Annotated in this window: 50 protein-coding genes (2 of these 50 only partly in view); 27 read left to right on the top strand and 23 right to left on the bottom strand. The window is 63.1% G+C overall.

Going from position 1 to position 57,671, the window contains the following annotated elements; all coding sequences use genetic code 11:
• From AC10V3_RS40970 to AC10V3_RS40960, 3 genes are all read right to left on the bottom strand, one after another.
• Positions 1 to 1,074, bottom strand: the 5' portion of a protein-coding gene (locus AC10V3_RS40970) for a tyrosine-type recombinase/integrase (RefSeq protein ID WP_041682264.1). The gene continues 102 nt to the left of window position 1, outside the view; 1,074 of the gene's 1,176 nt are visible here — the first part of the coding sequence; its start codon is at positions 1,072 to 1,074; its stop codon lies beyond the left edge, outside the window.
• Between the two features lie 341 nt (positions 1,075 to 1,415).
• Positions 1,416 to 2,888 (bottom strand): phage integrase family protein, encoded by a 1,473-nt coding sequence (locus AC10V3_RS40965; RefSeq protein ID WP_490924410.1) that lies wholly within the window; start codon positions 2,886 to 2,888, stop codon positions 1,416 to 1,418.
• A 952-nt stretch (positions 2,889 to 3,840) separates the two neighbouring features.
• A complete protein-coding gene (locus tag AC10V3_RS40960; protein WP_022539871.1) occupies positions 3,841 to 4,509 on the bottom strand; it encodes a DUF2076 domain-containing protein in 669 nt (222 codons plus the stop codon).
• A 901-nt stretch (positions 4,510 to 5,410) separates the two neighbouring features.
• Here AC10V3_RS40960 and AC10V3_RS40955 point away from each other — a divergent pair.
• Positions 5,411 to 5,800 (top strand): hypothetical protein, encoded by a 390-nt coding sequence (locus AC10V3_RS40955; protein WP_022539873.1) that lies wholly within the window; start codon positions 5,411 to 5,413, stop codon positions 5,798 to 5,800.
• Between the two features lie 201 nt (positions 5,801 to 6,001).
• On the opposite strand, the gene AC10V3_RS40950 is transcribed toward AC10V3_RS40955, so the two are convergent.
• Entirely contained in the window at positions 6,002 to 6,193 is a 192-nt protein-coding gene (locus AC10V3_RS40950; RefSeq protein ID WP_367576170.1) for a hypothetical protein, read from the bottom strand.
• Between the two features lie 232 nt (positions 6,194 to 6,425).
• Positions 6,426 to 7,355: an AraC family transcriptional regulator gene (locus AC10V3_RS40945; protein WP_022539874.1), complete on the bottom strand. Its 930-nt coding sequence runs from the start codon at positions 7,353 to 7,355 to the stop codon at positions 6,426 to 6,428.
• Between the two features lie 117 nt (positions 7,356 to 7,472).
• Here AC10V3_RS40945 and AC10V3_RS40940 point away from each other — a divergent pair, with 117 nt between their 5' ends.
• Positions 7,473 to 7,778 (top strand): carboxymuconolactone decarboxylase family protein, encoded by a 306-nt coding sequence (locus AC10V3_RS40940; RefSeq protein ID WP_022539875.1) that lies wholly within the window; start codon positions 7,473 to 7,475, stop codon positions 7,776 to 7,778.
• 245 nt (positions 7,779 to 8,023) lie between these two features.
• Complete coding sequence (locus AC10V3_RS40935) at positions 8,024 to 8,515, top strand: YkgB family protein (protein ID WP_022539876.1); 492 nt, start codon at positions 8,024 to 8,026, stop codon at positions 8,513 to 8,515.
• Between the two features lie 429 nt (positions 8,516 to 8,944).
• Here AC10V3_RS40935 and AC10V3_RS40930 read toward each other — a convergent pair whose 3' ends face one another.
• From AC10V3_RS40930 to AC10V3_RS40910, 5 genes are read right to left on the bottom strand one after another with little or no spacing between them, the layout of a single operon-like run.
• A complete protein-coding gene (locus AC10V3_RS40930) occupies positions 8,945 to 10,132 on the bottom strand; it encodes an adenylate/guanylate cyclase domain-containing protein (protein WP_490924409.1) in 1,188 nt (395 codons plus the stop codon).
• A gap of 26 nt (positions 10,133 to 10,158) precedes the next feature.
• Positions 10,159 to 11,868, bottom strand: coding sequence for a PAS domain-containing hybrid sensor histidine kinase/response regulator (locus AC10V3_RS40925; protein ID WP_022539878.1), 1,710 nt, complete (start codon positions 11,866 to 11,868; stop codon positions 10,159 to 10,161).
• A gap of 55 nt (positions 11,869 to 11,923) precedes the next feature.
• Complete coding sequence (locus tag AC10V3_RS40920) at positions 11,924 to 13,240, bottom strand: M23 family metallopeptidase (RefSeq protein ID WP_041682267.1); 1,317 nt, start codon at positions 13,238 to 13,240, stop codon at positions 11,924 to 11,926.
• Positions 13,241 to 13,299: 59 nt separating this feature from the next.
• Positions 13,300 to 13,974: a c-type cytochrome gene (locus tag AC10V3_RS40915; RefSeq protein ID WP_490924408.1), complete on the bottom strand. Its 675-nt coding sequence runs from the start codon at positions 13,972 to 13,974 to the stop codon at positions 13,300 to 13,302.
• Positions 13,975 to 15,525, bottom strand: coding sequence for a flavin monoamine oxidase family protein (locus tag AC10V3_RS40910; RefSeq protein ID WP_490924656.1), 1,551 nt, complete (start codon positions 15,523 to 15,525; stop codon positions 13,975 to 13,977). It lies immediately after the preceding gene.
• Between the two features lie 262 nt (positions 15,526 to 15,787).
• On the opposite strand from AC10V3_RS40910, the gene AC10V3_RS40905 reads away from it, so the two are divergent.
• The 22 genes from AC10V3_RS40905 to AC10V3_RS40800 all read left to right on the top strand — a co-directional run bounded on the left by AC10V3_RS40905 (position 15,788) and on the right by AC10V3_RS40800 (position 41,741).
• Positions 15,788 to 16,621 carry a phytanoyl-CoA dioxygenase family protein gene (locus tag AC10V3_RS40905; RefSeq protein WP_022539882.1) on the top strand — a complete coding sequence of 278 codons (834 nt, stop codon included), beginning with the start codon at positions 15,788 to 15,790 and terminating at the stop codon, positions 16,619 to 16,621.
• Between the two features lie 17 nt (positions 16,622 to 16,638).
• Entirely contained in the window at positions 16,639 to 17,055 is a 417-nt protein-coding gene (locus AC10V3_RS40900) for a RidA family protein (protein ID WP_022539883.1), read from the top strand.
• 435 nt (positions 17,056 to 17,490) lie between these two features.
• A complete protein-coding gene (locus AC10V3_RS40895) occupies positions 17,491 to 18,855 on the top strand; it encodes a DUF1329 domain-containing protein (RefSeq protein WP_011614725.1) in 1,365 nt (454 codons plus the stop codon).
• A 30-nt stretch (positions 18,856 to 18,885) separates the two neighbouring features.
• Positions 18,886 to 20,832, top strand: a complete 1,947-nt coding sequence (locus AC10V3_RS40890; RefSeq protein ID WP_022539884.1) for a DUF1302 domain-containing protein — start codon at positions 18,886 to 18,888, stop codon at positions 20,830 to 20,832.
• A complete protein-coding gene (locus AC10V3_RS40885) occupies positions 20,832 to 23,210 on the top strand; it encodes an efflux RND transporter permease subunit (RefSeq protein WP_022539885.1) in 2,379 nt (792 codons plus the stop codon). Before AC10V3_RS40890 ends, AC10V3_RS40885 begins: the two co-directional genes overlap by 1 nt.
• Positions 23,211 to 23,234: 24 nt before the next feature.
• Positions 23,235 to 24,215 (top strand): WD40/YVTN/BNR-like repeat-containing protein, encoded by a 981-nt coding sequence (locus tag AC10V3_RS40880; protein ID WP_022539886.1) that lies wholly within the window; start codon positions 23,235 to 23,237, stop codon positions 24,213 to 24,215.
• Positions 24,216 to 24,307: 92 nt separating this feature from the next.
• Positions 24,308 to 25,441, top strand: a complete 1,134-nt coding sequence (locus AC10V3_RS40875) for a saccharopine dehydrogenase family protein (protein ID WP_022539887.1) — start codon at positions 24,308 to 24,310, stop codon at positions 25,439 to 25,441.
• A gap of 129 nt (positions 25,442 to 25,570) precedes the next feature.
• Entirely contained in the window at positions 25,571 to 27,127 is a 1,557-nt protein-coding gene (locus tag AC10V3_RS40870) for an AMP-binding protein (RefSeq protein WP_011614730.1), read from the top strand.
• Positions 27,128 to 27,150: 23 nt separating this feature from the next.
• Positions 27,151 to 28,392, top strand: a complete 1,242-nt coding sequence (locus tag AC10V3_RS40865; protein WP_022539888.1) for a thiolase family protein — start codon at positions 27,151 to 27,153, stop codon at positions 28,390 to 28,392.
• A gap of 11 nt (positions 28,393 to 28,403) precedes the next feature.
• Entirely contained in the window at positions 28,404 to 29,753 is a 1,350-nt protein-coding gene (locus AC10V3_RS40860) for an NAD(P)/FAD-dependent oxidoreductase (RefSeq protein WP_011614732.1), read from the top strand.
• 181 nt (positions 29,754 to 29,934) lie between these two features.
• Positions 29,935 to 30,606 carry a TetR/AcrR family transcriptional regulator gene (locus AC10V3_RS40855; protein ID WP_011614733.1) on the top strand — a complete coding sequence of 224 codons (672 nt, stop codon included), beginning with the start codon at positions 29,935 to 29,937 and terminating at the stop codon, positions 30,604 to 30,606.
• A gap of 184 nt (positions 30,607 to 30,790) precedes the next feature.
• Positions 30,791 to 32,080: an acyl-CoA dehydrogenase family protein gene (locus AC10V3_RS40850; RefSeq protein WP_022539890.1), complete on the top strand. Its 1,290-nt coding sequence runs from the start codon at positions 30,791 to 30,793 to the stop codon at positions 32,078 to 32,080.
• A gap of 186 nt (positions 32,081 to 32,266) precedes the next feature.
• Positions 32,267 to 32,536 (top strand): hypothetical protein, encoded by a 270-nt coding sequence (locus tag AC10V3_RS40845; protein ID WP_490924407.1) that lies wholly within the window; start codon positions 32,267 to 32,269, stop codon positions 32,534 to 32,536.
• Between the two features lie 24 nt (positions 32,537 to 32,560).
• Positions 32,561 to 34,036, top strand: coding sequence for a flavin monoamine oxidase family protein (locus AC10V3_RS40840; RefSeq protein ID WP_022539892.1), 1,476 nt, complete (start codon positions 32,561 to 32,563; stop codon positions 34,034 to 34,036).
• Between the two features lie 9 nt (positions 34,037 to 34,045).
• The gene (locus AC10V3_RS40835) at positions 34,046 to 34,705 is read left to right on the top strand and encodes a c-type cytochrome (protein WP_022539893.1); all 660 of its coding nucleotides are present in this window, start codon (positions 34,046 to 34,048) and stop codon (positions 34,703 to 34,705) included.
• Between the two features lie 37 nt (positions 34,706 to 34,742).
• Entirely contained in the window at positions 34,743 to 35,414 is a 672-nt protein-coding gene (locus tag AC10V3_RS40830) for a hypothetical protein (RefSeq protein WP_011614738.1), read from the top strand.
• Positions 35,415 to 35,427: 13 nt separating this feature from the next.
• Entirely contained in the window at positions 35,428 to 36,504 is a 1,077-nt protein-coding gene (locus AC10V3_RS40825) for a phosphotransferase (protein WP_011614739.1), read from the top strand.
• A 156-nt stretch (positions 36,505 to 36,660) separates the two neighbouring features.
• The gene (locus AC10V3_RS40820) at positions 36,661 to 37,437 is read left to right on the top strand and encodes an SDR family oxidoreductase (protein ID WP_022539895.1); all 777 of its coding nucleotides are present in this window, start codon (positions 36,661 to 36,663) and stop codon (positions 37,435 to 37,437) included.
• Positions 37,438 to 37,546: 109 nt separating this feature from the next.
• Entirely contained in the window at positions 37,547 to 38,665 is a 1,119-nt protein-coding gene (locus AC10V3_RS40815) for a Re/Si-specific NAD(P)(+) transhydrogenase subunit alpha (protein ID WP_490924406.1), read from the top strand.
• Between the two features lie 22 nt (positions 38,666 to 38,687).
• On the top strand, positions 38,688 to 39,038 hold the full coding sequence (locus AC10V3_RS40810) for an NAD(P) transhydrogenase subunit alpha part 2 (protein ID WP_011614742.1): 351 nt from the start codon (positions 38,688 to 38,690) through the stop codon (positions 39,036 to 39,038).
• Entirely contained in the window at positions 39,035 to 40,507 is a 1,473-nt protein-coding gene (locus AC10V3_RS40805; RefSeq protein ID WP_022539897.1) for an NAD(P)(+) transhydrogenase (Re/Si-specific) subunit beta, read from the top strand. The genes AC10V3_RS40810 and AC10V3_RS40805 overlap by 4 nt, the downstream gene beginning before the upstream one ends.
• 307 nt (positions 40,508 to 40,814) lie before the next feature.
• The gene (locus AC10V3_RS40800; protein WP_022539898.1) at positions 40,815 to 41,741 is read left to right on the top strand and encodes an MBL fold metallo-hydrolase; all 927 of its coding nucleotides are present in this window, start codon (positions 40,815 to 40,817) and stop codon (positions 41,739 to 41,741) included.
• Between the two features lie 113 nt (positions 41,742 to 41,854).
• Here AC10V3_RS40800 and AC10V3_RS40795 read toward each other — a convergent pair whose 3' ends face one another.
• The gene (locus AC10V3_RS40795; RefSeq protein ID WP_011614745.1) at positions 41,855 to 43,093 is read right to left on the bottom strand and encodes a porin; all 1,239 of its coding nucleotides are present in this window, start codon (positions 43,091 to 43,093) and stop codon (positions 41,855 to 41,857) included.
• A 370-nt stretch (positions 43,094 to 43,463) separates the two neighbouring features.
• On the opposite strand from AC10V3_RS40795, the gene AC10V3_RS40790 reads away from it, so the two are divergent.
• Entirely contained in the window at positions 43,464 to 44,123 is a 660-nt protein-coding gene (locus tag AC10V3_RS40790; protein ID WP_011614746.1) for a TetR/AcrR family transcriptional regulator, read from the top strand.
• A 7-nt stretch (positions 44,124 to 44,130) separates the two neighbouring features.
• Here the strand turns inward: AC10V3_RS40790 and AC10V3_RS40785 are convergent, their stop codons facing one another.
• The 12 genes from AC10V3_RS40785 to AC10V3_RS40730 all read right to left on the bottom strand — a co-directional run bounded on the left by AC10V3_RS40785 (position 44,131) and on the right by AC10V3_RS40730 (position 57,443).
• The gene (locus tag AC10V3_RS40785) at positions 44,131 to 45,435 is read right to left on the bottom strand and encodes a flavin monoamine oxidase family protein (protein ID WP_490924405.1); all 1,305 of its coding nucleotides are present in this window, start codon (positions 45,433 to 45,435) and stop codon (positions 44,131 to 44,133) included.
• Positions 45,436 to 45,522: 87 nt separating this feature from the next.
• Positions 45,523 to 46,884 carry an NAD(P)/FAD-dependent oxidoreductase gene (locus AC10V3_RS40780; protein WP_022539900.1) on the bottom strand — a complete coding sequence of 454 codons (1,362 nt, stop codon included), beginning with the start codon at positions 46,882 to 46,884 and terminating at the stop codon, positions 45,523 to 45,525.
• Positions 46,885 to 46,927: 43 nt separating this feature from the next.
• Positions 46,928 to 48,361: an MFS transporter gene (locus AC10V3_RS40775; protein WP_022539901.1), complete on the bottom strand. Its 1,434-nt coding sequence runs from the start codon at positions 48,359 to 48,361 to the stop codon at positions 46,928 to 46,930.
• A gap of 94 nt (positions 48,362 to 48,455) precedes the next feature.
• Positions 48,456 to 48,863 (bottom strand): RidA family protein, encoded by a 408-nt coding sequence (locus tag AC10V3_RS40770; RefSeq protein WP_011614750.1) that lies wholly within the window; start codon positions 48,861 to 48,863, stop codon positions 48,456 to 48,458.
• 25 nt (positions 48,864 to 48,888) lie between these two features.
• On the bottom strand, positions 48,889 to 49,725 hold the full coding sequence (locus AC10V3_RS40765) for a phytanoyl-CoA dioxygenase family protein (RefSeq protein WP_011614751.1): 837 nt from the start codon (positions 49,723 to 49,725) through the stop codon (positions 48,889 to 48,891).
• Between the two features lie 1,043 nt (positions 49,726 to 50,768).
• Positions 50,769 to 51,779, bottom strand: coding sequence for a CAP domain-containing protein (locus AC10V3_RS40760; RefSeq protein ID WP_041682270.1), 1,011 nt, complete (start codon positions 51,777 to 51,779; stop codon positions 50,769 to 50,771).
• Positions 51,780 to 52,499: 720 nt separating this feature from the next.
• Complete coding sequence (locus AC10V3_RS40755) at positions 52,500 to 52,853, bottom strand: hypothetical protein (RefSeq protein WP_022539904.1); 354 nt, start codon at positions 52,851 to 52,853, stop codon at positions 52,500 to 52,502.
• A 157-nt stretch (positions 52,854 to 53,010) separates the two neighbouring features.
• The gene (locus AC10V3_RS40750) at positions 53,011 to 53,805 is read right to left on the bottom strand and encodes an enoyl-CoA hydratase/isomerase family protein (protein WP_022539905.1); all 795 of its coding nucleotides are present in this window, start codon (positions 53,803 to 53,805) and stop codon (positions 53,011 to 53,013) included.
• Between the two features lie 601 nt (positions 53,806 to 54,406).
• Positions 54,407 to 55,120: an aspartate/glutamate racemase family protein gene (locus tag AC10V3_RS40745; RefSeq protein WP_022539906.1), complete on the bottom strand. Its 714-nt coding sequence runs from the start codon at positions 55,118 to 55,120 to the stop codon at positions 54,407 to 54,409.
• A gap of 15 nt (positions 55,121 to 55,135) precedes the next feature.
• Positions 55,136 to 55,891 (bottom strand): glutamine amidotransferase, encoded by a 756-nt coding sequence (locus tag AC10V3_RS40740; RefSeq protein ID WP_022539907.1) that lies wholly within the window; start codon positions 55,889 to 55,891, stop codon positions 55,136 to 55,138.
• A 160-nt stretch (positions 55,892 to 56,051) separates the two neighbouring features.
• A complete protein-coding gene (locus AC10V3_RS40735) occupies positions 56,052 to 56,504 on the bottom strand; it encodes a RidA family protein (protein WP_022539908.1) in 453 nt (150 codons plus the stop codon).
• Positions 56,505 to 56,561: 57 nt separating this feature from the next.
• Entirely contained in the window at positions 56,562 to 57,443 is an 882-nt protein-coding gene (locus AC10V3_RS40730; protein ID WP_022539909.1) for a PhzF family phenazine biosynthesis protein, read from the bottom strand.
• A gap of 199 nt (positions 57,444 to 57,642) precedes the next feature.
• Between AC10V3_RS40730 and AC10V3_RS40725 the strand changes: the two genes are divergently transcribed.
• Positions 57,643 to 57,671, top strand: partial view of an aminotransferase-like domain-containing protein gene (locus AC10V3_RS40725; RefSeq protein WP_022539910.1) — the 5' portion only. It continues 1,432 nt past the right edge of the window; the window shows 29 of its 1,461 coding nt (coding positions 1-29); the start codon lies at positions 57,643 to 57,645; its stop codon lies off the right edge, out of view.

The following is a 57,671-nucleotide window of genomic DNA, read 5'->3' as shown; positions in this document are numbered from 1 at the left end:
GCGCTGCACGTCGGTCACCGGCACGCCAGCGCGTAGCAGCTGCGTGGCATGGGTATGCCGCAGCCAGTGCGTCGACGCTGCGTGCAGCCTGGCCGCCTGCTCGCCTTGGTGCTCTCGCTCTAGGCGATCGGCCGCCTCGGCAAAGGCCGCGCGCACGATCACATAGATGCCTTGGCGCGTACGGAGCGGCCGGCCCAGCATTGCTTGTAGCTCGAGCGGGTCGGCTACCGGCGCGGCGCGCTGACGTCCGCCCCCGATCGCCGGGATGACCGCGATGGTGTCAGTGGCGCTCGGCGCGGGGGGCAGACCCACCAGGCGTCGGAAACGCGCCAGTTCGTCCATCGCGTTGTCGCACGGCACCAGCGGATCGTCGCCACCCTTCGCCTGCCGGATACGCACAGTCCAGAACGTGCGTGACCGGCCAGGCTGGAGTTCGAAGTCCGCCCACGTCAGCGCGGCAACCTCGGAGGCGCGCAAACCGGTCTGGACCAGCAGCGCAAGCAACAGGCGGTCGCGCGCCTTGTGCAGTTGCGCCCACAACGTCGGCGCCGGGCGAGCCTCGATCGCTTCGAATACCGCGACGACCTGTTCCAGTTCGAGGAAGCGCCGCTGTGAGCCCGGGCCGGTAACGGCACGCGCACGCGCACGCGGAACCATGGCGAACGGATTGACCCGCAGCGCGCCGACCCGTACCAGCCAGTCGAACAGGATGCCCACAATGACTGCGCTCTGGCGCCGCGACGCCTCGGAGAGCGGGCCGCGCAGCGGCCGCCAGCCAGGGCTGGCGCGGCGCGCTCGGCCGTCGCCGACTGCGTGCGCGGGCGGGTCGCGCAGGAAGGCAAGGTAGCTGCTGGCATGCGCGACCTGCCAGGTGCGCAGCGGCCGGCCGAGCTCGTGCGCGTACCAGAGCAGTCGGTGCGCCTCGAGTTCGTACTGGCTGCGCGTGCTGGTGCGCAGACCGAGACCCGCGGCGGACTTGGTGTCGAGCCAGGCGAGCACCAGTTGGGGGTCGGAGAGCCCTGCTGGCAGCACCGGGCTAGCCAGTGCGTTCGGCGGAAGGGCTGAGGTATTCATCGGCAGTACGGGCAGGGCTCTGGTCAATCGTCATGGCGGGCCAAGGCGGCGGTGGGCGGCCGGGTTGGCGCGTCGCCGGGCCAGACCCGAGGCGGTTCTCCAGCCCAATGCGACGCATTATAGCCAGCGCCGACATTCAATTACCATTATTCAGATAATGGTAAGTAAAATGGCGAGGCCGGCCCCGTACTACGCGCACTCTCGCAATGCCAGGATTGTGGGCAGGAAGGCTTCTGCGACCTGCTTGCATCGCTTGAAATCGCGGTGGGGAAAAGGCTGTTGGCTCTGGAGCTTCGCGCAGCGCGAAACTCGGCTGACGTTGGCCTCCAGGCGCTAGTAGCTCAGGCCCGGCTGGCGCGGGTGCGAAGCTGGCCGGGCGTGAACCCTTCCGATAGCTCCCCGCGCTGCACACAGAAGTGCCGCCACAGACTACGCATCAATTGATCCAGGCCGGTGGCCGAGTAGCCTGCCGCCACGCCCGCAAGCCGCTTGTTGCGCCCGCGCTTGGTGGCAGGCTGTACCGTCGGGGCCAACAGCGCTGCTTGTGCCGGCGGCATCATGCTTGGCCAGCCGCGATCGGCCCAATGCGCCTGCAAGGCCTGTCGGGCGGCAGCGTCAAGGGCCACCAGTTGCTGCCGCGAACCCGGCCGTCGCAGTAAGGTGTCGTCGGGACCCGCATGCAGGCTGGCGCAGCGCAGCGCCGCCAGCTCGCTCAGTGGCAAGCTGGCGCTGCGCATGAGCTGTATTGCAGCAAGCGCAGCACGATGTCTCGGACCCTGCCGCGCCTCCCCCAACCAGACCAGGAAGGCCTCCACGTCGGGTTGGACGGACGGCGCGCGCAGCGCCGTGGGCGCAGCGGCGGCGGCTTGCCTTGGGATGAGCGGGGCGCTCGCCAGATGCCCGGCCTTGACCATTGCGCGTAGCAGCGCCCGAACCACTCGTAAGGCGGCCGCCACCGAACTGGCTCCCAGCGGCCCTTCGAATGGCCGCCAGTGCATCCTGTCGCGCGCCCCGCTCGGGCCGCACCAGAACGCCGCCGGCTGAGGGTCCGCTAAAAATTCCGCATAAGCTTCAAGATCGCAGGCCTCCAACGCCTGCAGCCCCTTCTTGCGCGCTGCATTCCACAACAGCAGCCGCTCGGCCTCGCGCCGATAGCTGTTGCGGGTATGCGGCGCCCGGTCCTGCAGCCAGGCGCGTACGAACGCCAGATCGGCGGCAAGCGCTGGCCCTGCCGCGGTACTCGGGGCCGGCGCCAGCATATGCTCGAGTGGTACGGGATACGGCATACCGGGGGCCAAGGCCAAGGGCACCAGCGCGTCGCGGCGGGCGTGGGCGGCAGGCGGCAGCACATAGGCTTTGACCGCCGCGGCGCCCATGGCCGGGCGCTGGCGCACCAGCCAGTGCGTGATGACCTCGGCCGACTGCGCGCCGATGCGTGGTACCGTGCGCCACCAGCTGCTGCCGCGCCGGTTCGCCAAGGACGTCAGGTCCTCAATCCGCCGGATATTGGCCGCCACCAGCCGGCGTGCCAGGCTCGGCTTGAACCAGAGCGACACCTCGTGCTGGGGCTGCGGGTAGCCTTGCCCAAGCCGCTCGAGCGCCGACACGGCGTCTACCCGCCGGGACATGCCAACCTCTGAGCGCGCGCGCAGCGCTTCGAACATGCCGGCGATCTCGGGCTGGCCATGCTGCAGGGCGAACTGCACCAGCCGGTCGCGCAAGGCCAGGATGCGCTGGATCGCCTGGGGTTCGCTCAGGTGCTCGTCCTCATCCGGGTCCAGCAAGTAGCGGTTGGCGATGTCCACCGGCCGCATGCCCTGCGCATAGGCACGGACCACGGCAAATTCGGTGCGGGTGAGTTTGGTGACGGCGTGCGTACTGGGATCCTGAGCCATGGAGGCAGCGCTAAGTGCTTGAGCTATAACAATATTCAGCAGAAGCCATCTGGAACCGGGCTGAAATGCTGACTAAAGCGCAATGTAAATTATTTTTGTGCCGGGCGCTACGCCTAACGCTCGGTGTGGACTGCGGCCACGCCTTGCACGCAAGAGGCGAGGATGCGCCCGTGGAAGATAATCCTGTGCGCGCGGGAACGAGAAAGGTGGCCAGCCGTCGGCGGCAGACTGCTTAGTCGGGAACTGTTGGCCGCTGCGCTCGCGGACTCAGGTGGAATTCGCACCTGCCTCGGCAACTATCGCCCGTATCAGATTGGGGGGTAGCGCTTCGCGTGGCTTGCGGAACGTCTCTGAAGATATCCGCCACACCCATGGTCGTCGTCTCGGGCACGGGAACGCCGAAGTTCGGGCACGCCCGGCTCGTGTAAAAGTTGCACTGAATCCCTCCTGCTGCTGCGGTAACTCTTGGGGGAGGCATCAGGGGGAGAAGGGTCGGAGGCGGCGCTATCCCCTCCGGCTGGCTCGCAAGGGAGCCCAGGCACGCATGCTGCCGGATCAGCGCTTTCCTGCGGAAGATTTCGTCGTCCGCCGCCCCCTTGGGGGGCACTCGTTGTCCGGTGCGTACCCCAACTCTCGCAGATGTCGAATCGAGAGCACGAGGACGCGTGAGTCGGAGTGCGCATAACATGCGAATGAATGACGGCCATACTTTGCGCCTATACAGTACCCGTCATGCCCATGCACCCATGTCTCCTCGTTGCTAAAGTCTTCAAGCCGGGGCGGGCTCCGCAATTTCCCGATCCAGGGCGCGCGCGGGGGTCCCGCACACTCCGCCATCATGACACCTGTTGCCACGCGCTGCGCGATGAAGCTAGATCACGGTCGAATCGTCGTCTAAGAAACCGTCGTCGCTCAGGCCTGCATCGAGATTGCCGCTATCCGATCCCCAATAGCTCGCAGCGACCGATGCCTGGTCATCGTTCCCGTAGTAGTTGTTGACGACGTTCGTTTCCGTTCCTGGCGTGTTCATGCCGGACTGCTCCAGGATCGCGTTCTTGCTGCTGTGGCCGAACAGGTTCTCGATACCCTGGAACAGGAAGGCACCGCCAGCCACGCCGGCAGCCGTCGTTGCGATGCTGCCCAGCGTGCTGCCGAACCCGCCGCTCAGGAAGCCCGGCCGGGGCGACTGCGCCGGGGGCGTCTGCAGCGCAGGTGACACGGCCTGAGCGGGCGCTGGCACGGGCGTCGCGGCAGCGGGATTCGCACTGGCACCCCACGCATTCTGCTGATCGATGAAGCTGCGGGAGCCGCTGGCCTGCGCGGCCTGCAACTGGCCCTGCAAGGCAGCGATCTGCGCCTTTGCCGTCGACAAGGCATGATCGAGCAGCATGGCCCGCTGGACCAGCAAATAGGCGGCGTCCGGCTGTATCGCGACCGCCTGGGCGATGAGTGCCTCCGCCTGCGGGTCCTTCGCGCCGGCGCGGGCCTGGGTCAACTGAGTCAGGAAGACTTCGAGTGCTTGCGTATCCTGCGGAGTCATGGCGTCTCTATCCCGGTTGTTGGTACGCCGTCACTCTATGAGGCAAGACTTAAGGGAGACTTAAGGGGCAGGGGACATCGAAGGTGATGCCGCAGCCCGCGCTCGAGGATGTGCAGAGGCCTTTGCCTGGAAGTTGATGCGCTGCCGAAGCCGGGCGCCGGGGTGCCGTCAGGACGAAATGAATTCCGCCCGTCGCGCCGGCTGCGATTTTCCGCTGGCCTGACGCGATCGAAGAAAATCGTGCACAGCTTTTCGCTCCCGGCTGGCCAAGAGCGTACCGTCGGCGATCCGCTGGAAGAAGTACGCTCTGAACAACTGGCGGCGGCAGGCGACCCCCATCTTTCGATGCCTCGCTGGCGCTCGAGATGTTTTGGCTTCGGCGGGCCGGTCATCGACGCCTTAAGTGTCTCTTGCTGACAGACCCGCAAGCCCGATGGGGCCGACTAGCCAGCGTAGTGCTAGCTATCAGTGTGCTCTATGATCGATATTTGCGCAGCGATTCTGTGGCCGGATGAGCAATGTCCCGGCGCGACTTGTGTCGAATATTATGTAATAAAATCAGTTACTTACCCTTGATATAGCGCGCCTCAATTGGGCTGATAAAAATCTTTTCCGTCGAATGAACAGATTCATCCTTGCTTATCTATCTAGTAGTAGATAGTATTCGGGCCATGGACAGCGACGCAGCACCACACCAACGGCAGCCACGCAAAGCGGTCCACGCAATACCAAGCACTTTGTCAGTACCGGAGGCGGTCTTTTTTTGATTCTTCGCATCTATCTACTAAAAGATAGTTAGATGTGAGGGCGAGGAGAAGATTGCTTACTACGCAGCACAGACATTGGCCCTCGATCAGCTACCCAAACCAGCATCGCCCGGCCCCAACGCAAGGAAAACATCATGAACGCCAAGACCATCCTGACCGCCGCTGCTATTGCCGCCGCTTTCGTAGCAGGCGTTGCCCAGGCTACCCCGCAAGAGGCCGGTGAAGCGTACAGCTACACCTATCGAGTCAACGATCAGCGCAGCTCCTTTACGGATGGCGCTCGCATCACCAGCCGTGACGTCTACACGGACGGCGCCCGCGTTAGCAATCGCGACGGCCTGACCGCAAGTATCAGCAACCGTGACGTCTACACCGACGGCGCCCGCATCAGCAATCGCGATGGCCTGACAGCGAGCATCGGTAACCGTGACGTCTACGCTGACGGTGCCCGCATCAGCAATCGCGATGGCCTGACCGCGAGCACCGGCAACCGTGACGTCTACACCGACGGTGCGCTGGCCTGATACCGACTCCCGTCGCCACGGCTTAGCCATGATCGCATCCCAGACGGTGTCCGATACGAGCACCGTCTGCCTCTCCACAGGCGAGCCACCGTGAAATCGATCCAGCAGCTGGCCATCTTTGCGCCAAATGGCTCCGCCATCTACCGGTAGCACAGTGGCCGGAATGATTTTGAGCTTTACGCATCGAGCCAATCATCGGCATCAATTAACCGTGCAGGGCGCCTCACCCCACCAAATCGTTCCGCGCGCAGATGCGGCTTCGGAGTTCTTACCGCCCAGGGTTCTCAGATCCAGCATGCCTCCACTCGAGGTCCACAAGAATCCATGCAGCTGACCGCGATTCGTCTGAGCTACTCCTACTACTTTGACACCCGCATTTATCGCCTTTGCCATGGAGTACGTGCCGTCAAGCGTACCGAGGTCCTGGATGGAAGCGTTGAGGTAGCTGACTATCGCATTTACCGGCACCGATGCCTGGCAATTGATTCGTACGGGATCGATGGCCCATTAACTTTGAGACGGAACGGGTGACGCTGAACCTTTCCAAAGGCAAGGCCGTGAGTGGTTTCTGGCGGGACTGGATTGGGGGCACTGCTGCATCGACCGGTTGAATCAGCAGTCGAAATCAGTCGCCACCCACACGCTGACGAGATGTCATCCGCTGCCGAAATCCGCTTGGGTCCACACCATGCTGTTTGTGGAACGCCTGTGAGAAATTGCTGCGGCTGGAGAAACCAACGGCGTGCGCCACCTGGGAAATTTGCAGGGTTGTGGTCGCCAGCAGCTCCGCGGCCTTGTGCAGCCGAACCGCGCGCAGCATGGCCATCGGCGTCTGGCCGAACGCTCGTTCGAAGTGCGAAGCGAACGCTGAACGGCTCATACCGGCCAGATCGGCCAATCGCTGCACCGACAGCGGCGCTTCGGGATGTTCAAAGAGCTTCTCCAATGCGAGAAGCAGGCGGGGATCGGCAACGGCCGCTGTCCACGACAGCTCCGCGTCTTTGTCCTCCACCTGGCGCCGCAGCAGCATGATCAAGCATTGCTTGAGCAATGCCTCGATCAAAACCCTCGAGCCCAATCCGGGCTGTGCGGTTTCCGCCAACAGCATGACGAACTGGTCCTTCAGCCCCGCAGGCCCGTCGAATCGGGTCACGATTGGACGCCGCAGCATCCTGAAGGGATCGGCGGTACTCGTCGCGAAACGCAACTCCCCACATGCCATCTCAACCCCCACTGCTGCCTCGCCCACCTTCACTGTCGGCGCCGTTTCGCGCGCGGACCATGAGCCAAGCCTTGCCCGATCCACCGAAACGGTTGGCGACTCGAGCTCGCACTCCAGCCGGTAGGAAACGCCCGGCGGCATCAAGACGAAACTGTGCGGCTGTAACGCGATGCGGTGGCCATCGCCTGCGTCGAGCGTCCCGCGACCGTCCAGGCAGTAGTGGAGGCTGGCCGTTTCACACGCTTCGAAACGCACGCTCCAGCCATCGCGGATGTCGCACCGTGTGATGTGCGTGACACCAATGTCGAGTGTGGCAAGGAAATGTTCGAGCACACGATGTGCAGCAGGGGAGGATGCCATCATTGGACGAATTGAAACCAAACTAAGACCACCTGGAACCTTGCCATTCCTATCATACCTACTCCAATCCCAGTCTTGATGGAGGTTCCCATGTTCGATATGAAAGATCTTGCCCGTTTGAAGAAGCTGGACGAAAACGCTCCTGAAGCGATGAAACGCTTCCTTGCCTTCGACCATGCAGCTTTCGCTGACGGCGCGCTTTCGGTGCAGCAGAAGCAGATTATTGCGGTGGCCGTCGCGCTGACCACGCAGTGCCCATATTGCATCGCCCTGCATACCAAGGCCGCCCACGATGCCGGCGCCACCGATGAGCAACTTGCGGAAGCCGCACTTGTGGCGGCGGCAATTCGGGCGGGCGGGGCCGTAACGCATGCCACGCACCTGTTCCGCGACTGAACGCCGCTCAAACGCACCTTCCCGCGTGGGGATAGTCCCGAAGTCCATGGGGCGACTTCATATCGGTAAGGGACGCGCCTGATACGTCTCTGGAACGAGGAATTTTCCGAAATCGCCGGTTCTGGCAGAGCTGGAACCGGCCGCGCCGGAATGCGCGCACGCGCATCGTCGCAATGACAGGAAAGGAGGTCTGCGCCACCAGGGCGTGCTCCTCCGCCACACACCAAATCTGTTGAGGAGTAAACATGCAACCCATCACCTCCGTTGCCACAACGCGGACCAACGAAGCCATCCACAACCACGAAGCGTTGCTGCGCTGGTCCCTGGTCATTGTCTTTCTCTGGTTCGGTGGGATGAAATTCACCGCCTACGAAGCGCAGGGTATTGCGCCGTTCATTGAGAATAGCCCCTTCATGGGTTGGCTCATCGACGCATTCGGTGTTCGTGGAGCCAGCGGTGTCATTGGCGTGCTGGAACTGTCCACCGCGGCGACGCTGGCCGTCGGTGCATTCCATCGTGGGGCGTCAGTACTTGGTGCAGCCATGTCATGCGCGACGTACGCCATCACGCTGACGTTCTTTCTCACCACCCCCGGCGTGGCCGAGCCGACTGCTGGTGGGTTCCCGGCGATCTCCGCGCCGATCGGTCAGTTCCTGCTGAAGGACCTCGTGCTGTTGGCCGTGTCCGCTTCTCTGCTGCGCACGGCGTTAGCACGTTGGCAAGCGGCGCGTTCCTGATTTCACAGGAGCACCAAAGTTGCGAGTTGGCCGTCGCTTCCCGACCCATCTCGGCCACCCGGCCTACACCGCAATTAAGGCCGGTAGACGCTCTATAACGGCCATCCCAAACGATGTTTCGTTTCAGCAGTACGCAAGTAAGCGACTAGTTCTTCCACCTTGAGTCGGCTGAAGCGATCAAGCATCGTCGCTGCGAAGGAGGATCGTGGAGACCATGCATATGTTGTTGAAAGCTGAGCGGCCGCGCCAGCGGAAGTAAAGCACCGAATTCAAGGTGATGGTCCTGGCGATGGTTCACCAGGAAGGAGTAATGGCGGACGGAGTCCGTCAACGCGACGAATTGAATGTGAGTATGGAATCGGCACACGCTCGGGTTAAGCCGGACTGAAGCCGCTCGTGGAACCATGTGGCGTCGCAGCCAGCATGCGATTACCGGGAGGCGTCTGTGGTTCGTCCAGCCACTAGCCATGTACGTAGCTCGCCGATGCCCTTCGCGTTTATGGTTCCGCGCGCTTCCAGCAGGAATGGCTTCCCAAGCCGTTGCTGAGTGGCTTCCGTTATCTGAACGCGGCCGGCCACACCGTGGGACTCCATCCGGCTAGCAATATTGACCGTTTCGCCCCACAAGTCATAGATGAATTTTCGTCGACCGATCACACCGGCAACGACCGCGCCGCTGTGGATGCCAACCCGCAACTGTAAGTCGTACCCGCTTCGCTCGTTGAACCGGTTCAGTAGTTCCATCATGTCCAGTGCCATATGGGCGGCCCGGGCTGCGTGGTCTGCAGCGGGGGAGGGCAGGCCGGCGGCTGCCATATATGCGTCGCCGATCGTTTTGATTTTCTCTAGCCCACGTTTATCGGCGATATCGTCAAAGTCGGCGAAGATCTCGTTGAGTATGGCCACCAGTCGTTCTGGGCTCAGGGCAGGCGAGAAGCGGGTGAACTGAACGAGGTCGGCAAACAGCACCGAGACTTCTTCGAACCTGTCGGCGATGATTTCCGGTGGGCCGGCGGCGATCAGATCGGACCGCAGCTTCAAGCGTTCGGCGATAGGAGACGGCAGTACGTTGAGGAGCAGCCGTTCGGTGACCTGTTGCTCGCGAACAAGCTTCTCGTAGAGGTGCCTGAGTTCATCGCTCTGGCGAACGATGGTTTCCCTGCTTGCTTCCAGCTCACATACCTTGCGCTCGAGCGCGTTGCCGTACTGCAAGGACTCACTGTGCAGCAGGCGCACCTCCAGCATGTTCCGCACCCGCATCAGTACCTCGCCGAGATCGAATGGCTTGCTGACAAAGTCCTTCGCGCCGGCCTGCAGTGCGCGCAGTTTGTGATCGGGTTGGGCGGTGACAACGATCACCGGAAGGTAGCTGGCCGGCTGGACGACCTTGAGGTTCTCCATGACCTCGAACCCGTCCATGCCAGGCATCTGGAGATCCAGCACGATCAGGTCATAGTGGTTCCTGCCGTGAAGCTCGGAAACCATGCGCGGATCGGTGGTTGATTCGACGCTGGTATATCCGGCCGCATGCAGCATCCTTTCGAGCAGCAGGACATTGGCCTCCAGATCGTCAACGACCAGGATTCTTGCAGCCAGGATGTCCGATGGGTGGATCATGGCAAGCCAGTTCGCGGGACTCGGTGCTAGCCCTGGGCAATGAATCCTCGCGGCTGTTCCAGTGCGGCGTTCAGTGCATCCATGAATTCATGGATCCTGATGGGCTTGGTCAGGTACCGGAAGAATCCTGCCTTCATGCCCCGCTCGATGTCGCGTGGCATGGCATTGGCACTGAGGGCGATGACCGGAATATGCATCGTCTTGGGGTCTTCGCGCAGGCGCCCCAGTGCTTCGATGCCGTTGATGTCCGGCAGATGGATATCCATCACGATCACTTCGGGCAGGGAAGTGCGCGCGAGCTCGACTCCGAGAATCCCGGTAGCCGCGGACAACAAATGCACGTCTGCCCGGCGGGCGAGGAGTTGCTCCAGGAGCTTGAGGTTGGCGGGGTTGTCTTCCACATACAGCAGGGTGTGCATCGTGGATGAAGCTTCGATTGACGACCGGACAGGTGAGGCGGCCTCCGCGCTCTCGCCAGCCATCGCGGGAGGCGCGGCAGCAGGCAGTTCGACCCGGAACATGCTGCCCACGCCAGGCGTGCTTTCGACGTCGATGGTTCCACCCATCAACTCGGCCAGCCGCTTGGCCACCACGAGACCAATGCCGGTGCCTTCCACGGGGCCTGCCTCATGCCCCAACCGATTGAACGGTTGGAATAGCTGGGCCAGCCGTTCCGGTGTCAACCCTGCGCCGGTGTCGCGCACGCTGACGCATACGCGATGCTCCGTCGTCGTCACCTGCACATCGACCGAGCCCTGGTCCCGGTTGTACTTGATGGCATTGGAAAGCAGGTTGAGGAGGATCTGCTTCAGGCGGGTTCGGTCGGCACGGACGAAGCAGGGTAGTTCGCCTGCGGGAAACCGCATGCGGACCGTGCGTTTCAGTGCCTGCTGCTCAAGCATTGCGTGGCACTCGCGCAGGGTGTCGATGACCGATACCGGCTCGGGGGACAGCGACGCGTGACCGGCTTCTATCCTGGCCAGATCAAGGACTTCGTTGATGAGCTCCAGCAAATGCCAGCCCGCTTTCAGGATCTGGTCGATGCTGGCCTGCTGCGACGCGGTCGGAGGCGGAGACTCGGAGGCCATCAGCTGCGCGAAGCCGAGGATGGCATTCAGCGGATTACGCAACTCGTGGCTCATGCTCGACAGGAACTCCGACTTCGCATGGTTGGCGCTTTCAGCAGAGGCCTGGGCCTGCTTCAGCGCTTCGATGTCGGTGCCGGATGCAAGCCACTTTACGATCTTGCCGTCAGCATCCTTCAATGGTGACCCGCGTTCAAGGTGCCATCGGTAGGCGCCATCGGATGCCCGTTTCAGGCGATATTCGATTTCGTACTCGCAGCCTCTCGCCACTGCGTCTGCCCAGTGGCCGATATTGCGCGCGAAGTCCTCGGGGTGGACGGCCGATTTCCAGGCGCCGGAGCGGGTTTGCTCAAGACTGAGGCCGGTATAGCTCGTCCACCGTCGGTTGCAGTAATCGATCCGGCCATCCGCATCGGCGGTCATGACCATGTGAGGGATGCCGTCGGCAAGCAGCCTGAAGTGCGGCTCGCCCTCCCTGAAGTCGAGGGCGGAAGGACGATCCTTTCCCGATCCGTCATGAGGCTGCCTGCGCATGATCTGCCCCCGCAGTCGGCGGTCTGGCGCCTGCGCGCAAGAGGCGATGGCAGGCCGGCCGGAATCCGCGTCATGAAGGAAAGCATACTCGCAGCCACTGCCGGTGCAAACCGGCATGCGCGGGGAGGATCCTGGTCAACTCGCGAGTCGACAGTGCGCCACTTGGGGCGGCTCAGCCGAGGCTGGATGCCACTTCAATGCCGCGCAGAACATGGATACGGCTCAACATGTCGCTGGCCTGGCTCAGGAAGCCCTGGCGTGCGCGTCCGGACAGCGTGACGGGTTCCATCAGCATGACGCTCAGCGGGTTCTGCGGCACGTCGTTGAAGCGAAGCTCGTAGTGCAGATGCGGTCCGGTCGCCCAGCCGGTCTGGCCGACGTACGCGATCAGTTGCCCCTGCGTGATGCGCTGGCCAGGCTGGATGCCAGCGAAGCCCGACAGGTGCGCATAGTATGTCGAGTAGCCGTCAGGATGCTTGAGGATGACGATATTGCCGTAGCCCGTCTGCTGGCCGACAAAGTCAACCGTCCCGTCCGCTGTTGCGAAGACCCGGGTTCCTGTCGGGGCGGCAAAGTCGACACCCTTGTGCTGGATCCATTGGTGGTGCACCGGGTGGTTGCGCCAGCCGAAGCCCGACGACAAGCGCGAGAACTCGACCGGCGAGCGGAGAAACGGGCGCGCCATGCCCCGTCCGTCGAAGGTGTAGTAGGCACCGGAATTTCCGCCATCTGCGCCGTCATACCACAGGGCCTGGTAGAGCTGGGCGCGGTTGACGAGTTCGACGGCCACGACGCGACCGTTGCGCACCAGCGCACCGTCACGGAAGCCCGCCTCATAGACAATGTGAAAGCGATCGCCCTGGACGATGTCGTGCTGGAAATCCACCACGCCCGAGAAGATCGAGATCATCTGCCGGACGATCTCGTCGGGCACATTCGCGGCGTCCATCGTCTTGAAGAACCCACTCGCCGTGATGGTGCCGGAACGCATCTCGTAACGCAGTTCGTTCCTGACCGCCTGCAAGTTCGCCTTGAAGGCGGGCTTCTGGAAGTCGCCAGCCCGCCGGATCAGCAGTTCGCGCGAGGCGGTGGCATTGCCGGCAACGAGGGCGCGCAGCGAGACCAGCAGCTTGTCCTGGTCGACCTCGGCCTGGACGACCTGGTCCGGCTGGAGGTTGAAAAGGGTGCGCGCCGCCGGATCCCTGGAAATGAACTGCTGTGCGTCGGGATCTTCCACGCCGAGCCGTCTGAGCAACGTGGCGATCGTGTCGCCGCGTCGCATGGGCTCCTCGTGGATGTAAGTTGCACCGGCATCCGCCAGCTTTTCGAGCTGGTCGCGCACGTCGGGCAGTTGCAGGGCTTCCAGCCGGCGTGGCGCACCAGGGTCATGGTAGGCGCTGCGCGGCGCCACGCCCATGGCTGCCGCCATGCAAAGCATGAGGACAGCCGCCAAGCCGGCTGGCAGCCAGGACGGTGTGTATGGGCGCATTCCCCGTCTCCTGTCTGACCCGCGCATCTTGCCGACTACCCTTGCTGCCCCGTCGGGCCCTATCGGGCGCCGATCTCCCGGCGGTCAGGCGACATCCTGGCCAGGTAGCGGGCCACTGCCGGGATGTCTTCGTTCGACAAGGCGGCGGCAATGCTGTCCATGGCGCCGGACGCGTCATGGCGTTTGCCGCTCTTGAACGCGGCAAGCTGTTGCCCAAGGTAGCTCTCGCCCTGGCCGGCGAGGCGTGGAGCCAGGTCCTTTCCGGTCAACCCTTCGGCATGGCAGGCCTGGCAACTGCGCGCCTGGACCACAGCCTTGCCGCGCGCCTCGAGCGCGGCGCTGGCCGTGACATCCGGGCTACCTGTGGGCGCCTGCTTTGTGTAATAGGCTGCCAGCAACCCGATCTGCTCATCCGTCAGGTTCCTGGCGAGCGGCCCCATGGTCGGGCTGTCGCGCTGCCCGCTGGCGAAGGCGCGCAACTGCGCCTCGATAAAAGCCGCCGGCTGGCCGGCCAGGGCAGGGTACTCGGCATTGTGGGACTGACCGCGCGGGCCATGGCAGGCGAAGCAGGTCTCCGGGAATTGCGGCCAGCGTCCACCATCGGTCTGGCTGGCTACGGCCTGGTTATCCAGTGCCGTCCCGAACCGGTGATAGCCCACGAGGTCGGGAACGATGAAGGCGGCCACCGCCACCACGGCCGCAGCCGCCACGAGAACAGGGCGCTTGTATTTCATTCATGCCTCCCGAACCGGGTATGCCAGGGCGCCCAGCACCTGCAGGGCGGCGCGGTGGCCGGAACGCACGGCACCATCCATGGCGCCAGCCCAGATGTCGGCCGTCTCTGTGCCAGACCAGATCAGCCGCCCTGTCGGCGGATGCAGGTACTGGCCCAGCTTCGTCCAGAAGCCCGCCGGCATCGGGTTGATGCAACTCATCGACCAGTTGTCGACCTTGCCCCAGTCGAGGTCGTGGTACTGCATCGGCTTCAACGCCTTGTCCCCGAACGCCTGGGCATAGATGGCCGAGAGGATGCGTGCGGCAGCCTTGGGCTCGGCGGGCAGGAAGCCAGGCTTGACGAATGCGCTGATCACGCCGACTGAGCCGTCTGGCGGCGAGTTGTCGACCGACCAGATCAGCGGGCCGTCCAGCGGCACAACCTGCCCGTTGAATCCCCTGTCGCGCCAGAAGGGCCGTGCATAGACATGCGCTGTCTTGCGCATGGGCGCGTGCGCCGGCCAGAGCCGATGCAATTGCGCGCGTCCGGCGGGCAGCGGCGGGTCGAAAACGACCTGCTGGCATAGCGCCGGATTCAGTGCGGCGATCACGTGGCGCGCCCGTACCACGCCCTGGTCGGTGTGCAATTCGACAATGTCGCGATCCCAGCCAACGATCTTGCGTACCGGGCAGGACAGCCGCACCTTGTGGTCAAGTTCGCGTGCCATCCGGATGCTGAGGATCTGCGCGCCGCCGACGAAGCGCGTCTCCTGGGCGCCGCCCTTGATCCTCTCAAGCGTGTCGTAGTCGCTGTTAGCGCTGTTGATCACCGACAGGTAGTGCAACAGTCCCAGTTGCGCCGGTTGCGCGCCGAGCGACAGGGTTGCGGCCAGGCTGAAGGAGAACTGTTCCTCGTTGCTCAAGTCTTGCCGTGCCAGCCAGTCGCCGAGCGACAGCTTGTCTAGTTCCGCCGCGTTTGCCGCTTTCCAGGGTGCGCCGCTGGGTACGCGGCGCGCCAGCTCGCTGAGTTTGGCGGCGACCTTTCCCTGGGCGCCGACGCCGCCCTTGAGATCCTGCGCCACGCGGACGTCGCCGGCCAGGAACACGGTCTTGCCCTGGTAATAGGTTTCGAAGGTGTCGACGCCGAGCTCGCGCGCCAGGTCAGCAATGGCGGTCTGGCCGGGCCCGATCCACTGCCCGCCGGCTTCCGAGACCACGCTGTTGCCAAGGTCATGGTTGTAGGTGCGGCCGCCGACACGGCTACGTGCCTCCAGGACGACGAACGTGTCACATCCGCCGCGTTTCAGGTCGCGTGCGGCGGTCAGGCCCGCCAGTCCGGCACCGATGATCACGACATCGAGCACGTCGCGCCCCGCAGATGCGGCGCCGGCGCCCTTCACCCGCGGCGCTGCACTCGCTGTGCGTGGTGTGCCTGCCAGCAGCGTTGCAGCGCTAGCCGCCGCAGCCGCGCCGAGGAGGAGGCGTCGGGTCAGTGCGACTGTGTCGCGGTTCACGATGTCTGCCGGTGCGGCATCGACTTCCAGCGCATCTTTACGTGTCTTCGCGTGCATTGTTAGGACAAAAGTCAAATGATTGGCATGCTCGCGGCAAATATAGGTCAACAACAAAAACAAGTCAAAATTATGAATGGCGAGCCCGGGGCGATTCCTGCGTAGGTGAGGAGAGTCCATATGGGATAGGGAATACCCGCCCTTTTACTTCTGACTTATCTTTGTCATCATGACCTAACGTTGGTAGGTTGTTCTACAAATGAGGCGAGCGGACGCGCACGTGACCGGGCGCCGGGCTTAATGAAGAATCAGGAGAGCATCCATGGATGAATCCAAGCGCAGGGCCTTCGATGAGGACGGTGCCGTCCTCATCGAAGGCTGTCTCAACGCGGAACAGTTAGCCATGTGCAGGCAGGTCTTTGACTGGGGCATCGAGAACCCGGGGCCCAACGCTCATAGCCTGTTTGACGGCTCCGTGCAACGGTCGCACGTCGATAACGCCAATCCATTCGCAAAGGGGCGGCTGGATGAGCTGGTCGCCTCGCTCCCGTTCGGCCAGCTGTTCGCCGATCTCTGGGGCTCTAAACATGTCTGGTACTTTGCGGAAGAGTTGTTCCTCAAGCAGGGAGGCCGGGCCGGGCGCTCGCCCTGGCACCAGGACACCTCCTACCTGCCCTGGGGGGGGAAGCACTTCGCCAACGCGTGGATCAGCTTCGAGGCGGTCCCCAAGCGCAATGCGCTGGAGATCGTCAGGGGCTCGTACCTGGGTACGCGCCACGACGGCAGCACCTTTCAGAACCCCGACGACCCGACCGAGCCGTTGCACGGCGGTGGGGTCTGGCCGCGGCTGCCTGACATCGAGGCCGAACGCCGCACCGATCCCAATGCGTACGACATCCTCTCCTGGGCTACGCAGCCCGGTGATGTTCTGCTGCTGCACCCGGGTTCGCTGCACGGCGGGGGCGCTGTCGACGCCGATTTCCCGGACCGCCATACGCTGGTCTTGCGCTTCTTCGGCGATGACGCGGTTTTCAGTCCGTTGCCGGACCACAGCGATTCGGGCTTCACGCCGGCGGGTGTGCTGTACGTCGAGGAGCTGGCATCGCTGAAGGCAGGTGATCCCTTCCGTGCGCCATGCTTCCGCCAACTCATCTGATAAACGATACCGACATCATGACAACCACGACGATGAAACGGCAGCCGGTCATTCCGCCCGGCACCCAGCCGCTCTACGACGCCTACCATTTCGCCCCCGCGACCCGCGTGGGCGACACCATCTGGGTGTCGGGCCAGGTTGGGCTAGACGCAGCGATGAAGCCCGGCGAGGGCATGGAGGCACAGGCTCGGCTGGCCTTTGCATCCCTGAAAGCGGTCCTCGAAGCGGCAGGCGCAAGCCTGGAGGATGTTGTCGAGCTGACGACCTATCACACCAACCTGCGGCAGGAAATCGAGGCCTTCACGAAGGTCAAGGACGAATACCTGCCGAGCCGTTATCCGTCCTGGACTGCGGTGGGGGTGACAGAGCTGGCGCTTCCCGACTTGTGCATCGAGATTCAGGCGGTGGCGGTAGCTGGCAGCGGCGGCGCCTGAGCCTGGTTGTCCTGCGCGCGCCTCGAGCGCAGTCGAAGTCCGTGGATCACGATTTCCAGAACTGGGCAGGCGGGTCTGCACTGCCGGGACGGTCAACACCTGTGCCCGGCCGTGCAGCCTTGAGGACCTGTGTATCTCCAGCACAGCCTCGGGCGGCATGGAGCATCGCCGGATCACTACGGCGGTCTGACTGACAGCGTTGGCTTGCGGCTTCCGGTGCCACCCCAGTAGCCGCGAGCCGTGCCTCGTGCCATTGGTTCGCCGCTGCGCACGGCACCGGGTGCGTTTGCGAGCATCGCAGCCAAACGCGCAGGGAATACCCTAGCTCTTTTTTTCTTTTGTTCTTTGTCATTGTTACCTAAGTTTGGTAACGTGTTCTACCGAAAAAACACACGAAGCGAGGCACTTCGTTGCCATGCCAGACAGGAGACTCAGATGAGATACAAGACGTTGTTCCTCAGCGTGACCCTTGCGTTCGGCGGAGCGGCCTATGCCGCGGCCTCCGAGCAGGACGCGGGCCGGCTCGGCAAGGACCTCACTCCGGTGGGTGCCGAACGGGCCGGTAACAAGGACGGGTCGATTCCGGAGTGGACCGGCGGGGACATGAAGGCACCGGGTGGCTGGAAGCCCGGCACGGCGCGCCCCGACCCGTACGCGAATGACAAGCGCGTACTTTCGATCGACGCGTCCAATGTCGACAAATACAAGGACAAGCTTGCCCCCGGACAGATCGAAATGGTGAAGACGATCCCGGGCTATCGGATGGACGTCTATCCGACCCACCGTTCTTGCGGTTTCCCCGACTTCTTCTACGAGCGGACGAAGAAGAACGCAACGACGGCGAAGCTTGGCGCCAACGGCCAGGACCTTGCCGAGGCGATCGGCGCCGCCGTGCCGTTCCCGATTCCGCAGAACGGCGCCGAAGCCATGTGGAACCACAAGCTGCACTGGAAAGGAGAGGGATTCCAGATGAGCTATGCGGGCTACATCCCGCCGAAGGGCACCGACAGCATTGGGGAGCCGCTTGGCCAGCAGGAATGGCAGATGTCGCCGATGTGGTCGCCGTCGAACAAGGGCGTCGACGACGCCCGCGGCATCGAGAGCCTGTACCTCAACACGTTTACCAGCCCGCCCTCGATCGCGGGGGATGCCACCCTGACGCAGTACAAGTTCTCCGAGGCCAACGACGTCTGGCTGTACTTCGCGAGCCAGCGCCGCGTGCGCCGCGCGCCGACATACCAGTACGACGCCCCGCAGCTCAACACCGAGAACCTGCTGACCGTCGACCAGTACATGCAGTTCAACGGCCCACTAGACCGCTACGACTGGAAGCTGGCCGGCAAGAAGGAGATGTACGTGCCCTACAACACGTACCGGGTCAACTCTTCGGCGAACAAGGTCGATGAAGTCGTCAAGCCGAAGTTCCTCAGCCGCGACCTGACGCGCTATGAGCTGCACCGGATGTGGGTGGTCGAGGCCACGCTCAAGCAAGGCATGCGGCATACCTTCCCCAAGCGCGTGTTCTACATCGACGAGGACACGTGGACGATCCTGGTGGAGGACATGTACGACGCGCAGGGCAAGGTCTGGCGCACCACCGAGATGGGTCCCTACATGGCCTGGGAAGTGCCGGCCTGCGTCTGGGCGGCCAATACCAGCTATGACCACCAGACCCGCCGCGCCGTGCTCGACCGCGTCGTCGCCGGCCACAAGGAGCCTGACTGGCTCGCCGCCAGGGAAGGGCGCCTGAAGGAGAAGACCTTCGAGCCGGACGGCCTGCGCCGGTTCACCACACGATAAGCCAAAAAAGAGAACCACGGGGAGACAGGCATGAAACTGCGTGATGTTGCAGCAGCGGCGGCGCAAGCCGCCGCGGGGATGCGGATGGAACGGAAGCTGGCCCGCTCGGTAATCGTAGGCCTGCTGGCGATGGCGGATGCCGGCTCGGCTTACGCTGCACAGTGGACGCTCGACAACGGCTGGGCGGTAGCCTTCGACTCGACGGTCTCGTTTGGTGCAGCGATGAGAACGTCGAAAACGAACTGCAGCTTTGTCGGCAACGACAACGGCGGCTGTGTCGGCGACGCGCCTACGCCGCTGCAGAAAAGCAACCCGTCTGTCTTCTCGTCGAACCTCGATACGCTGCGCCTGAACCAGGACGACGGCAACCTGAACTACAAGCGCTGGCAGCCGGTTTCGGCCAATGCGCAGTGGACCAGCGACCTCTATGTCAAGGGCACCAACGGGTGGAGCGGGCTGGTGCGCGGCGTCGTCAACTATGACTTTGCGACCGCCCACACCAGACGAACCGATCTCGACTCGGATGCGCGAAACTTCGCCACCAGCGACCCGCGTCTGCTCGACGCCTACATCACCAAGGAATTCGACGTCGGCGACCAGCAGGCCCGTGTCCGGGTCGGCAACCAGGTGCTGAACTGGGGTGAAAACCTCTACATCCCGGGCGGTATCAACGCGATCAACGCGATCTACCTGCCGTCCGCGCACCAGCCGGGAACGCCGCTTAAAAATCTGTTCATCCCCGCGCCCATGGTCTCTGCGAGCACTTCACTCGGCAAGGACCTCGGCCTGGAGGCCTTCTACCAGTGGAAGTGGAACAGCTTCAAGTTCGACGCGCCCGGGACCTTCTTTTCGACCAGCGACTTCCTCGGCAAGGGCGGACGGGGCTTCTATATCCCGACTTCAGCCGTCAATGGCGCGCTGGCTGCGTCGGGGCTGGCCCCGCTTCCCAACGGCACGATCGGCGACACGGGGACCCGGATCGTCGGCATCAATCCCGCGACCGGGATGCCCTACAACCGCCGCCTGAGCACCGGGGAGTTGGCGAACCCCAATACCAATCCGGTCGGGCCCCTGGTCGGAACCGGCACCTTCATCCCGCGCGGCCCGGACAACAATCCGAGCAACAACGGGCAAGGGGGGATGGCGCTGCGCTACAAGTTCCCCGACAGCGGCAACGAACTCGGCCTCTATTACTACCACTACAGCGAGAAGGTGCCGTTCGTGAGCTACCAGGTGGTCAACACGACGAGCAATCCGTTCGGCTGGCAGGCGTCCCTCGACTACGGCAAGAACCGCGACCTGTTCGGCCTCTCGTACAACTTCCAGGTTGGCGAATGGGCGATCGGCACCGAGTTGTCATACCGTCCGCGGGACAGCGTCGCCATCGATCCGACCACGGTCATCGATCCGGCCAACCCCTACTACTGCAACGCCCTGGCCGATTTTGCGGTCAAGCCGGTCGGAAGCAGTTGCCGCGGGGCGATCGACACGCAGCACTATCAGCTCCACCTGACCGGCATCCACATCATGTCGCCTTCGGGCTCGTTCGGCTGGTTGCTGCGCGCGTTGGGCGCGTCCGAAGGCACGATCACCGCGGAAGGTGCGCTGGCGTATTACCCGAAGCTCAGGCTCAACGCCGGGATTCCGTATGCGGTCACCGCCGACTACACGCTGCCCACCAAGTTGTCGGCGGGGATGGTGCTGGCAGCCTCGGTGACCTATCCCAACATCTTCGGCACGCGGGCGTCGCTGTCACCGGACATCGCCGTCATGCAAGGCATCGGAGGCTATTCGGCCACGGCGCTGCCCGGCTTCATCCGCGGCGCGGGCGCCGCGGTGATCGGCGCGACCCTCGACTTCAAGACGAAGCCGGAGACAAAGATGCGCCTCGACTACACGCACAACTGGGGCGGTAGCGGCAGCAACCTGCTGCGCGACCGCGATTTTGTCTCCCTCAGCATGACCACCTCCTTCTGATGCTTTCACGCCTGATAACCCGTCTGGAAGCGGCCCTGTTCGGGCACCGCCTTCCTTTCCTGCTCGCACTGGCAGGATTCACCGCCTTGATGGGCGTGCTCGGCGCGAAGCTGCACCTCGAAGCCGGCTTCGAGAAGCAGCTGCCGCAAGGCCACGAGTACATCAAGACCTTCGAGCAGTTCCGCGACAAGCTCTTCGGTGCCAACCGGCTGACCATTGCCGTGCATGCCCGCAAGGGCGATGTCTGGAATGCGGCGGCGCTTACGCAGGTCCTCAAGGTGACCGAGGCCGTCACCTATCTTCCGGGCGTAGATCGCACCAGCGTGACGTCGCTGTGGACACCGAATGTCTTCTTCACCGAGATCACCGAGGACGGCTTCCGGGCAGAGGCGGTGGCAGGCGGGGATATCGTGCCGGAAAAGCTCTCCGCCGATGTCATCGGCAAGATGCGTCAGCGCACCATGGCCGGCGGCCATGTCGGGACACTGGTCGCACGCGACCAGTCCAGCGCCCTGATCACCGCCGAACTGGCCGACGTCGATCCCCGCACGGGCAAGAAGCTCGACTATATCCAGTTCAACCGGCTGCTCGAGGAAAAGATCCGGCGCCCGTTCGAGAACGACCAGGTCGAGATTGAGATCATCGGCTTCGCCAAGCAGATCGGCGACATTGCCGACCGCGGAGCGGACGTGACGCGCTTCTTCGGCATCGCCTTCCTGCTCACCGGGCTGGCGGTCTACTGGTACTGCCGGTCGGTGCGCCTGACCCTGCTGCCGCTCGGCTGCTCGCTCGTGTCCCTGGTCTGGCAGTTCGGCACGCTGCACCTGCTGGGCTATGGGCTTGACCCGCTCGCCATCCTGGTGCCGTTCCTGGTGTTCGCGATCGGTGTCTCACACGGCATCCAGCAGATCAACTTTATCGTCCGCGAGGTCGCCCAGGGTACCGACTCCGCAATTGCCGCCCGGCGCAGCTTCACCGGCCTGCTGATTCCCGGATCGCTGGCGCTGATCACCGCGCTGGTGAGCTTCGTCACGCTTATTCTCATTCCGATCCCGATGATCCGAGAACTGGCGATCACCGCGGCCATCGGCGTGGGCTACAAGATCGTCACCAACCTGATGATGTTGCCGGTGGCGGCGTCGTACTTCCGGTTCACGCCTGAGTTCGCGAAACGGGCGCTGGCGCGGCGTGAGAGTCATAGCGGATGGCTGGGGGCGGTGGCCCGGATCGCCCAGCCGCGGAACGCACTGATCGTGACCGTCGCCGGCGCAGTGGTTTTTGGCCTTGCGTTCTGGCAGAGCCAGGACAGGCACGTGGGCAGTCTCCAGGCCGGGGCGCCGGAACTGCGCGCCGATTCCCGCTACAACCTGGACGTCGCCGCGATCGTCAGCCGCTTCGACGTCGGCCTGGACTGGCTCACCGTGGTGTTCGAGGCCACGCCCGATCGCCATGGCGAGGTTTGCTCCCGCGCCGACGAGTTCCTGTTCGTCGACGACTTCGCCTGGCGCATGGGCAGCGTACCCGGCGTGGTGTCCACCGATTCGCTGGCCGCCCAGCTCAAACTCTACAACGCCGGCATGAACGAAGGCAGTCCGAAGATGGCCACCGTGACGCGGGACCCCCGCGGGCTCGGCTCGCAGTTCCAGGGCGTGAACAACCGCATCGCCGGGCTTTCGTCGAGCGACTGCCGAGTACAAGGCATCAACCTTTATCTGCCCGATCACCGCGCCACGACGATCAAGACCGTGGTGGCGGCGGTCAAGCAGTTCCGCGAGTCCAACCGGCTTGATGGCGTCACGGTCAGGCTGGCAAGCGGCAATGCTGGCGTCCAGGCAGCCACGAATGAAGTGCTGGAGGCCAGCGAGCTGCCAATGATGCTGTACGTCTACGCCGCCATCCTCGTTCTGGTCTTCCTTGTGTATCGGGACTGGCGGGCGATGATTGCGTGCTGCCTGCCGCTGACCGTGGCCACGTGGATTGGCTACTGGTTCATGAAGGAGCTCGAGATCGGCCTGACCGTGGCGACGCTGCCGGTGATGGTGCTCGCGGTCGGCATCGGCGTGGACTACGCCTTCTACATCTACAACCGCCTGCAGGTACAACTGGCAAACGGGCTTGCGTTTACCGACGCGCTTGCGGTCGCGCTGAAGGAGACAGGGCTGGCGACCGTATTCACGGCCATTACGCTCTCGGTCGGTGTGGCGACCTGGATGTTCTCGAGCCTTAAATTCCAGGCCGACATGGGAGCTCTGCTGACCTTCATGTTCCTCGTCAACATGGTGATGGCCATCACCCTCCTGCCCGCGTTCGCGGCGGTGCTGGAGAAGTTCTTTCCCCGGCGCGGCCCAGTGCGCATGCCGGAAATCCTGAAGCACTGAGACGCAAGTAGGCGTCAATCTCCCATGAACCTGCACCGATTTTTACCTGTTGTCGCGATCGCCTTGGGCATGGTGTGCCCGTCGCGGGCGGTGGAGACCGCTGCCGCAGCCCCGTGGCCGACCCTGGAGCCGGCCCGGCAGGTGTCCAATGCGGTCGCCGCACCGCTGCTGGCGTCTGCGCGTGCCGGCAACCGCGTGGTCGCCGTCGGCGACCACGGCGTCATCCTCCTTTCTGATGACGGCATCAAGTTCCGGCAGGCAAGGATGGTGCCGGTCCGCTCGCTGCTGACTTCCGTTCAGTTCATCGATGCGCGGCGCGGCTATGCGGCGGGGCACGATGGCGTTGTGCTTGGCACACAGGATGGCGGCGAGACGTGGATGCTCTTGCGTGCCGAGCGGGGCGCAGAGCAGCCGATCCTTTCGCTCTACTTCGACAGTCCGGAGCATGGCATCGCCGTAGGGCTGTACGGCTGGGCTATCGAAACCCGCGATGCCGGCCGGACCTGGTCCGAGATCAAGGTGGAGGCGGGCGAAAACGCGGACCGTCACCTGCTGCACATGTTCGGATCCGGCCGCGGATCGCTCTTCATCGCTGGCGAAGGCGGCACCATCTTCCGCTCCGCCGACAGGGGCAAGTCGTGGCAGGCGTCGACCACTGGCGACAACGGCTCGCTGTGGTACGGGCGTTCACTTCCCGACGGCTCTCTTCTGGTCTGCGGCATGCGAGGACACCTGTACCGCAGCAGCGACGACGGTAAGACATGGCAGCGCATGGACTCGCATACCACCCAATCGCTGACCGGGATCGCGGAGCTTGCTGACGGCCGCATCGTCGTCGTCGGCATGGCCGGGACCGTACTCGACAGCAAGGACGGCGGCAAGACGTTCTCGGTTACGCAGCGCGCAGGGCAGGAGTCCCTGACTGCAGTGCTAGCGAACGGTTCGCGGCCGCTGCTGATGTCAATGGCGGGTCCGTTGCAGGACGACGGCCCGGACAGGCAATAGGCACCCAAAAATATTGTCCAGTCGTCCCTTCAGAGGGCGGCATTCCTTCCAACCCAATCACTTGTCAGACACAACTCTCAAGGAGACAAACCATGGCAAAGCACCCCGTCGTCGTCTATGGCGCAAGCGGCTACACCGGCATGTTGATCATGGACTGGCTGATCGACCAGGGCATCCCTTTTACGGCCGTGGCGCGCAACGCAGGCCGGGCGAAGGAAATGATGGCACAGCGTGTCGTGCGCCTGGAATCGGCAAACTATGAACTCATCGAGGCGGAACATGACGTCGATGCCCTGGTGAATGCATTCCGCGGCGCGAGGGTGGTATGCAACACCGTCGGGCCATTCTCCACGGTCGGGCTCGTTGGCGTCGAAGCGGCGCTCAAGGCGGGATGCCATTACCTCGACACCACGGGCGAGCAGCCGCACATCCGCCGGGCGCGCGATCAATTCGGCGACCTGTACCGGCAGGCCGGGCTGCTGCTGTCGCCGTCCAATGCCTACATGTACACGTTCGCCGAGATTGCCGCGGAGCTGGCGCTGGAGACACCCGGCGTCGATGCGCTGGAAACCGCGACGTTGGCGCGCGGCCCGCGTAGCGGCGGTGCCGGCGTGAGCGTGGGCTCGACCGCGACGATCTTTGAAGGCTATCGCCACGAGGCTTGCTACCTGTGGGAGAAGAAGCTGGTGCCATATGCGGCGGATGCGTCGTTCAACGTGGTCGATCCTGCCTTCATGCAACCGGTGTTCTGTCTGCCGTGGGGCGGTACGTCGCTGCCGGTCTACTTCGAACACGATCCGCGCGTACGCAGCTGCATCTCCAGTGTCGGTTTTTACGACAACAACGCGATGCAGACAGTGCATGCGCTGGGCAAGAAGTGGGAAGCAGAGTACAAGCACCTGCCCCGCGAGCAGCAGGACGCGGTGCTGAAGCAGATCGTTGATTCGACCACGCCGGCCATGCCGCCAAGGGAACGCACTACGCTGCAGCGCACCGTCGATTTCGCCATCGGCCGCGGCCAGGTCGCTTCGGTGCGGGCGACCGTGCATGGGACCACGCCATACATCGCCACCGGGGCTATCCAGACGGCAGGCGTCATCAAACTACTCGACGGCGACACCGCAAAGGTCGGCTTCGCATCCGGCTCGAAGGCCTTCGGGCACCGCTACCTGCTCGGCTTCCTCGAGCAGCGCGGGCTGGCTCGTGCGACGGTTTCGCATCTGTAATTGCCGTGCCGCCCCCGGCCTGCTCTTCAGGCCGGGGCGGGAAAAAATGCACCGGCCGCTTTGACCCGTACACGGACGGCTCGCACCGCAACCCGGCCGAACCGTCACAGATTCTGAGGACTACTTGAAATGGCAATCATTGATTATTTTGACCGCGGGTTGCGCATCAATCCCCGCGGCATTGCCTATATCCAGGGCGAGCGCAGCTACTCGTTCCGGGAGATTGGCGAGCTTTCCTGCCGCATCGCCAACGGGTTGCTGGCGGAAGGCTTCGGCAGGGAAACCAAGGGAGCGGTCTGGGCAGATAACGACGTGACTGCCTGGAGTTGTGCGCTGGGGCTATGGCGAGCGGGGATGGCGTACATCCCCGTCAACGGGCGCAACGCGCCGGAGGAGAACCAGTTCATTCTTGACGCATTCGACTGCGAAGTGCTGTTCTTCCAGGAAGCGTTCGCATCGGTAATCGAGACGCTGCGTCCCCGACTGCCGAAGGTCAGGCTCTGGGTGTGTATCGATGCCGCGCTACCGTGGGCGCCGTCGCTGTCTACGTGGAGCGAGGGCCAGGCCTCGAGCGCGCCGCTCATCGATTACGACATGGACGATGTCGTGACCCTTTCGGCAACGGGCGGGACGACCGGAGCACCCAAGGGCGTGATGAACGCGCACCGCGCTTACCAGGCCTACTTCGCGCAGTTCATGATGGCGTTCCCCTACCAGGGGGACGAACGCCCGGTGAATCTCGCCGCCGCGCCGATGACGCATACCGCCGGGATGCTGTCGCTGCCCTGCACTGCGCGCGGCGGTACGGTGGTCGTGCTGCCGAAGCCGGACCCGGCAGCGTTGATCGGTGCGATTGCGAAGCACCGGGTCACGGAGCTCTTCCTGCCGCCGACGGTGATCTACCGGCTGCTGGACATTCCCGGGATCGGGAAACAGGATTTCTCATCGCTCAAGTACTTCCTTTATGGTGCTGCGCCCATGTCGGTAGAGAAGCTCAAGCGCTCTATCGAGGTGTTTGGCCCGATCATGGCCGGCGGCTACGGTCAAACCGAGGCCCCGGCGTCGATCTCCTACCTGACGCCGGCCGAGCATTTTGTCGGCGGCGAACTGGCGTCCGACGAACGGCTATCCTCGGTCGGCCGTCCCAACCCGCTTATCCGTGTGGAGATCATGGGCGAGCATGGCGAGGTTCTGCCGCAAGGCGAGACCGGCGAGATCTGCGTGCGCGGCGACCTCGTCATGAAGGGCTACTACAAGGCGCCCGACAAGACTGCGGAGGCGATCGTCGACGGCTGGCTGCATACCGGCGACATCGGACACCTCGATGCGGAGGGCTACCTCCATATCACCGACCGCAAGAAGGACATGATCATCAGCGGCGGCTTCAACGTCTATCCGAGTGAAATCGAGCAGGTGATCTGGTCCCATCCGGCTGTGCAGGACTGCGCGGTGATCGGCGTGCCGGACGAGAAGTGGGGCGAGGCCGTGAAAGCCGTGGTGGAACTCAATGCGGGCTACGAGGTAAGCGCCGACGAGCTCGTTGCCCTTTGCAAGCAGAAGCTCGGCTCGGTCAAGGCGCCGAAGAGCGTGGAATTCGTCGCCGCACTGCCGCGAAGCCCGGTCGGGAAGGTGTTGAAGAAGGATCTGAGAGAACAGTACTGGCAAGGACAGCAACGCAAGATCTGAACGAGGCACCCAGGAAAGAAGACATGAGCAACATTTACATCGCCGGCATCGCAATGACCATCTTCGGCCGGCATTTCGACATGAGCATCGAGGGACTCGCCGGTGCCGCGCTACGCGGCGCCTTGCAGGACGCCGGCTGTAGTGCTGACGCCATCGGTGCGGCCTTCTACGCCGGCATCACCAATGGCCAGCTTCAGGGGCAGTTGTCGATCCCTGGCCAGGTCGTATTCAGCAAGATCGGTATCGAAGGCATTCCGGTGTTCAACGTCGAAAATGCCTGCGCGTCCGGCAGCACGGCGGTGCACCTTGCAGTACAGCACCTCAGGGCAGGCAGCTGCGACGTCGCGCTGGCACTTGGCGCGGAGAAGATGAACGTCGCTGACAAGTCGAGGTCGTTCGCCTTGTTCGACGCGGGATGGGACGTATCCCGCGTCGAGGAAAACTTCGCGACGCTGGCGAAGCTGGGGGAAGGCATCGAGCCGCCGCCGGGATCGGAATCCGACCGGCCCTATAGCCGCTTCATGAAGATCTATGCCGCCCTGTGCCGGTATCACATGAAGACCTACGGCACGACACAGCGCCAGATTGCGGCTATATCGGCGAAGAATCACGGGCATTCGGTGCACAACCCGCATTCGCAGTTCCGCCAGGCTTTTACGGTCGAAGAGGTGCTCGCCGCGCCGCCGATCACCTATCCCATCACGCTGCCGATGTGCGCGCCGGTCTCGGACGGTGCGGCGGCGGCAATCCTCTGCACGGAAGAGGGTCTGCGGCGCATCGGCGCCGATCGCAGCCGTTGCATCCGGATCGCGGCGAGCGTGATCCGCAGCTTTTCGCATCGGCGCATCGATGAGCCGGAGAAGAACATCGGCCGCCTCGCCGCGCTTCAGGCTTATGAGCAGGCCGGCCTGGGCCCGGAGGATATGGACGTGGCCGAGGTACACGATGCCTCGGCGATGGGCGAGATCATCCAGGCCGAAAACCTTGGGCTGGTGCCGCTGGGGGAGGGCGGGCCGGCTGCGGAGCGCGGGGAATTTACACTCGGCGGGCGCATTCCGATCAACACGTCTGGCGGCCTTGAATCCAAGGGCCATCCACTGGGTGCGACAGGTATCGGCCAGCTCTACGAACTGGTCACCCAACTGCGTGGAGAAGCGGGGGCGCGGCAGGTAGGCGGCGCGCGTCACGCGATTCAGGAGAACGGTGGCGGCTTGCAGGGCGTCGAAGAGGCTGCGCTTGCAATCCATATTTTGAGCAAGGAGTGAGGGAGGCAGATATGGACGGGTTCAACTGGCAAGGCGGACAGGCGTATCGGCCACTTGGAGGCTGGGTGGAGCGGCCAGATGACCTGCAGCCGCAACTCGACGGTGACGTCAGCGCGGATGTGGTCGTTGCCGGGGGCGGCTTTGCCGGACTGTCCACCGCGCTGGAGCTTGCCGCGCGCGGGGCAAAGGTGATCGTCCTCGAACGCGAGTTCGCCGGGTTCGGCGCGAGCGGGCGCAACGCGGGCTATCTTGCGGGTGGGCAGGGGTTGGAGTACGACCTGTTTCTCAAGCGCGTGGGACACCAGCAGGCCAGGGAAATCGTGCGCTTCTACGATGAAGGCGTCGACTACGTGGAGCGCAAGCTTGCAGAGTACGCGATCGACTGCGACTACAACGCCTCGGGCATCATCCGCGCGGGCGTCCATCCGTCCCAGGAAAGGAAGCTGCGCAAGAGCATGCGTACCGGCGTGCAACTTGGCTCTCCCGGGGAGTTTCTGGACTACGCCGCGATGCGGGCACGGGGCATCCCGCCGGCGTTCCTGTTCGGATGTCATGTCCCTCGTGGCGGTACGCTCGATCCCGGCAAGTATGTTCTGGGGCTGCGGCGCGCGGCGCTGCGCGCGGGCGTGAAGCTCTATGAGAACACGCCGGTGCTGTCCTGGGACGAAGGTCCCACCGTCCGGGTGCGGACCGCGAAGGGCAGCGCGAGCGCGCCGTTCCTGGTGCTTGCAACCAACGCCTATACGCCGCAACTTGGCTTGCTGCGGAACAAGGTAATGCCGCTGCGGGTGTCGGCAATCGAGACTGAGCCATTGTCCTCGGCGCAACTGGCGTCGCTTGGCTGGCCACGGCGCGAAGGCATCGTGACGTCGCACTGGACCATGGAAAGCCATCGGCTGACGGCGCGCAATACGCTTGTTCTGACGACGAAGCGGTTGCGCTACATCTATGGTGCGCAGACACCGAACGTGCCGGACGAAGCGTCCTACCGTGCCCTGGCCAGGGCGCTGCATGAGCGGTTTCCCATGCTGGGAGGGGTCGCCATCCGGTCATGCTGGAGCGGGTACATCAGCCTTGCCTACGATGCGCTGCCCGTGGTCGGCGCGGCGGGTGCTGACCGCAACATCCTTTATACCGCCGGGTGTTCCGGGCATGGCGTAGGTACCCAGTCGTTGATGGGACTGCTGCTGGCCGAACGGATACGTGGCGCGGAGCATCCGCTACTCTCGGCGTTGCACCACAGGACGCCGTCGACGCTGCCCGAACCGCTGCAATGGTGCGCCGTCAATTCCGCGCTGGGCGTGGCCAACATGATGGACGATCGGGTGAACCGCAAGGCACGCTACGCAGCGCGGTCGTAGGCCTCGCCGATCATTGCCGTCGCAATCAGGACAAAGGAGGTAAGCCCCCGCCGAAGCGACCCGGGCGCCACGCGCGTCGACGGGCGTCAGATATAATGATGCCCGCCCAGCCTACCGCTGGCGCGATTCCTTACAAAGGGCTGAAAAGCCCTGAATCAAGGCAGACAGGATGACAGTGCCCATGGAGCAGCGCACCCCCAGGAAGCGGCGTGCATCGAGCGCAGCCGCCACAGGAGCCGACCCCGACAGCTTGCGAGCCCAGGGCTTGCGCACGCGCAATGCCATCGTTCGCGTTGCCAGAAAGCTGTTGCTCGAGGGCGGCAGCCTGGAATTCTCGCTGCGTGCCGTCGCCCTCGGCGCCGGGATTAGCATCAGCAATCTCCAGTACTACTTTCCCACCCGGCAGGCCGTCCTGCGGGCGATCATGGCGCCGATCATCGACGCCTATCTCGAAGACCTGAAGCGCGCGCTGGACAGCCGCGTCACGCCGCGCGAGTCGCTCAACGCACTGCTGGATAAGGCGCTCAGCGACGCGAGGAATGTCAAGGACTCGGCGCTGTGGTGGCACTTCGTTTCGCTGGCATCGACCGATCCCGAGTGCGCGCGGATGTTTGAGGAGTGGTATGACACGCTGACGCGCGGCATTGCGGAACTGGTGCGGGCGATCAATCCGGAACTGAAAACGGCAGACAGCCTGCACGCTGCCTCGTTGCTGATTGCGCTGGCCGACGGACTGGCGCTGCAGGTCGGCGCGGGGCGTCGCAAGCGTGACTCGCGCGGGCTCGATGCGGCATACCGGACCGCTGTCGAGCAGATCATATTCAAGGAGCGGTCAACCGAAATGGCCGGCTAGCGGCGACAAAGCAACGCTACTGCGTGCCAACGCCAGGAGACAGGGAATACCCTGTCTTTTTTTTTGCTTGTATGTTTGTCAACATGACCTATGTTTGGTATCGTGTTCTAACACGATGAGCGATGGGCGTGCCGTATCTGCGGCAAGCCGCCACGCATGCTTCCATGACAGGAGGAGACTCAGAATGATTCGATTGCACAAGACCGCGGCGTTGCCGGTAGTTGGCCTGACCGGATTCGAGACGCCGCTGAGCGAAGAGGAAAACGCGATTCAGCAGACGGTTCATCGCTTTGCGCGCGATGTGCTGCGGCCGATCGGCAGGGAGCTTGACCGCATGGCGCCCGAGGACGTCATCGCTGCGGGTTCTCCGTACTGGACGGCGATGATGGAGAGCGCGAAGCTCGGGCTCGATCCGCAACTCATCGCGCAGTTCCCGCCGGAGGTCGCGGTGCGCATCGAGTCCCTGATCGGCGAAGAGCTGGGCTGGGGGGATTCGGGTCTGGCCGTTTCGCTCGGCGCTGCGACCATGCCGCTGACGATGGCGCAGTCGCTCGGCAATCAGGAACTGATCGAGATGTGCACTGGAAAGATCGGTTGCTGGATGAATACGCAGCCTGACCGTGGCTCCGATGCCGCGATCCTCTACCGCGAAGAGCTGAGCGCAGGCGGAAAGCAGCCGGTTGGCAACGTGACCGCCAGGGTCGGTGCCGACGAGATCGTCATCAACGGGCAGAGCTCGGCATGGGTGTCGAACGGGTCGGTGGCACAGGTGGCGCTCGCCTACATGGCGGCGGACTATGGCGACGGGTTCCACGGGACGGATGAGCACGGCGCGTTCACCAACGGCATCGGCCTGATCCTGCCGCTCGACCTGCCTGGCATTTCGCGCGGCAAACCGCTGGACAAGATCGGCCAGCGTGCGTTGCCCCAGGGCGAGATCTATTTTGATAACGTCAGGGTGCCCAGGCGCTTCGCCATCGCGCTGAAGGATGAGTACCTCGGAAACCTGGCTTCTACATGGTCGTTCGCAGGTACTCACATGTGCCAGGTCTTTGTCGGTGCGGCCCGCGCCGCGTTCGAACTTGCGCTTGCCTATTGCCATGAGCGCAAGCAGGGCGGGGCGCTGCTGCTGGAACACCAGATGACCCAGTTGCGCGTGGGCGAGATGCTGCGCCGGCTCGAGATGGCACGGGCCATCGCTCGGCGCAGCCTGGCGTTCGCGCGACTGTCTCCGCAGAGCCACCCGTATGCGACCGCGCAGGCCAAGGTCAGCGTAACCGAGGAGGCCATGAAGATCACGCACGAGGCATTTCAGCTCTTCGGCGGCAACGGCACGACGCGCGAGTTCCCGATCGAGAAGTTGTTCCGCGACGCGCGCTCGGCGCTGATCGAGGACGGCGAGAACTACGTGCTCACGTCGCGGTTGGGCGTGCTGGCCGGGCGCCTCTACCAGAATGGGTGGGCGCGGGAGTAGGCGCCTGGTCAAGCGCGGGATACCGGCCGTCGCTGCAGGCGGCTGGAGCGCGCCAGACCAATCAGCCATTTGCATGGGAAAGCCGCGATGACGTCAAGCTCCTGCTCGACCACGACCGCCTTCGGGCATCAGCCTGGCTCCAGTGAGCTGCTCCACTTCATCCGGGCATCGGTCGCAAGGATTCGAATGGACGCCGCGGACGGTGCCGCTATTGAGCGCCGCTTGTCGAGCCTTCTGCGGCACGCGCTCGCGACAGGCTCGCCATTCGAGATCGCGCTCGTATTGGGGAGCGCGGCCGAACTCATGCTGTTCCCGGAGCAGGAGGTGCTGGAGCAGTGTACAGCCGCAGTCCAACAAGTCGATCAACAGGCGCTGCGTGGGCTCGTCTGGGCTGTCCGGCACAGAAGCATGAGAAGCGGGAAGAGCGTTCGCAGGTTTGCGCTCGACCCGCAATGAGATGACAGGAAACAGCGAAGCACTATGGGCAAGATTTCGTCCTCGGACACTTCAATCAACACGCAGCGAAGGCAATTGCTGAAAATGGCCGGCGCCTCCACGGCGGCAGGAACCATCGGCTTGAGCCCGGGGCCGGCCAAGGCGGCCAAGGCCGGCACGCCCGAAGACGTCCTCGACGTCGCCATCATCGGCGCGGGCCTGGCGGGCCTGACCGCCGCGAGGGACCTGCGCCAGGCAGGCTGCGAGTCCTTTGTCGTGCTGGAAGCGCGCAATCGCGTGGGCGGGCGGACGCTTAACTACGATGTGGGTTCGGGACAGGTGTCCGAAGTCGGGGGACAGTGGATCGGCCCCGGCCAGACGGCGGTGGCCGATCTGGCGCGCGAACTCGATGTGGGCACGTTTCCCAGCTACTACAAGGGGAACACGGTCATCCTCGGCGGTGACGGTCGTCTGGAGGTCGACCTGAAGGGCACATTCGGCAGCGACGAGGCGATCGGTGGCAGGCTCAGCGTGCTTTCGCGCGACGTGCCGTCGGGCGCGCCGTGGAAATCACCGAAGGTCGTGGAACTGGACAAACTGTCGGTCGGCGACTGGCTGGCGAAGCAGAACATCAAGCCCGAGGACCGAACCGGGTGGAATGCGAGCATCGCGCTTTCCGGCGGCGTGATGCCGGCAAAAATGGGGATGCTCCATTTCCTGTCAATGATCAACTCGGCCGCCTGCGACTATATGCAGCTGGACAGCATCAAGCACAGCGCCCAGGAAACGCGATTTGCCGGTGGTTCGCAGATCCTCTGCGTCAGGATGGCGCAGGCATTGGGGAAGAGGGTGCGCCTGTCGAGTCCCGTCCGGCGGATCTCGAACTGGGACCGCGAGGTCGTCACGCTGCACACGGACCAGGGCGAAGTGCGCGCGCGCCAGGTCATCATGGCCCTGAGTCCACCCTTGTGCCAGCAGTTGCAGTTCGATCCGCCGCTGCCGCAGAAGCGTGCAGCGCTGCAGCGCGCTTGGCCCGCCCATTCGCCGGCGCGGAAGACGGCGATGGTCTATTCCCGTCCGTTCTGGCGCGACAAGGGACTGAACGGACACATCTTCCAGGTCGACGGGCCGATTCTGTGGGCCTTCGACAACTCGCCGCCGGGGGGCGAGCTCGGCGTTATCAATGCCTTCATCTCGAATGCGTCGGTTCCCTCGGATCACAAGGCGGCGCAGAGGTTCCTGTCAGAGATCTATGCGCAGGCCTTCGGCAGCGAAGCCTTGGCGCCGGTGTCATACCACGATCACGACTGGGGCCGTGCCGATCCCTGGACGATCACCTGTGTCTCCGCGATTCCGCCGGGCTTCTGGAGCACCCACGGCGAGGCATTGCGGCCGCCCTGCGGCAGGCTTATCTGGTCGGGCACCGAGACGGCCGAGATCTGGGCCGGCTACATGGATGGCGCCGTGCGCTCTGGCCATCAGGCCGCCCTCCAGGTTCTCAATGCCTTGCGTCGCGCCTAGGAGACGGAAATGAAGAAACGCATATGGCTGGGCGTTCCCGCTATCGCTGCCGCCGGGCTGCTCGCCTGGTTCGGCCACGACCTCCTGGGGATCTATCGCCTCGACCGCTATATCACGGCGTCGGCTGCCGCTTATAACGCCGACGGCAGCCCGTGGCCACGCGTGACCGACGCCTGCATCGGCTGCCACGGTGCCAAGGGCAATTCGCTGCACCAGGGCTATCCGAGCCTCGCGGGCCAGCCGGCACCGTACGTGGCGGCCCAGCTTCACAAGTTCGCCAGCGGGGAGCGGTCCAATCCGATCATGGGCCCGTTGGCCAAGACGATGAGTGAGGCAGAGATCAACGATCTTGCCGGCCACTTCGCCAGGCAGCCGGCCGGCGCCAACCGTTACTTCACGCCCGATGCGGGATTGCTGGAGAAGGGCAAGCGGCTGGTGGCCTCGGGAAACTGCGCCGCGTGCCACGGCAGCCAGCTGATGGGGCACGACCAGTTCCCGCGCCTCGCGGGCCAGAGCTACGAGTATCTGCTGGCGCAGTTTGATGCGTTTGCCACCGGCACGCGCGGTGAACCGACCGGGATGATGAAAAGCGTGGCCGCGGCGGCGTCGCCGGAGGACCGCAAGGCGATGGCCACCTACCTCGCCAGTCTGGCGCCGCGAAAGCCGTGAACAATCCAATCCTGCAAATCGAGCCTTGGGAGTCGTGATGGACCGCAATCTCTATCTTCTCTGTTTTGCGATGTTCGTCCTCGTGATGACGTCATTGATCCACGGCCTGAAGTTCCTCAGGCAGCGCAACTACCTGCTCGGCTTCGAATGGCTGATCGTGACTTTCTCCGCGTCGAATTTCCTGCTTTTCGCCTTGGGCGGCGTGCAGTTTTCGTATGGCATCTCGTACTTTTGCGATGCGTTCTCCCGGGGCTTCGGCATCCCGGTGGTTGCCTTGGCCGGGCTGATGTCCGTTACGCATCGCTACAAGCCGTCCATCCTGATGGATGTCGTGTTCTTCGCGGGAGCGATCGCAGGGACGATCGTGCTGTTGTCGATCGACGCGCTGGCGCAGCCGAGGCCGTATTTCTATGTGGTGATGTGGTCGGTATTTTCGGTATACCTGGCCTGGTTTGCCTGGAAGCTGCTCAGCGCCGGGGAAGGCTGGCACGCATTTGGCGTGTTCATGGTCCTGCTGACCGCGCAAGCCATTGCCTGCATCTATGATTTCCATACGATCCCCGGCGACGACGAGCAACACCTGATCTTCTTTTCGCTCGCTTGCCTGACTTGGTCGTTCATGTGTGTGGAGCTGTACTACGCGTACTGCGCGCTGGATCGCGCGGAAAAGGATGCGGGGTCGCTGGCTCCCGTGCCGGCGCTTCGATGAACGGGGCGACCGGATGAGCAATGCTTCTTCAGCGTTCGCCGGCACGCGGCCGGCACAGGAGACACTGGGTTTTGACCTGGGCGGACTCGAAGCCTGGATGGCGCGCCATGTGGAAGGCTTTGCCGGCCCGCTGACCGTTGAGCGGTTCAGCGGCGGCCAGTCCAATCCAACGTACAAGCTCGTCACGCCGCGCCAGGCTTACGTGATGCGCGCCAAGCCCGCGCCGAAGGCAAAGCTGCTGCCGTCGGCGCATGCGATCGAGCGCGAGTTTCGTGTGACGGCGGCGCTTGCCGACACCGAAGTGCCTGTGGCCAGGATGTATGCCCTGTGCGAGGACGAAGCCGTCATCGGTCGTGCCTTCTACATCATGGAATTCGTCAATGGCCGCGTGCTATGGGATCCCGCGCTGCCTGGCATGAGCAACAGCGAACGTACGGCGATCTACGACGAGATGAATCGCGTGATCGCGGCGTTGCATCGCGTGGACTACAAGGCCATCGGCCTTGCGGACTACGGTAAGCCCGGCAATTATTTCTTTCGCCAGATCGAACGATGGAGCAGGCAGTACAGGCTGTCCGAAACCGAATCGATCCCGGCGATGGATGCGCTGATTGCATCGCTGCCCGACCGAATCCCGGAGGAAGCGGAGGAGCAGGTCTGCATCGTGCACGGGGACTACCGGCTCGACAACCTCATGTTCCATCCGACCGAGCCCCGCGTACTCTCGCTGCTCGACTGGGAGCTGTCGACGCTGGGTCATCCGATGGCCGATTTCAGTTATCACTGCATGAGCTGGCACATTTCACCGGGCCCGCTGCGAGGCATGGGAGGTGTCGACCGGGCCAACCTGGGTATCCCGGACGAAGCGCTTTACCGCCGCGCGTATGAGCAGCGCACCGGGCGCAGGATCGGCGGGAACTGGAACTTCTATCTCGCGTTCAGCATGTTCCGAACCGCAGGCATCCTGCAGGGGATCATGAAGCGGGTGGTGGATGGCACGGCGTCATCGGCGCAGGCGCTCGAAACGGGAAAGCTCGCCCGACCCATGGCCGCGATGGCCTGGAAATACCTGCAGAAGCAGGCGCGATGACCAGCATCCATGGGGCCGCAGCCGCGGCTTCGTCGGGTCAACCGGACCAGCGCGATCACGAATTCCTGTTCTATGCCAGAAGCGGGGAACGCTACTGCGCCTGGGACGTCCTGCGTTGACTCCGGTACTGACACCATTTCTCTACATCGCCCAATCATGACGAATTCCAACTCTCCCCTCGCTCAGCCCCGGTTTGCCGAGTCCCTCGATTTCACCGGCAAGACCGTGTTGGTTGTGGGGGGCTCCAGCGGCATAGGCAATGGCATCGCGCAGGCATTCCGGCAACTCGGTGCAGAGGTTCACGCCTGGGGCACGCGTGCCCGGGCGTCCGACTATCGCTTCGACGAAGGTTCAGATCTTTCTGGCCTGCACTACGCGCAATTGGATGTTTCCGACCAGGCGGCCGTCAACGCCGTGCGGCCCGCCTTCGAACGCCTGGACGTGCTGGTGCTGGCGCAAGGTACGATCCAGTACAAGCGTGCCGAGTTCGAGATGGTCACCTTTGACCAGGTGCTGCACGTCAATCTGTCCAGCGTGATGGCCTGCGCGGTCAAGTTCCGGCCGATGCTCCATGAGAGCCGGGGTTCGCTGATTACGCTGAGCTCGATCGCGGGCTTCCGGTCCGTGCGGGGAAACCCGGCTTACGCCGCATCCAAGTCCGGCGTGGTGGGCTTGACCCGTACGCTGGGTGAAGCGTGGGCAGCCGAAGGTATTCGCGTCAACGGCATCGCCCCTGGCCTGGTGGACACAAAACTGACCAAGGTGACCACGGCGTCGCCGGCTCGGCTCGATGCAACGCTGTCGCGCGTGCCCATCGGCCGCATGGGCTTGCCGCACGAGATAGCCGGGGCAGCCATCTTCCTGGCCTCTCCCCTGGCCTCCTATATGGTTGGCGAGACCCTTCTCGTCGACGGCGGCCTGACGCTCGCCTGACGTCGGGCGCCGCGGAGTCATCATTAACTGATTGGTGTTTTGTCCTGCTAATGAAACGACCTGGAGTTCGGCCATCTGGCGGGCTTCCGGTGCAAGGGGATCTATCGATATGCAAATTGGTATTCCGCTGGAAACACTGCGAGGCGAGACTCGCGTCGCCGCCACCCCGGAGACAGTCAAGAAGTACGTCGCGCAGGGCCACAAGGTGGTCGTGCAGGCCGGCGCCGGCGTAAGCGCCAGCCAGCCCGACAGCGCGTATGAGGCGGTCGGCGCCACCATCGGCACCGCCGCCGAAGCTCTGGGCGCCCAGCTGGTGCTCAAGGTGCGCGCACCGGACGCCGCCGAACTGGCGCAGATGAAACCGGGCGCCGTGCTGGTCGGCATGCTCAATCCCTTCGATGCCGAGAACAACGCGCGCATGTCCGCCGCGAACATCACCGCCTTTGCCCTCGAAGCCGCGCCGCGCACCACGCGCGCGCAGAGCATGGACGTGCTGTCGTCGCAGGCCAATATCGCCGGCTACAAGGCCGTGCTGGTGGCGGCGCACCACTACCAGCGCTTCATGCCGATGCTGATGACCGCCGCCGGCACCGTCAAGGCGGCGCGCGTGCTGATCCTGGGCGCGGGCGTGGCGGGCCTGCAGGCCATCGCCACGGCCAAGCGCCTGGGCGCGGTGATCGAGGCCTCCGACGTGCGCCCCGCGGTCAAGGAGCAGATCGAATCGCTCGGCGGCAAGTTCCTCGACGTGCCCTTCCTCACCGACGAAGAGCGCGAGATCGCACAGGGCGTGGGCGGCTATGCCCGCCCGATGCCGCCCGACTGGATGAAGCGCCAGGCCGAACTGGTCCACCAGCGCGCGATCCAGGCCGATATCGTCATCACCACCGCGCTGATCCCGGGCCGCAAGGCGCCGGTGCTGCTGCAGGAAGCCACTGTGGCGCAGATGAAACCCGGCTCGGTGGTGGTGGACCTGGCCGCGGCACAGGGCGGCAACTGCCCGCTGACGGTGGCCGACGAAGTGGTCGAGCGCCACGGCGTCGTGCTGATCGGACACACCAACCTGGCCGGCATGGTCGCGGCGGACGCCTCGGCGCTGTACGCGCGCAACGTGCTCGACTTTCTCAAGCTGCTGATCGACAAGGACGGCAAGCTCGTGATCAACACCGACGACGACATCGTCGCGGCCTGCCTGATGACACGGCGCGAAGCACTGGCGCTGGCCAGCTGATCCGGCAATCAAGGAGATATCGATGGAAATGGTTAGCCACACGGTGATCAACCTGATCATCTTTGTACTGGCGATCTACGTGGGCTACCACGTGGTCTGGACGGTCACGCCCGCGCTGCACACGCCGCTGATGGCGGTGACCAACGCAATCTCGGCCATCATCATCGTCGGCGCCATGCTGGCCGCCGGCCTGACCGAGGGCTACGTTGGCCGCGCAATGGGCACGCTGGCGGTGGCGCTGGCAGCGGTCAATGTGTTCGGCGGCTTCCTGGTCACGCAGCGCATGCTGGAGATGTTCAGGAAGAAGGCACCCAAGGCGCAGCCCGAAGCCAAGGGGCAGCCCGGCGGAAAACTGGCGGAGGTAGCGCAATGAATGGCCTGTCGATGAATATGGTGACGCTGTCCTACCTGGGCGCGTCTGTGTGCTTTATCCAGGCGCTCAAGGGGCTGTCACACCCGACCACGGCGCGGCGCGGCAATGTCTTCGGCATGGCCGGGATGGTGGTCGCGGCGCTTACCACGGTGGCGCTGATCTTCAAGCTGAAGAGTGGGTTGTTCTCCGGCGGGGCGGACCCGTCTGCACCTGGCACCGGCCTGGCGCTGATCCTGGCCGCGCTGGTGGTGGGCGGCGGTATCGGTGCCTATGTGGCGAAGAAGGTGCAGATGACCAAGATGCCGGAACTGGTGGCGGCGATGCACTCGCTGATCGGCCTGGCCGCGGTGTTTATCTCGGTGGCGGCAGTGGCGGAGCCCGCTGCCTTCGGCATCACGGCTGCCGGTTCGCACGACATTCCGCTGGGCAACCGCATCGAGCTCTTCATTGGCTGCTTCGTCGGCGCCATCACTTTCTCGGGCTCGGTGATCGCCTTCGGCAAGCTGGCCGGGCGCTACAAGTTCCGGCTGTTCCAGGGCGCGCCGGTGGTGTTTGCCGGCCAGCACTGGCTGAACCTGCTGCTGGCGGTGGCGATGGTGGGCTTCGGCATTGCATTCTTCCTGACGCAGGCGTGGATGCCGTTCCTGGTCATGCTGGCGCTCGCCTTCGTGCTGGGCGTGCTGATCATCATCCCGATCGGCGGCGCCGACATGCCGGTGGTGGTGTCGATGCTGAACTCATATTCGGGCTGGGCAGCAGCGGGCATCGGCTTCTCGCTGAACAACCCGATGCTGATCATCGCCGGCTCGCTGGTGGGGTCAAGCGGTGCCATCCTCTCGTACATCATGTGCAAGGCGATGAACCGCTCGTTCTTCAACGTGATCCTGGGCGGCTTCGGCGGCGATGCGTCGGCTGGCGCGGCCGCCGGCGCGCAGGCGCAGCGCAACGTGAAGTCCGGCTCGGCCGACGACGCCGCCTTCCTGATGGGCAACGCCGAGACCGTGATCATCGTCCCCGGCTACGGCCTGGCGGTGGCGCGCGCGCAACATGCCCTGAAGGAACTGACCGAAAAGCTGGCCGAGAAGGGCGTGACCGTCAAGTACGCGATCCACCCGGTGGCCGGCCGCATGCCGGGTCACATGAACGTGCTGCTGGCCGAGGCCGAGGTGCCGTACGACCAGGTCTTCGAGATGGAAGACATCAACAGCGAGTTCGGCCAGGCCGACGTGGTGCTGGTGCTGGGCGCCAATGACGTGGTCAACCCGGCGGCCAAGAACGACCCCAAGTCGCCGATCGCCGGCATGCCGATCCTGGAGGCGTACAAGGCCAAGACCATCATCGTCAACAAGCGCTCGATGGCCGCCGGCTATGCCGGGCTGGACAACGAACTGTTCTACATGGACAAGACCATGATGGTGTTCGGCGACGCCAAGAAGGTGGTCGAAGATATGCTCAAAGCAACGGACTGATCCCGACGAAGACCGGGAGGAGGTGGTGCAAGCCACTGGGCGAAGGCAGCCGCGTCGGCGAGCGCGCCATAGTCACCGAAGAACTGCAACTAGCCCTGACGATGCGCAGCCTGCAGGGCGAGGAAGTCGGTTGACGCTCTAAAACGGCCATCCCAAAATATCACACGGTCTGTGTTTGCAGGCACTCTATTTTTATGACAGATGTTATTATAAATGGACTGAAAACAGAGTTGCGTAGCGCCTGACCGCTCCTGGAACGCCTCGGCTGCGGGACGATCGCAACGGACTGCCAGGGAGGATGATCGACATGAGCACAGCTTTTAGCAATTCCGACATGCAGGGAAACATCCAGCGCGTGGATTTCGGGCGCGTTTCGGTCTTCTTCGGCGAGAAAAGCGGAAAGTATCCCGACGGAAATCAGGTATTGATACGAGGCTCGGAGACTCGCGCGGCGTTCGACACGCCGCTTGTCGCGAACTACATCGGCCCCGAATTTGACGCGACCGAGCTGGTGGTGATGGGCCATGTGCATGAGGACCATATGGCCGGTTTGCATCGTCTTCCGTATGCATCGGTATATGTGCACGAACGGGATTTGCCAGCGGCAAGGAGCTGGGACGGCATGGTCGCCGCTTTCGGCAATGCGGAGTATGCATCGGAGACGCTGCTCAAGTTCCAGCGCGATTTCTTTTATGCGCCGCGGCCTGATGCGCAAGGCTACGTCGACGGCGCGTGCTGGGGTCTGGGGCAGGCCGGCATTCGCGCTTTCCACCTTCCAGGGCACACCGCGGGCCACACCGTTCTTCTTGTTGAACCGGAGGGAGTGGCTTTCACGGGCGACATCGACCTGACTGGATTTGGGCCTTACTATGGCGACGCGGGGTCCAGCCTGGCGGACTTCCGTCGCAGCCTGGCACGGCTGCCCGAGATTCCGGCCAAGGTTTGGGTTACGTCCCATCACCGGGGCGTCTACACCGATCGCGAGCACTTCCTGCGTGATCTCGCTGCCTATGTAGCCAAGCTGGACGAGCGCGAACAGCGCCTGATGGCCATGCTGCGCGAATCGCCAAAGACACTGGCGCAGCTGGTCGACCTGCGGCTGCTGTATCCGCCGGGCTATGAAGGCTTGTGGGTGGTCAACGCCGAGACCCGTACGATTTCTCAGCATCTGGCGGAGCTGCTGGCTGACGGGCGGGTTGAGGTGAGTGAAGATGGCGTCTATCGGATGAGGTGACATACCTTGGAGGCCATTTCGGCGGTGGCCCTCGCGCCATGTCCCGATGCAGATCGCTGAAGCAGCATCGCATCGGGTTGGCATCGGCAACGGTTTGAGGATATCCGTCGCGCTCAGAAGTTGTGGCGGATACCTAGTGCGGCGCCGAACATGCTGGTCTTGCCAGCACCCGGTTGATAGCCGTTGTTGAACGCAATGGATGCGGTGTCCAGGCACAGGCCAGCATTCTTCGCATAGGCGGTGGTCAGATACAGGTCCGTACGCTTGGAGAGGTGGTAGTCGGCGATGAACATCAGCTGCCTTGGATTGCCCGCAGGCCTCAGCGCCGGCAAGGTCGAGGACCGGAAGGTCTGGTAGTAGTAGTCCAGCGTCAGGCTCAGGGCAGGCGTCATCTCGTAGTAGACGCCAGCCCAGTACAGATTGTCGCGCGTCAGTGTCTGCCCCGGCGCAGTCGACATGCCCCAGCGGTATCCACTCATGAAGATCGCGGGCCCGACGGCGTAGCTGGCTGCTGCGGCGGCCTTCTTGAATGTGCCGGTACCGGCGAAGCCGCTATTGCCGATGATGCTCGGGTTCACCTGATCATAGGTCACGGTAGCGCTGAACGGCCCTGCCGTATAGGACGCCCGGGCACCATAGCCGGTATCGCGGCGAAACTGGCCCGGAACCTCTCCCGATCCGCCAAGGCGGCTGAGGTCCACGGTGCCGCTGCTTCCGCCGGTGCCAAAACTCCAGTGGGCCCCGACGCTGACCGGACCGAAGGTCCCGGAATACTTGACGGTGTTGTCTTCGCGGTACACCGGTCCGATCTGGGCGATGACGGGTTCATACAGGCTCGACATGGCCGCCGGCGAGAAGTTGGCCAGTGCCTCGAGCATCGAGGTGTATTGGCGCCCGAAGGTGATCTTGCCGTAGGTGGCGCTCTGCAGGCCGATGAATGCCTGCCGGCCAAACAGGCGGCCGCCTTGCTGCATGGTGCCATCGTCGCCGCCGACGCCGCTTTCCAGCACAAAGACGCCGTTCACGCCGCCGCCGAGATCCTCCACGCCGCGCAGACCCCAACGCGAACCAGACAGGCCTTCGCCGTTCAGCGCGTATCGATTGGCCGAGCCGCCGCCCGCGCTCTTGAAGTTGGTATCGATTTCAAGGTTGGTGTCCAGCGTACCGTACAACGTGATGGAGGACTGAGCATGTGCCGCGCCTGCGAAGGCACCAAGTGCTGCCAGTGCGATAACAGGCGTGGTGCCCCAGTTGCGTGCCACATTGCGCGGCACTCGGTGTTTCTCCTCACGGCGCTGTTCCATGACGACGGCACCATCCTTGCTCAACGCATTACGCCTGAATGCATCCATCAACAATCTCCATGTTTGTCAGTTGCCTGGCGGCCGCATGCAAGAACATCGGCCGCGCACTCTTCCTGAAGTCCTGCCCGGCGATTCGCGCGAATCGTGAATTAGCATAACGAGCGTGATGTTAAATAGAAAGGGCGGGTATTCCCTGCGTGGTCCCGGCAAGGAGAGGGGCACAGGCGTTGCCATATGCTGGCGTGTGCGGACACAGGCTTCGCGATCCGGATGGAATGCGCCGCATCTGGGAGATGCTGGAGGCGAGAACGCTGGAGAGGCTAGAATCAGAACATAACGTCGATTCTGTAAAATCAGGCTTCTGGCGGCTAACCAGTCGGCATCCAGTTATCGAAATCCTCAAGAGACAGAACAGAACATGGACAGCGACGACGATATCGAGCAGGTCTCAACCCGGGGTCGTCCGGTCGGCGACCGCGAAGCGAAGCGCAAGGAGCTGCTGCGCGCGGCATCAATGGTGATTGCACAGGAGGGATATGCCAACGCATCGCTGCGCAAGGTTGCCAAGCATGCGGGCTACACCACTGGCGCGGTGACGTATTACTTCGCGAACAAGGAAGAGCTGGTGGTGGCGCTGATGGAAAGCGCATTCGACCGTTTCGACGCGATGCTGGAGTCGGCCCGGGAAAGGGGTGACATCCTCGCGCCGTTCGAAAGCTGGATAAGGCTGACGGACCGCAGCACGAGGTTCTGGCCGGCGACATCGGAGTTGCTGGCGCAGGGGCGACACGAGCCAGCGTTTGCGGAAGTCATCGCCAGGCGCTACGCGCGTTATCGCCGCTTGCTCGCCGCCATTGTCAAGGACGCTCAGGAACGGGGGACGGTCCGCAACGATATTTCGGCGGACATCCTCACCGACCAGCTCGTTGCCATGGGCGACGGGTGGATGATGATGTACCCCATCGAGCCCAAGCGATTCACGCCAAAGCGAATGCGGGCGCTGATCGATGCCCTGGCGGTGCTGGTTGCGCCCGTGCCAGGGGAGCAGAAGCCTGGCGGACGGGCGGCGCGCACGTAGCACCGGATCAGGGATGATGGGCGCCATCCAGGGCGCGGGCGACGTCAGCGGCAGCCCTAGTGCCGGTCTCGATGGCACCGTCGATGCCGCCAACCCCGATCGGCGCTATGTCCGCTCCTGCGAAATGGATGCGGCCGTGGGGCTGTCGCATCAAGGGAGCTGCCTGCGTCAGATTGCCGGGGCGGTGATGCATCCATCCGCCTTTGGAAAACGGGTCGTTCGCCCAATCCTGGCAGACGGTGTCCACTACTTCGATGTCCGGAATGAAGTCCCGCAGCGCCTGCTGTACTGCCTCGCGGTCATTGCCGTCCAGCGTTGAGGGATCGGCGCAGAAGCACACCACCAGCGTATCGCCATCGTCGCGGCATTCGGCATGGGCGGTATTGATGGGATGCTTGCCCGCCGGCGCATAGATCACGAAGGGCTCGATCTCGCCCCTGACCCGTACCCAGATCTTGCTGGGCATGATCGGGTTCTTTTGCTCGATCATGGCGCGCACGGGTTGCGGCAGCGCAGGCGTGACGGAAAACTCGCTCAGCATGTTCAGCGGCAATGCCACCACGGCGCGCCGGGCCCGGATACGCTGTCCATCGCGGGTGGTCACGATGACCTCATGCCCGTTGTCATCGACAGCGGCCACCGGCGTCGAGAGGCGCAACTCAGCTGTCGACTCGGCGCTCATGGCGTCGATCAGGCGACCGGTGCCGCCCTCGATCGGCCAGTGGCCGGCGACTTCCTTGAACGCGCTCCAGCTGCCAAAGCAGATCGCGCACCAGAACAGCAGTTGCGCGAGTCCCTGCTCGTGTTCAGAGCAAACCAGGATGGACATCGCGTTGACCAGCAGGTCACGGTCGTGCGCGGAGAGTTCAAGCGCGTCAAGCCGGTCGCCGATGGTTTGCCTGTCGATCGCGCTGACATCGGCTGCTGCCAGGTCATCCACCTGGGGAAAGTGCATCCGGGCATCGGCAAAGAAGCGGGCGACCAGCGGTGCGGTCAGTTTGTGGAGTTGCTCCCACGTCCCGGTGTGCACCGCGCCGTCGGCGTACCAGTAGGCTCTCGTCACCGGCATTGGCGTCGCCAGCCCGATGCCATAGCGCTTGAGTTCGCGCCACACATGCGCCTGGGTCCAGTGCACGTAGGTGCCGCCCAGATCGAGGTGCAGGCCAAGGGCCTTTCCCCACCAGGTCCGGCCGCCAATCCGGTCACGCGCTTCGAGCAGTACCACTGAATGGCCTGCCATGCTGAGGTCCCGTGCAGCAGTAACGCCTGCAAAGCCAGCGCCAATCACGGCAACATCGTACAGATCTGTCATGAGTACATCCGTAGTGAGTTTCGGGGGATGCAGGGGTTTCGCAAGGCCCTGCTGTCATGCAATCGCGTAGCAGCCGCCGGCGCTCCTTCATGCGGCGCGTGCCTTGCGGTTCGAGCGTTCATCGAGCCTGCTTGCGACCTTCAGGGCGCCGTTGAGAGCAAACCAGCGCAGCGGCTCGGGCAGCGTCAATGGGGGGATGTGTTGCATCAGCATCGCAAGCAGCGGGTTTTCGATACCGCAGATCTTCCCGGCCAGCATGTGTCCGACCATGCCCTGTGTGCCGACGCCGTGGCCGGAACATCCCGCCGCGTAGTAGATGTTCCGATCCGCTCCGGTGGTGCCGATCACCGGCAGGCCATCGTCGGCATAGCTGATGTAGCCGCTCCAGCAGCGCCGGATGGCGATGCCCTTCAGGGGTGGAAAGCGGTCGTGAAGGGCCATCCGCAGCGCCCGATATTGGGCATGCTCTGGCACGTCCGGAGTCTGCGAGCCGAACGGGTAGCGCAGGCGCTTGGTCGTCACGACCAGCGTGTTGCGCGCCGTCAGGCGATGGCTCTCCATGACCCAGTGCATGGTCGTGATGCCTTCGCGACGATGCCACCCAAGCGCGGCCAGCTGGACGGGGGAAAGCGGTTCGGTTTCCATGGCCGACAGCCGCAATGGCACCACCTTGTCCGCGAGCGGGCCGAGTTGCGGCGTGTAGGCGTTGGTGGCCAGGATCATGACCGGCGCGCTGACGCTGCCGCGCGGCGTCCGCACCTTGACGGTCGGTCCTTCGGTGTAGGACAGCAACGGCGTGTTCTCGTGGATCGTCACGCCCGCCTGCAGGGCTGCGCGCCGCAGCCCCAGGACGTACTTGCCGGGATCGAGCGTGCCGCCGTTCGACACGTAGCTGCCGAACAGGAACGCTGGCGGGATGCCGCGTGCGCGCATCTCGGCCTGGTCCAGATACTCCGATGGGCATCCGAGTTCGGCGCTGATGCGCATATCGTCGCGCACCCTGGCTTCCTGTGAGGGGTCGATGCCGGCACGGATCAGTCCCGATTGGTTGTAGTCGCAGTCTATCCCGTGCTCGGCGAACTTGCCTTCGGCGAAGCTGACGCCGTCCTCGTAGAAGCGGACGATCTGCCTTGCTTTCTCATGGCCTGCGCGCTTGAGGAAGCGGTCGTACTTGAGTCCCTGCCCGCCGGCGAGATAGCCCGCATTGCGGCTGCTCGCTCCATAGCCGCAGAATTCGCGTTCAAGGACGACCACCTTCACGCGGTGCCGCGCAAGCTCCAGCGCCGCGCAGAGGCCGGCAAAGCCCGCGCCGACGATGACCACATCGGCGTTGGTGTGGCCCTCGAGCGGTGGCTGCAGATCGGCCGGCTTTTCTATCCAGCCGCCCAGTGTTCGGTATGTCTTGAAGTCTTCAGTCACGTTGCCGTGCTCCTTGGTCTGGAGATCCATGCTGCCGGGACACAACCACCCGGCAATTTGCTGACATGCCGTGTCAGGCGGCCATGGGCGTGTCCGTGGATTGACGCACGCCGTTTGCGGCGCCGGGCCCTTCGTCGGTAACGGCTTCCAGCGAGCGGTTGGTCGTGCGCGGGCCGAACAGGGCGACGGGGATGGAGAACACGATGTAGCAGGCTGCCGCGGCGAGCATTACACCCGCCATGCCGCTTGCGGAGAACAGCGCGGCGCCCAGGACGCCGGCGGCCGCTCCGCCGAACCGGCCGCCAGACATCACGATGCCACTGCCCAGGGCGCGCAGCTGCGTCGGAATCGTCTCCGGGATGTAGGTGTAGTACGCGTTGACGACGAGCCCGGTGATGATGGAGGCGAGGCCCCCCGCACCGATCACCACCCAGCTGGTGGCCGAGATGCCGAGCACGACCAACGGCAGTGCACTGAGCACGGACACAACAAGGATGGTGGATTTGCGTTCATACCGGTCGAGAAACAGCATGGCTACGAACGGCGTGACGCCATAGATCACGTTCCACAGGAACAGGATGAAATACGCATCGTCCTCGGAGTACTTGAGGCTGTACACGAGCGAGTAGACGCCCCACTGCCCGAACAGGTAGTAGGCCAGGGTGGCGCCGAAATAGCCGAGCGTGAGAATGGCTATGGTTCGAAGAACGGCCTTGTTGTTGATGAGGTCGCGCAGTGTTGGTGCTGCGGCGTTCTGTTGAGCTGAGGCAATTCCGGGTTCGTCGAGCGGACCGCGGCGCAGTGCGCGTGCTTCCAGTTCGCTGACGATGCGTTCGGCGCGGTCGGACCGCCCGCGCGACACACACCAGCGCACCGATTCGGGCAGGACCAAGCGTGCCAGGGGCGCAATCAGCAGGCCGATGCTGCCAGCCAGGAACAGGTTGCGCCAGGCACCGGTACTGCTGTGCGGGAGATAGAACATCGCCAGCGCCGCAGCCCCGATGCCGGAGACCACGAACCCGATCGTCACGATGGAGACGAAACGGCCACGCGCCTTGCCGGGAAACATCTCGGCGATATAGACAAGCAGCACCGATGTGGCGGCCTGCACGCCGACACCCGTGACGACGCGGGAGGCCAGTATGGTCTCGTAGGTAGGCGCGAACGCCGTCGCTAACGCGCCCAGCGAGTACAGGACGGTGGTCCATACCAGAACCGAGCGTCGTCCCCACCTGTCAGACAGCCTTCCTCCCACCAGCGCGCCGACAATCATCCCGATGAAGAACGCGCTGCTGATGAGGCCGATCTGCTCCGTGCTCAGATTGGTATGGGCTTTGATCGTCGGACTGACGTAGGCAAAGATGGCGTTGTCGTAATACTCCAGCATCAGGTTGGCCGCGAGCAGCGCGGCCCAGACGTAGTGGGAAGCCATCACCGGCAGGCGGTCAAGCCTCGCCAGGATGCTGGATGGCTTATCCGGCCTGACAACCGTATTGGGACGATTCATGTTGGTGTCTCCATCAGCTTTGTCGCTGTTCTTTTTTCATTTGGGATCGTGTGCCGCGACCCTGGTGTGCAAACGGGGCCGCGGCATCCGGCAGTCAGCCGGCGCCGCAGCCGGCGACCGCAATGGCGCGTATCTCGACGAGGAACTCGGGGCGGGCCAGCTGGCTTACGCCCACGCCTGTCCACGAGGGATAGCGGTCGGGTAGGTATTCATCCTTGACCTTCACAAACTCATGGATGTCGCCGCGCAAGTCGGTGTGGAAAGTCATGATCTCCACGATATCGGCCATGCTGGCTCCCGCGGCTTCGAGGACCGTCTTCAGGTTTTCAAACGCCTGTCGGGCCTGCGCTTCCATTCCCTGTCCCACCGTGGCCGTCGCCAGATCGAACCCCACCTGGCCGGACACCCAGATCATGTCGCCGACACGGGTCGCCGACGAGAAATGAAGCTGGTCGTAGTGCCTTGCCTGTGCAAGGCCGGGATTGATCATTTGTCGTTTCATGGCTGCTTCTCCGTGCAAGGCGATATCAGGCGATCTGGCGGAAGACAGGCGAGCGGAACGGCTCGCCTTCATTGAGCTTGGCCATTTCTTCGCTGAATAGGGGCCCGTTACGGGCATAGCGCGGGTTCGACAGCGGCAGGGCGCGGAACGTGGCGTCGTCACCGAAGAATCGAAGTACCAGGGTATGGCGGGTCGGACAGTCGGCGTCGACGGCGGCTCCTCCGTGCAGCGAACGCGGATGCAGGAATACGACGTCGCCGGGCGTCACGCCCCAGGAGAGCACGTCCCAGGCGTTCGGATCTTCGGCGAGTTCCTTGTCGATATGCGGAAGGCGGGGCAGCGTGCCGTCGCCGTAGAGCGGATCGGTCGGGTCATCGGCATTCGCGAAGCTGGCCCCGTCGTACTGGATGCCGAGATGCGAGCCGCGAATGATCTCCAGCGAATTCCTCTTTGGAATGGGCTGGAAGGTGATCCAGGCGTTGCCCCAGTGCTTGCCGGCCCAGGGTAGGTTGGCGGTGTCCTGATGCCACGGTCCGCGGCCGCTTTGGCCACCTTCCTTGGCGAACACCTCCTCGGCGAAATACCAGACATGCGCCGATCCCCATAACTGCTGGAATATCTTTCCGAACGGTAGCGTCGAGACCAGATCGTCAAGCTTGTCCTTGACGACCGGATTGGCGTTGTCGATATGGGTCTGCAGGCTCGTGCCGTCCAGCGAGCGGAAGTGATACGGACCCGGATTGGCGACGTTCCACTTGAACGCCTCGTAGCACTGAGCGAGCTGCGCCGGGTCAAGACAGTTTTCTACAAGTACGGCGCCGTCATTGCGAAACGCTTCTCGTTGGGATTGGGTGGTGAGCATGATCGGTCTCCTTCATTCTTCGTGATGGACGCTGGCCGGCGCGATGCATGAACAATAACCCGCAATGCTCTTTAAGACAACACGTGTTGTGTTAATGTGTGGGCATCGTGATTCCCGGAGGATCGGCGAGGTAGCGGTCCGGGTAATCGTGACGAGAGCTTGCTCAGGCTTTCGTCTCCGTGGACAAGAAGACGTCGTCTAGGTGTATGGCTTCAACTCGTGGTGGCACCACGAGATGCGGATGCCGCGGCATATGCTGGGGCAACATCCCGGCGGCCGCCTCGTTGCGTGGCGGGCTGCGGGCCTTGACCGCCAGAGGGACCTTGGTCGGATCGGGATGCGCCCGCATCCACCGGCTTTTCGGGCTGGTCGCGCAGATCGGGCAGTTGAATGGCTTCCACCCGGCGCTGTGCACCTGGGTCGTGGCAGGCGCTGTGCGGCGCCCCACCCATGGCCGCCGTCATGCAAGGCGTAAGGAATGCAAAGCGTGAGGAATGCAAAGCGTGAGGACTGCCGCGACGGCCGCGGTCGGCTAGGGATGCAGTGGATCCGCGCTTTTTTCCGTCGCGTGCCTGACCCTCAGATCCTGCCAACTACCCGTGCTGCGCTGTCGGACCTATCTGGCTCCGATCTCGCGTGGGGCTGGGGACATCCTGGCGCCAGGTAGCGGGCCACCGCCGGGATGTCGACAAGGTGCCGGCAATGCCGTCCGCGCATTCGGTCAATGGCCGCACGAACAGCTTGATGTGGGAGATCGTGGGTAGCGCTTGCCCGATGTTCATTTCCTTGAATCAACTTCGAGGCCGTCGAGAACCTAGGGGTGTCATGAAACGCCACTTGGTCGAATGGCAAAAAGTGGATTTAGAACGGCCCTTCGCTTCGTCGCGGTCAAAGGCCGCTACTGGCCGGCAGGCGACGACCGCGATCGACGGGAGGCCGGCCGTACCCGGTAGGAAAATCCGGGGGCAGTTCACAAGATCCTCAAGAAGACAGGGGGCAACGTTTGATGCATTCGCGGCCACCCTAGACGCGGAAGATGCTGATCAGTACGCCGTAAAGCTCCAGGACTTGTTGATCGCCACACCATTTCGTGCACCGGCGAAAGTCGCTGTGTATGTGCCTGCAGCGATGGGCTGCGTGGGGAGCAGAAATACCACGCCTCGATACAAGCTCGCGTCCTCGATAGCAGAAGCAACCGAACCGGCCTTGGATTCAGCAGGCACCAGGATGCGAGCGGGCACGGAGTTGCCGCCAGGTCCCGTCAGGATGAAGTTCGAGACCGTCAGCACGTCAAATGGCTTTTCAACATTGACGCGGAACATGATCGGGGGACCGGCTCTGGCCAGATCGGGCGCTGGATTCGGGATCTCGTCACCAGGAATGAACAAGCCGTGGACGTTGGCATTGTCGGCTGGGTAGTGGGCGCCAGTGCCGGGAGGCAGTTGTTGGCCGCCCCATTGGGCGAGGCCATAGCCGCCGGCTCCGGCTGCGGTCATCACACCAAAGTTCGCCACGCAGTAGTTGTCATGCATGGCCAGGCCGATGGTTTCCTGGTTGCTGGTAATCCCTTGCAGGTGGTAAACCGAGTTCACCATCGAACCAAGGCAGCGGGCAATCTCGCCTCTATAAGCATTCTGCCCAACCCATTGCTTGTGCGAGCCGCCGACAGCAAGCACCTGCTGGTACGGATCGGCGCTTGTGAAACCAGGATTCCCAGGGACCTCCGTGTGGCTCATCACCGCATTGAACTTCATATACTCCAGGTGGTTTTCCGCCGCAGCGTCCAGGGCGGCGTCTTGCCGCAACGCGCCTACACCCATTGCGACGCGCAGGGAGTTGAGAGCATTGAAGAATTCGAGGCGCGGGTCGGTTCTGGAGTAGGTGGATCTGGGCACGATCGCGGTGGGACCTGAAGAAAACGGCTCCTTCCTGATGGTCGGTGTGCGTGGCGTGATCGAGGCGATCGTTGGAGGAGTGGCACCAGCGTTACCAATGCTGGAGCAGACCGCGACGAAGGCAGACATCGCGGCGACTGTGAAGAGGCACTTTTTCACGTTTTTCCGGTTATTTTAGGTCTGTATAAGCGGAGCCAGCGATCCGCGGGTGACCCTGGCTAATCCGCTTCCGGAGGCTTAACGCGATATTGCGAAGATTGGTGGACAGGAGCATGCGCGCCTTGGGGGCAGCAAGCTTGGGGGGAGTGCGTGGGGTGCGCGGTGCCCACGCAAATGCAAGAACCTAGAGACTGTCTAGGTGCCCACGAAGAGCGATCTGAGTATTAGTGTTCGACCCTGCCATTGGGTGGCGACACAAAATAGGTGCATCGCGGACCTGCGGGAAAGAACGAAGGTCGCACCGGCCAACTCGGTCGTCCAATCAGTGTACTGCCAGTGACCGAAGTTGGCCGGCTACGGCCATCGTTCCTTTCGGATCGGATGACGTTTTGTCGCCCGATTCGGTCTTCCATCCAACGCGGCGCCGGCGCACGACTCAACCTAGCCGAGACTGGGCAGCCCCGGTGCCCGCAGGCAACGGCCGGGATTCAGCCGCCCGGACGTTTGGGCTGACACCGTGTTTTCAGCGACGCCTAGCGGCGTGCATACGTCCAGCAGGCCGCTCAGTTCGACCGTCCGGGTACACCTTCTTCTCGTGTTGCCCTCGTGAAGAGCGCAGCCGGGTAAGGTCACCCAGAGATAGATGGGAATCGCTGGGTTAAGCGATGCGCCAGCGAAAAGATGCTCTGTTACCAGCAGAGCGTCTCGCGTTCGTCAGAGTCAAGATGCCGCCGACTGCAAAAGCTCCTCGACGCCAGGCTGCTCTTTCGTCCGGCTTTGACTAGTCTTGTTGACGTAGCCCTCCGGACCGCACGCGCTCGGCGTAACGCCTTGGTTGCGGAGGTGGGCCGCGACCATCTCGCACCATTTGAGCAACTGGTGCTTGTCAAGATCCGCGACCACGTCTTCACCGAAAAGATTCGAAAGCTCAAGCGCGACCCCTGAAAATGCGGCGCCGTCATCTCGAATGGTCAATACTCCGTCGCCATCGTGGTCGCACATCTCAATCCTTGTGGCAGACATATCCGTTACCTCCTGAGGCTTCGTAACCGTCACTTGATTCGTAAACGTCATATCAGGCGCTCCCTGCCTTGTCGGTCGCTTGGCTAGCATATTTATGCTAGAAGATGCGACACAGTTAGCGCTTGTACTACGGCCGATTGACCGCGCAACTCGGTCACGAAGTCGTCGAGCAGGTGCTCGAAGTCGACTAGGTGTTGCCAGCCCCACTCTATAGCCCGGCAAAATCGGGATTCCTCTTATCTACCCACGCCTGGATTCCCTCCGCGGCCGCCGCGGTGCCATCCATCGGATCGCGCAGGGCGCGTGAGAGCTCCATGCCCGCTTGCAGGTCCAGATCGCAACTCTTGAGGATGAGCTGCTTGGCCGCACTGACGCCCTCCGGGCTGTTGCCAGCGATCTGACGCGCGAGAGCCAACGTTTCATCCAGCAGGCAAGCGTGTGGCACGACGACCTCTGCAAAGCCAAATGCAAAGGCCTCTTCGGCGGAGAACTTGCGACCCGTCAGAACAATCAAGTTCGCGCGGCCACGGCCTACCAGCTTGGGAAGTCGTACCGGGCCACCCGCGTCTGGGAACGCACCGACCTTGCTAACTTCGGGCAACGAAAAAACCGCTCGGTCCGAGGCAACCCGGATGTCGCAGGCCAGCGCAATTTCGAAAGCACCGGCGATAGTGGGGCCATTGATCATGGCGATCACGGGTGCGCGAAACGACTCGATCATCTCGATGAATCGCAACACCGCGCCGCGCGCCTTCTGCGTCTGCTCCGGCGCGAGGGTGGCTCTTTCCTTCAGGTCCGCGCCAGCCCCGAAAGCCGCGCCTTCACCCGTGACAATGAGCACCCTGAGATCCTGCTTGTCCTTCAGGCTGGCCAGACAGGCTTCGAGCTCATCTGCCATTTCCACGGAGATTGCGTTTCGTTGCTCGGGCCGATTCATAGCCAGCACACTTATGTGCGGATCGACCTCTGTGAGCTTGATCGTCGTCCAGTTTCTGTTGCTCATTACAAGACCTCTGTTGGTGGAAGCGTTCTGCGCTTGAACCCACCGGCTCAAGGCATCCATAGCCTCTCAGTGGACGGACTTCGTTGCGTTGAAGCATCAGTCCAGTTAGCTAACTCTGCCCGTCACGCTGCGTGCCTCACACTCGCCGCCACGGATCGCCTCTTCGGAAGCCATCAACCAACATTGTTATAGTCGATGTTACGAGTGTCAACAATAAGAACGTCTGCTATCTTCTCTTCAATGCCCCGGATCATCCCGGGTCGCTTACTGTCGAGTGGGGCTCACTCCGTGAGGAACTATCTGCCTTATTGATGACAATAAGGCACTCTCTGAGGAAATTCGCAACATGAGAACTTTGGCGCTGCCACCCACATGCTCCTCCCCCAAAAGCTCTTCATCGGCCAATTCGGCCCTTCGGCGCTGCCCGGTCGAATGGCTCAGAAGGGTCGGGCAGAGCCGGCGAGCAACCGGTGAGGCGCAGTCCAGCGAATTCGCGCTTCGTGTCACGGCAGTCTCGCCATTTCCGGTTCTAATGCGGAGGTCTGAGACGGCCTTTGGCCCGCATTTGGTGAAGGCGCGGTATCCGCGCGGAATGGCGGTGTCAGACTCCCATGCCAGCGGCAATGCCACCCAGAGCAAAGTCCACCGCCGCTTCCACATGAATAGCGGTGGAATCGAAGCCTGGCAACGGCAGCTTATCGGTCTCGAGGATCATGCAGATCTCCGTGCAGCCGAAGATGACGGCGTCTGCCCCCTCAAGCTTCGCCTTGTTTATCAGGGAGATGAGAGCCTCGCGAGAATCGTCTAACACCTTGCCCGCGCAGAGTTCGTTAAAGATTATGTCGTGGGTAATCGTCCGCCCTTCAGTGTCGGGAACAACGACATCGATGTCATGCGTTAGCATTCGCGCACGATAGAAACCACTCTCCATCGTGTAGCGGGTTGCCAGAAGCAGAGGGCGGCGGCATCCGTACGCCTTCAGCTTGCGCGCTGTCTCGTCGACAATGTGAATAAAGGGAATGTCGATCTCCTGCTCCACCGCTTCGGCGACCAGATGCATGGTGACGGCGCAAATCAGCACACAATCGGCACCCGCACCTTGCAGGCCGCGTGCAACGGCCGCGAGGCGCATGCCGGCCTCGTCCCATCGGCTTGTCTTCTGCATGTCGACAATGGTCTGAAAATCGACAGAATGCAGAAGGAGTTCAGCCGAATGCAGCGCGCCGAGACGCTCCCGCACGGCTTCGTTGATCTTTCGGTAGTACACGGCCGAGCCCTCAAAGCTCATGCCGCCAATTAGTCCGAGAGTGCGCATATTTGTCGAGTGGTCTTATGGGTGAATGGGGAAAATGGCCGGAGTGGCTACCGTCTGGCCGACGAAGGCTTTGAGCAGGGTGGTCGCCTCATATGTTTCCTCCAAAGAACTCAGCATCGCATCAGGATCCCTTCCTTCGCGCTGTAAGATATCTGCCCTACGCCGGATGCACGCTGCGGCAATCGTAGGGGTGAACTCCGGATGAAATTGGGTCGATAGAGCGTTCGGACCGTACCTGACGATCTGGTGAGGGTCATGTGCCGAAAAGGCCAACGCCTCCGCACCGCGAGGCAGTTCGATGATGGTTTGCTCGTGAGTAAGGTGAGCAGTGAAGGATTCCGGCCATTTACTGAGCAAGGGATCATTTCCCGCCGCGGATGTCTTGTGAATGCGATGGCACCCCATTTCGCGTCCATCCGGATGAAAATCCACGCGACCACCCAGCGCATGTGCCATCAGTTGATGCCCATAGCAAACGCCAAAAATCAACATCCCGACTGCTACCGCATCCCGGATCCATTCCGCTGTCGTCTCGCTCCACGGGAGTCGGTCCGTTACCATCGCCCATGATCCCGTGATGATTGCGGCGCTGCCGGGATTCGGTTCTGGAAGCACGTCGCCATCGAAAACGCGTACCACCTCTACCTCATCAATCGGTCGCTCCAATGCACGGCAAAACCATGCTGGCAAGTCGCCCAGAGGCTCACGAATTTCTTTGGGTGGGGTACCGACCTGGACGATCAGCAGTCGGGAAGAACGCGCGGATGTCATGGATGAAGCAGTTCGTTAGTGGTGCGCCCCCCTAGCCTTAAGGGAGCGAATCGGTTCAGGGTCCGGCGCCGTACACAAACAGTTCCGCTGGCCACCAGGGCGTCGGCAGCAATGGTCAAGCTGTTGCCGGCACCGGCCCTCTCTCGAGGAACGAGCCGCCTCACTTAGCTGCGATGCACTCGAGTTCCACGCGCGCATTGAAAGCCAGCCCCGATGCGCCGAAGACGCTGCGCGCGGGATACTTCCCGGGAGTGAAATAGGTCCGGTACACCTCGTTGAATGTCGACCACTCGCTCATATCCGTGAGCATTGCCGTGCACTTCACGATGTCGCCGAGTGCATACCCGTTGGCTTCCAGGCTGGTCTTCACGTTCTCCATGGTCTGCTTGGCCTCGGCTTTGATGCCGCCGGGAGCGACGTCCGTTGTCCCGGGAATCAGGCCGATCTGGCCGGAGAGGTACAGCGTCCCGCCCACCTTCACGGCCTCAGAGAATGGGAATTCCCCCTTCAGAACCTTTCCGCTGTTCAGGTAGACGTTCTGCGCGATGGAGGTGGACGCACCAAACGCCAGGGCCAGCGCCGCGGAAATACGAACGAACTGTTGCGCGGTCATGATGGAGTTTCTTCAAGTTAGCTTTTCAGCAGAATAGGGGAACGGCCAGCGGCCTGATCACACAGCGATGGTTCCGTCGACACATGTGACCGATTGACCTCCAACGCGAATGACGTCGTCGCCGTTAATGGCCACAAAGATTTTTCCTGCGCGCCCAACGACCGAACCTTGCGTGCTGACATAGCTGGAACCGAAGGTCTGGACCTGACCAGCCTCGCGAATGAACGCTGCCACCGAGCCGTTTCCGCTGCCGCAGACAGGGTCTTCATTCACGCCGAGGCTGGGCGCGAAGGCACGCACCTCGATTGCCGCAGGTGCACCCTTCTCATAGGCGCCATACACCACGATGCCGATGGACTTGTTGTGTTTGTCAAACTCCGCCATACGCACAAAGTCGGGGCGAAGCGCCAGGACGGCCTCTGCACTGTCCATCTGGACGATCGTCCAGACGGGGCCGACATTGATGAGCTTCGGCGTGTGCTCACGCTGCACCGGGGCACCAAGAATGGCCGCCAGCTCGTCAATCTGTGCATTGGTCAGGGGAACGAAGCTGGGTGTTGGCAGGTTGAAAGCAATCACCGGGCTTGAGTCGGCCGACGGAGTGACGGTCAGCTCGATCAGTCCGGCATCGCACTCCTGCTTGAGCTTGCCGTTTTGCGGAGCAATCCGCCCCGCCTCCAGGAGTGCGTGCGCCGTTCCAAGGGTGGGGTGCCCCGCGAACGGCAATTCCGATTGAGGCGTAAAGATGCGCACGCGGTAGTCCGCGCCCGGCTGCGTAGGCGGTAGCACGAAGGTCGTTTCGGAGAGATTGGTCCAGTTCGCAATGCGCTGCATCTCCTCGCCTGTGAGTCCTTCTGCGTCAAGGATCACGGCTACTGGGTTTCCGCGATAGGGAACGTTGGTGAAAACATCAACTTGCTTGAATGGGACGCCGGACATCTATCTGCTTCCTGAGGGTGTATTCGCGACGCGCTGCATCGCGGTTGACTGGCGAGGGGACGGCCGGTGGAACCGCCCGGCAGGCCTTCACGCGACTGCTTGGCACCAGCTGCAGGGATAATAGGAGTGGACCAGTCATGGGTACAGAGACAGTACAATCCAAAATTTATGGTTACAGTTGACATCGAGAGGAAACCCTGTGCGAACGACCCCATCGGCAGGTAGCCT

The sequence above is a fragment of the Cupriavidus sp. PB-02 genome (assembly GCF_058252315.1).
This window is presented reverse-complemented; position numbering and strand designations above follow the sequence as displayed.

Coding starts and splice junctions, on each gene's coding strand:
- AC10V3_RS40825 (WP_011614739.1), top strand. CDS start 35,428: ATGAGCAATGCTTCTTCAGCGTTCGCCGGCACGCGGCCGGCACAGGAG.
- AC10V3_RS40795 (WP_011614745.1), bottom strand. CDS start 43,093: ATGGATGCATTCAGGCGTAATGCGTTGAGCAAGGATGGTGCCGTCGTC.
- AC10V3_RS40850 (WP_022539890.1), top strand. CDS start 30,791: ATGATTCGATTGCACAAGACCGCGGCGTTGCCGGTAGTTGGCCTGACC.
- AC10V3_RS40845 (WP_490924407.1), top strand. CDS start 32,267: ATGGACGCCGCGGACGGTGCCGCTATTGAGCGCCGCTTGTCGAGCCTT.
- AC10V3_RS40910 (WP_490924656.1), bottom strand. CDS start 15,525: ATGCACGCGAAGACACGTAAAGATGCGCTGGAAGTCGATGCCGCACCG.
- AC10V3_RS40860 (WP_011614732.1), top strand. CDS start 28,404: ATGGACGGGTTCAACTGGCAAGGCGGACAGGCGTATCGGCCACTTGGA.
- AC10V3_RS40890 (WP_022539884.1), top strand. CDS start 18,886: ATGAAACTGCGTGATGTTGCAGCAGCGGCGGCGCAAGCCGCCGCGGGG.
- AC10V3_RS40740 (WP_022539907.1), bottom strand. CDS start 55,891: ATGACATCCGCGCGTTCTTCCCGACTGCTGATCGTCCAGGTCGGTACC.
- AC10V3_RS40965 (WP_490924410.1), bottom strand. CDS start 2,888: ATGCGGCCGGTGGACATCGCCAACCGCTACTTGCTGGACCCGGATGAG.
- AC10V3_RS40765 (WP_011614751.1), bottom strand. CDS start 49,725: ATGCTCACCACCCAATCCCAACGAGAAGCGTTTCGCAATGACGGCGCC.
- AC10V3_RS40830 (WP_011614738.1), top strand. CDS start 34,743: ATGGACCGCAATCTCTATCTTCTCTGTTTTGCGATGTTCGTCCTCGTG.
- AC10V3_RS40875 (WP_022539887.1), top strand. CDS start 24,308: ATGGCAAAGCACCCCGTCGTCGTCTATGGCGCAAGCGGCTACACCGGC.
- AC10V3_RS40810 (WP_011614742.1), top strand. CDS start 38,688: ATGGAAATGGTTAGCCACACGGTGATCAACCTGATCATCTTTGTACTG.
- AC10V3_RS40840 (WP_022539892.1), top strand. CDS start 32,561: ATGGGCAAGATTTCGTCCTCGGACACTTCAATCAACACGCAGCGAAGG.
- AC10V3_RS40855 (WP_011614733.1), top strand. CDS start 29,935: ATGGAGCAGCGCACCCCCAGGAAGCGGCGTGCATCGAGCGCAGCCGCC.
- AC10V3_RS40820 (WP_022539895.1), top strand. CDS start 36,661: ATGACGAATTCCAACTCTCCCCTCGCTCAGCCCCGGTTTGCCGAGTCC.
- AC10V3_RS40870 (WP_011614730.1), top strand. CDS start 25,571: ATGGCAATCATTGATTATTTTGACCGCGGGTTGCGCATCAATCCCCGC.
- AC10V3_RS40905 (WP_022539882.1), top strand. CDS start 15,788: ATGGATGAATCCAAGCGCAGGGCCTTCGATGAGGACGGTGCCGTCCTC.
- AC10V3_RS40815 (WP_490924406.1), top strand. CDS start 37,547: ATGCAAATTGGTATTCCGCTGGAAACACTGCGAGGCGAGACTCGCGTC.
- AC10V3_RS40915 (WP_490924408.1), bottom strand. CDS start 13,974: ATGAAATACAAGCGCCCTGTTCTCGTGGCGGCTGCGGCCGTGGTGGCG.
- AC10V3_RS40925 (WP_022539878.1), bottom strand. CDS start 11,868: ATGCCGGTTTGCACCGGCAGTGGCTGCGAGTATGCTTTCCTTCATGAC.
- AC10V3_RS40900 (WP_022539883.1), top strand. CDS start 16,639: ATGACAACCACGACGATGAAACGGCAGCCGGTCATTCCGCCCGGCACC.
- AC10V3_RS40805 (WP_022539897.1), top strand. CDS start 39,035: ATGAATGGCCTGTCGATGAATATGGTGACGCTGTCCTACCTGGGCGCG.
- AC10V3_RS40770 (WP_011614750.1), bottom strand. CDS start 48,863: ATGAAACGACAAATGATCAATCCCGGCCTTGCACAGGCAAGGCACTAC.
- AC10V3_RS40750 (WP_022539905.1), bottom strand. CDS start 53,805: ATGAGCAACAGAAACTGGACGACGATCAAGCTCACAGAGGTCGATCCG.
- AC10V3_RS40930 (WP_490924409.1), bottom strand. CDS start 10,132: ATGATCCACCCATCGGACATCCTGGCTGCAAGAATCCTGGTCGTTGAC.
- AC10V3_RS40880 (WP_022539886.1), top strand. CDS start 23,235: ATGAACCTGCACCGATTTTTACCTGTTGTCGCGATCGCCTTGGGCATG.
- AC10V3_RS40790 (WP_011614746.1), top strand. CDS start 43,464: ATGGACAGCGACGACGATATCGAGCAGGTCTCAACCCGGGGTCGTCCG.
- AC10V3_RS40835 (WP_022539893.1), top strand. CDS start 34,046: ATGAAGAAACGCATATGGCTGGGCGTTCCCGCTATCGCTGCCGCCGGG.
- AC10V3_RS40745 (WP_022539906.1), bottom strand. CDS start 55,120: ATGCGCACTCTCGGACTAATTGGCGGCATGAGCTTTGAGGGCTCGGCC.
- AC10V3_RS40950 (WP_367576170.1), bottom strand. CDS start 6,193: ATGGCAAAGGCGATAAATGCGGGTGTCAAAGTAGTAGGAGTAGCTCAG.
- AC10V3_RS40775 (WP_022539901.1), bottom strand. CDS start 48,361: ATGAATCGTCCCAATACGGTTGTCAGGCCGGATAAGCCATCCAGCATC.
- AC10V3_RS40920 (WP_041682267.1), bottom strand. CDS start 13,240: ATGCGCCCATACACACCGTCCTGGCTGCCAGCCGGCTTGGCGGCTGTC.
- AC10V3_RS40885 (WP_022539885.1), top strand. CDS start 20,832: ATGCTTTCACGCCTGATAACCCGTCTGGAAGCGGCCCTGTTCGGGCAC.
- AC10V3_RS40735 (WP_022539908.1), bottom strand. CDS start 56,504: ATGACCGCGCAACAGTTCGTTCGTATTTCCGCGGCGCTGGCCCTGGCG.
- AC10V3_RS40960 (WP_022539871.1), bottom strand. CDS start 4,509: ATGACTCCGCAGGATACGCAAGCACTCGAAGTCTTCCTGACTCAGTTG.
- AC10V3_RS40940 (WP_022539875.1), top strand. CDS start 7,473: ATGTTCGATATGAAAGATCTTGCCCGTTTGAAGAAGCTGGACGAAAAC.
- AC10V3_RS40785 (WP_490924405.1), bottom strand. CDS start 45,435: ATGACAGATCTGTACGATGTTGCCGTGATTGGCGCTGGCTTTGCAGGC.
- AC10V3_RS40955 (WP_022539873.1), top strand. CDS start 5,411: ATGAACGCCAAGACCATCCTGACCGCCGCTGCTATTGCCGCCGCTTTC.
- AC10V3_RS40865 (WP_022539888.1), top strand. CDS start 27,151: ATGAGCAACATTTACATCGCCGGCATCGCAATGACCATCTTCGGCCGG.
- AC10V3_RS40800 (WP_022539898.1), top strand. CDS start 40,815: ATGAGCACAGCTTTTAGCAATTCCGACATGCAGGGAAACATCCAGCGC.
- AC10V3_RS40755 (WP_022539904.1), bottom strand. CDS start 52,853: ATGACGTTTACGAATCAAGTGACGGTTACGAAGCCTCAGGAGGTAACG.
- AC10V3_RS40730 (WP_022539909.1), bottom strand. CDS start 57,443: ATGTCCGGCGTCCCATTCAAGCAAGTTGATGTTTTCACCAACGTTCCC.
- AC10V3_RS40935 (WP_022539876.1), top strand. CDS start 8,024: ATGCAACCCATCACCTCCGTTGCCACAACGCGGACCAACGAAGCCATC.
- AC10V3_RS40895 (WP_011614725.1), top strand. CDS start 17,491: ATGAGATACAAGACGTTGTTCCTCAGCGTGACCCTTGCGTTCGGCGGA.
- AC10V3_RS40780 (WP_022539900.1), bottom strand. CDS start 46,884: ATGGATCTCCAGACCAAGGAGCACGGCAACGTGACTGAAGACTTCAAG.